Genomic DNA, 44,558 nt, shown 5'->3' on the forward strand with positions numbered 1-44,558 from the left:
TCGCGCGCCCCAACCGCCAAGCCATTCAGTCAGGCTCTGGGCAAGATCCTTAAGCGGCGCACGCACATAAACGCTCACGCCTTGCAGATTAATGTCGGTACTGTTGGCCAGCGCACCTGCCACGATGGGCAAGCGTATATGCAATGAAAAACTGCTGCCCAAGCCAGGCTCACTGACTACTCGCAAGTGGGCGCCCATCATTTCACTGAGCCGAGCGCAGATCGACAACCCCAGCCCCGCACCACCCGCCAGCTCGCTCCCCCCCACGTGAGAAAAAGGCTTGAACAGTTTCGGCAGTTCCTGCTCGCTGATGCCCATACCGGTGTCGGAGACTTGCCATTGCAGTGAGACATGGTCGCGCTCGATGTCTGTCACTTTCAGCCGCAGGACCACACGCCCAAAATCCGTGAACTTGATGGCATTGCTGAGCAAGTTGTTGATGATTTGACGGATTCGCACCGCATCACCGCACACCAGAGGCGGCAAGGAGGCGTCAGCGCAGGCGAAAATTTTCAGGCCTTTGTTGTTTGCCGAAGCGGCATAACTGCGCACCGCATCTTCAAACACATCCAGCGGGCTAAAGGGTTTCGGCTCGACCGCCATTTGCCCGGACTCGATCTTGGACACGTCCAGCACATCGCTGATGAGTTGAAACAACACCGTCGACGAACGCTGAATGGTGCGCAGGTATTCCTGCTGACGTGCATTGAGCGGGGTCATTTCCAGCAACTCGAGATTGCCGAGTACGCCATACAGAGGCGTGCGGATTTCATGACTCATGGTGGCCAGAAACAGGGTTTTAGCCTTGCTGGCCTCATCGGCGGAGCGGCGCGCCTCCTCCATCATATTGGCGTCGTCGACATGCCGGGTGATGTCGTTGAAACCACACAGCACCACGTCTTTGCCCTTGTAACGGGTAAGCGCAAAACACACCAGAAGGTGGCGGCCGGCAACCTCAAGCTGGACCTCGCCCGGTTCACGCTTGGCATAGTCGCGCTTCAAGAGCGCGATCAATTCAGGCGTGCCCTGCCATTGCTGGGCACGCTGATTCTCCAGTAATACGATGCCCGTGCCACGCTGCACCACACACAAACCAACGGGTGCGTTGTCGAGCATGACCCGATTGAACTCTTCGCTTTCAGCCAGCGACTGGTTGGCGCGGTTTGCAGGCTCGATGATTTGCAGGCGATACCAGCGGTTGAGGCGCCAGGCAATCAACGCAAACAGCAAGACCAGCACCACAGTTCCCAACAAGGGCCACTTGGCGTAACCGAAAAAGTTCTGGTAACTGATGGTGTACAGACCGACCCAAGGATCTGAGCCCCCCGAACTCAACTTGAAGTGCAAACCGTCAGACTGAAAACTCATGCCAAACGGCAAGTCATACGCATCCAGATCATCGCCCAGCAGTACCTCGCCAGCGGGCGAAATCAGCGTCAGCTGACTCTTGCTCGGGCGCATCAACAACCGCTCAAGGTCACTGATATCACTGACATCCAGCAAAGCGGTGAGGATCACGGAGTCGTCATCTGCTGGGCCGGGCAAAAAGCGATGAGACAAACCCACACCTATAGCGCCCACGATGTATTTGCGTTTCTGGATAAGGCCGGCCGGGGCACGTACCCATAACACCTGGTTGTCATCGAGTTTGGGACCCAAGGTGACAAGCTGGTCATACAGGCGTTTGGTCACCTCAAAGAAGTTGAATTTTTGCAGCAGCGGGAACTGCCGGGCCCCATCAATACCGGGCACGGCAATGGTGAACAGGTCGGTGGGTGAAAAGACAAACACTTGGGGCGCCGTGTAATGGGAATCGGACCAATAGGCGGCAAACAGATCGGTCAACTGCACGCCAAACGAGTAAACGCCGGCCATTTGTTCAGCGCTGAACTTATCGCGCTGGCTGACGGTAAAGGGCAGTGATTTGGCGGTGTCGCGGCTCTGAAACAAACGCTCATCGGCCTGACGCATCAACTCGGTGTGTGAGCGCGGCACACTGTCTTCCAACAGATTCTCGTTATCCTGGCCATAGCTTTCGGCTGCCGTGCGCAAAAAGGCTTCATGTTCATGAATGCTTTCCATCAGCCGCGCAAAGTGAAAATCAGTCTTCTCGCCCTCCTCCTTCAACACCCGGTTAACCGCCCAATAACTCATGCTCACCAACAGCAGGGCCAGCCCGGTCAGCAGGAGCAGCAATTTATTGAGTCTGAGTGAACTCAGTGCCAAGGCACCGAGGCGTACTTTTGCTTGTTTCATGAGAGAGCCTATCAGGGGCATTGCGGCCCAAAAATATAGTGCCTACGAAAACAGGAATCGTCTGATGGGGCTCAAGCCCGGCAAATTGCATCCTATGCAACACCTGCTGCGGCGAGCCGTGAACAGGGGGGGGACGATCAAAAATGGATATCACACATAATTTCTTGCAGAGGGCATCTCTCATGTTTCAAACAATCGGCAAATACACTGCGCTGTGCGGCTCCACGCTGCTGATCGCAATGGCAGCTGCCACCGTACACGCAGCTGATGGTCAAGTTGAATTCACTGGCAGCGTCAACGATAACGCCTGCACCATCAACAGCGAAAGCGTGAAGAAGTCGGTTGATATGGGCCAGGTCCGTATTGCTGACTTCCCTAACACTGTAGGCGCTGTCGCGACCTCGGGTGCTACACCGTTCTCGATCTCGCTGGAAAACTGCAGCGGTTCGACCCTGAAGAACGCTTCCATCAAGTTCAGCGGCCAACAAGCGGCATCGGACGCCACCGTACTGGGCATGGTCGGTTCTAATCAGGTATCTGGCGTGGGTATCCAGATCGCTGACGCCCGTACCGGCGACAAACTGCCTTTGAACACCGCCAGCACCGATTACGTGCTGCGCCCACAGTCCAACACGTTTGACTTTACAGCGTCCTACGTACGCCTTGTGGCTGATACCCCAGGCACCGAGGGTGCACCAGGTACCCGTGGTATCGGTACCGGTCAGGTTAACGCGCTGGCTACCTTCGACGTTACTTACAAGTAACTCATTTTTATTAACGCAAGGGCTCGTGACTAATCACGGGCTCTGGCGTTAACAAGAGGACCTCTACATGCGTTTAAAAGTTGCAGCCTTTTTGGCGTTGGCAGCAGGCTTTTGGCTGCCCCACGTTCAGGCAGGCGTCAATGTCGGCTCCACACGCGTCGTCTACCAAAGCAAGGAAAAGGAAGCCAACCTATCACTCTCAAACTCGGGCGAAGATGGCGTTCCGTATCTGGTGCAATCGTGGGTCAGCCCTTATGACAATAAGGATGACAGTGCAGATGAGTTCATCATCACGCCGCCCCTGTTCCGCCTGGACGCCAAAGCTCAGAACATCCTGCGAATCATCGCCACCAACGTTAAAAGCCTGCCCACCGACAAAGAAAGCCTGTTTTTACTGAATGTCAAAGCGATCCCGGCCAAGAGTGCCGAGCAAAGCAGCCAGAACGTGCTGCAGATTGCCCTTAAGACCACCATCAAACTGTTCTACCGCCCTGCCGGCTTGCAGGGTTCTCTGCCTGAGGCTGTTGAAAAACTGCAATGGCGTGCTGAAGGCGGAAAACTGACGGTGCAAAACCCGTCGGGCTACAACGTAGTCGTCAGTGACTTGCTGATTAACAACACGGCCAGCAAAGGCATGCCCGAGGTGATCAAGCCCGGCAGCACCGTCACCACGCCGATCGCGCTGAAAAACAGCGACACGCTGGAACTCAGCTACATCAATGAATACGGCAGCACCGTCAAGGCGGCACCTGTTACCCCTCATTGATTCGTGAATGAACCGTTGAACAGAAGGATTCCCTCATGCTGCGAGTGCGCATGTGCGCCTTCGCGCGCCGAGTAAAAAACTTAAGTACGTTAAGCCTTAGTGTTCTCGGCTTCACCGCAACTGCAGCGCATGCGGAATTCAGCTTCGACTCTTCCTTTCTCGAAATTGGTGGCGGTAACACGTCGTCCGAAGTGGCTGAGCAAGTTAAAGCAATGAGCCAGGGGCAATTGCCCGGGATTTACCGGGTTGACCTATCAGTGGATGACCGGGTGGTTGAACAACGCGACATGAACTTTATTCGCGAGACCCCGAGCCAGGTATCTACACCTAACGGCCTGTTCCCGTGCTTTAGCCTTCAAGCCCTGACGGAGCTGGGCATTGACCCCGCGCGCCTGAAGGACGCAGAGATCAGCCCTGACAAGTGTGTGTACTTCAACCGTGAATTGACCGGCGTCACGTACGACTACGACTTCAATAAACAAAGCCTGAACCTGCAAGTGCCTCAGGCTTTTATCGGCGATGTGCCGTTCGAGACTCGCCGCAAAAACTGGAGCAACGGCGAGCAGGTTGCATTTGCCAATTACAGCTTTTCCGGCAGTAACTACGAAACCCAGACCGGCAACCGCCAATCCCAGTTCGGCAGTGTACACAGCGGCATTAATAGCGGTGCCTGGCGCTTTCGCAACTTTTCGACCTGGCAAAAAAGCACCAATGTCGAAGGCAGCTGGAAGTCCGTAGACACCTATGTCCAGCATGACCTGGGCAACCTGATGGCCATTGCCACCGTTGGTGAAAGCTCAACCGACAGCGACCTGTTTGACACGATCTCGTATCGCGGTGTGGGCATTGCGTCTGACCTGGACATGCTGCCCGATGATGCGCGCAACTTTGCCCCGGTGATCCGTGGGGTGGCCAACGGTCGCTCGCTGGTGACCTTGCGCCAGCGCGGCTATGTGATCAGTGAACAGTGGGTGCCGTCCGGACCTTTCGCCCTTAAGGGCCTGTACTCGACGTCCAGCAACGGTGACATCGAAGTGACGGTCGAAGGCCCCAATGGTGAGCGCCAGGTGTATATCCAGTCATTCTCGTCGGTGCCGTATATGTTGCGCGAAGGCCAACAGAGCTACTCGGTCACAGCGGGGCAATTCCGCCCGGCAGACGGTGCGCTGAACTCGCAGAAACCCACCTTTGTTCAGGGTACCTACCGTCGCGGGCTGACAGAGGGCACCACGCTGTTTGGTGGCTCTATCGTCAGCGAGCAATACAAATCGGCACTGGTGGGCTTTGCCCATGACTTCGCTGGCTTCGGCGCCATTTCGCTGGATGTGACCCATGCCATCAGTGATGACATAGGCACGGATTCCAAGACCCTGTCAGGGCAGTCGTACCGCTTTCGCTACTCCAAGTCCATCGACTTGACCGATACCAGCTTCAGCCTGGTGGGCTATCGCTACTCCACCAACGGCTATTACAGTTTTAACGAGGCCATCAGCGCACGCGCCAACAATACGCTGGTGCCGTACACAGATGAAACGCTCAGTAATAACGCTGCTTTTTCTCCCTATTTGGGCGGCCATATGAAAAGCAGCTTTACCGCCAACGTATCGCAACAACTGGGCAGCTATGGCGGTATGTACGCCAACCTGACCAAAACCGATTACTGGAACCGGGCCCAAAGCAATACGTCCATTCAAGTGGGCTACAGCTTCAGTGTCGGCAGTGCTTCGTACAACGTAGGCCTGGCCCAGAACAGCGGCACCGGCGATGACATCCGCAGCGTGTCGTTGAGCGTCAGTCTACCGCTGGGTAACCCCGGCAGCAGCAGCCGTGTCGGCCTGAGTACCAACCAGGACACGGCCGGTAATGCGTCGCGTAACGCGACATTCAGCGGCAATCAATTTCAGAACGACGCACTGTCTTACACCTTGGGTATTAACCAGCAGATCAGCGATGAAGATCGCGTGCTGGGCAGTTCGATCGCGGCCCGTTACAACGCCGCCAATGCCATATGGCACGGTTCTTACAACAGGGATCAAAACACCCGTCAGATGGACTACGGCGTGGAAGGCGGCGTCGTTGCCACCCGCGAAACCCTGATGTTCACCCAGCCATTGGGCGAAACCAACATCATCGTGGCCACGCCGGGGGCCGCCAATGTCGGTGTGTTGACCAAAAGCGGGATCAAGACCAACAGCAGTGGCTACACGATTATTCCGTCAGCCCAGCCGTACCGCAAAAACAAGGTGTCACTCAACACTGACTCGCTCTCGGACAACACTGATATCGCGAATTTGGTGCAGGAAGTCACCCCTAATCGAGGCGCTTTTGTGATGGCTAATTTTGAAACTCACAACGGTCGCCGCCTGTTGCTCAGCATTACCTCCAGCAATGGCAAACCGGCGCCCTTCGCTGCTGAAGCTCAACTGTTCGACCTCGATGGCACGCTATTGAGCAGCGCCATGGTCGCGGATAAAGGCCGGGTATTTATGACCGGCGTACCTGAAAAGGCGCGCCTGCAGATTAACGTCAGCGGCCAGCCGTGGTGCACCCAAGACCTGGACCTGAACACCTACAACCTGTCTGACGCAGGCATTGGGCAAGTGCAACTGCGTTGCAATGCCCAACTGGCCACGCCGGCAGACACAAAGGGGACTCCCGATGCATGATTCCACCGCTAAACCCCGTCGTATGAAGTGGCCAACCCTGGTGGTGCTAGCACTCGGCTTGCTGTTCAGTCTGGCCAGTCAGCAGGCGTTTGCTTTTTACGAAAACAACATGACCTGCACCCCTACAGGCACCCAGGGCATGATCGACCTAGGGAGCTTTAGCCCCTCCGAAAACTTCCAAATACACATGACTGCCAACTGCAGAGTCACGCGTTGGTTTCCGAAGGGGTCCAACCTTTCGTTCACCCAATTTAACCAACGGGGTGTGACCGGCGATTTTGCCGCCTTTCACTTGGGCAGCAACCAATTCCTCACCAAAGGAGGGATGGGTACAACCGGTACAGCTTGCGTGCCGAGTAGCTGCGTTCCACTGACGGTAGGCACCACATTTTCATATGACGTTATATTTGCCGGCAAAATGGGCGCTACCCCGGGCAATTATCTGGTGAGCCTTAATCTGTTCGATACGTCCATCGGGGGGTGGGAGAACTACTCCGACTCCCTTCAAACCCTCGTTCTGCAATACACCGTGGCTCAACCTGCCTGCTCGCTGGGCTCTGCTAAAACCATGAACCTGTCTTTTGGCACGCTCAACAGCAGCGACTTCGCCACCAGTCAGCAAGTGGCCAACGTCACGATGAACTGCACCAGAGGCACGCAAGTGACTGCCACGTTGGTGCCGACCCAAGCCGCCATCAGCGGTAGCACGGGCGTTTCGGCCACCACGTTGGCCGGGCTGTCGATGGCCGCTACCTGGGCCGATAACAATACCGCCGTAACCTTTAACAGCCCGCGCTCGTTAACCCTGAGAACTGGTGCCAATACCATCGGCGTGGGGTTTCGGCCGCGTCTGAATACCAGCGTATCGCCTACCGGCAATTTCAGTAGCCAATACACCCTCAACATCACCTATCCATGATCAGGCCAGGAGCTCAACCATGACATTACGCTTATCGCTGGCCGCCGCAATCATTGCTGGCATGGCCTGCATCTCAGCCAACGCCGCCACAGACACCGTCACCGTGAATGTCAGCGGCACCCTCACACGTCCGCCTTGCACATTGACTAGCAGCAAGACACTCACCGTTAACTTCGGCACGATGCGCTACGACCAAATTGCGGCGGCATCGATGGTCGATATTCCCGTCACTATGACCTGTCCGGCCAACTCGGCCCTGAGTATTAGCGTCAAGGCCTCCAACGTATTTCAGGGTTCAACGACTCAAGCTTATGCAGGGAAAGACAACCTGGCTTACTTGATGTACTGGAGCAGCGATAACTCAGCCGTCAACGTCACGGGCGTCAAACGCAATCTGACCAACCAGAGTGGCACCGTCGACTTGAGCATGAAGGCCAAACTGACTGCGCTGGGAGCAGTCACCGAGGGGACATTCAACGCCTCCACCGTTATCAGCATTGAATACTTGTGACAGCGTTTCTCTCGCCAACTCCGCCTGACCGCCAACAACAGGAACGCATCATGAATAAACACCTTATAGCCCTTTCACTGCTGGGCATGGTCATGTGTGGCAACGCCTATGCTGACAGCGACAGCAGCACACTTACCGTTAAAGGCACGTTGATTCGTCCACCTTGCACATTGACCAGCAATAAGGTGCTGACCGCCGATTTCGGCACCCTGCGTTATGACCAGGTGAGCACTGCTGCACAAATCGATGTCCCGGTGATCATGACGTGCCCGCCAAACTCAGTGTTGAATATCAGTGTCACGGCGTCTTCGGCGCTGTCGGACACCGTGGCTTCGGCAGGCAGGACAAACCTGGGTTATTCACTGTTCTGGAAAAGTGACAGCACAGTCATCAACATCAAGGGCACCAAGCGCAACGTCACCAACCTCAATGGTGCGGTTGATCTGAGCATGAAGGCTAAATTGATTGCGCAAGGTGCACTGTCCGAAGGCACGTTCACGGCCTCCGCTGTAATTAATATCGACTACTTGTGATATGCCCATGATTGCTCGAATAACTCTATGGTTCGCGCTATTGGTCGTACTCGTGCTGGGTTTGAGTACTGTCAGCTGCGCCGCAGACGCCCCTTCACTGGATATCAAGGGCACGCTGATAAAACCGCCGTGCACGGCCAGTTTCCCGGCCTCGCAAAGTATTAACATCCCGAAGGTGAACCTTAATTCACTGCGCACTGACATCAGTGAATGGACCGATGTGGACCTCGATTTCACGTGCACCAAAGGCAGCCTTGTGCACCTGCGCTTAAGCGCCGGCAGCGGTTCTTTTGACAGTACGACGCTGCGCACCTCGCTCGACAAGCTGGGGCTAAAAACCCGCCTGAGCAACATGACCCTTACCGAGAAAGTGATGGATTTGAAGCTGGGCGACCAACTGATCTTCCCCATTCAAGACACGCAGCTAAAGCTCAAACTGTCGGTCAGACCGGTGAAAACCGGGCAAGAACTGCCCGAGATAGGCAATTACAGCTCAACCCTGTTGCTGGAAATGATCTACCTGTAACTCAAGCCAGTCAGGCAAACAGATTGGCCTTGATGCACAGAATCAACAGCGCCTGATCACTGTCGACATCAAGCTTGCGCATGCCTGATATTTTCAGCGTGCTGATGGTTTTGATACTGCGATTCAAGCTCTGCGCTACATCACTCACGCTCATGCCTGAGGCAAACAGACGCAAGACTTCAAACTCCTTGACCGAGAGCTGGCTGAGCTTGTGCGAAATGCCGTCCATTTCTTCGCTCGACGCGCCCTCATGCGAGTTGTGCTGGTAATGCCCTTCACGATAGAACGCATCCAGCGCCACCAGAATCTGCTCCAGACCGGCGTTCTTGGAAATCACACCGCTAATCCCTAACTCATACAGCCAGGCCAGAATCTGCGGGTTGGAAATCACCGTCAGGATCAACACCCGGGGCTCAGGGAAATGCCGGCGCAAATACTCGACCAGGCGCGTGCCGTCGCCATATTGTTCATCGCCCGGCATGTTGTAGTCGGTAATGATCACGTCAGGTCGCAGTTGCGACACCTTGCTGATCAACTCAGACGAATTCATGGCTTCACCCACGACCTTGAAACGCGGATCACGCTCTATGATTTCGCGCACGCCCATCAACACAATCGGATGATCGTCGGCCAGTAATACTCTCATTTTGGGCATGACGTTTATGACTCCAGTCCTGAAAGACAGGTTGCTGTGAACGGCCGGGATAGAAGGCTTATGACTCGAAAGGATCGGCCTTGATACAGTAAGTGAGCAGCGCGTGATCCGTGAGCACTTCCAGCTTGTGCATCGCAGAAATTTTTTGTGTGCTGACGGTTTTTACGCTGCGGTTTAACAGCTTGGCAATCTCGCTCACGGTGCTTCCAGTTACAAACAGCCGTAGCACCTCAACCTCGCGCGGCGAAAGGTTGGAGAAACGCTCATCGATCACTTTAGCGTTGGCCAGAACAGACATTGGCTGGACACTCGGCGCGACATAAGGCCGATCATTGGCCAAGGCGTTCAGCGCCTTGCCGATTTCTTCGTGGATGTGGTTTTTGGCAATCACCCCCGCCACGCCCATTTCCAATAATCGGGAGATGATCAGTTGATTGCTGACCATGGTCAGCACCAGAATTTTCACCGCCGGAAACTGTTCAATGATGTATTCGATCAACTGCAGGCCATCACCGTAAAGGTCATCACCGGGCATGTTGAAGTCGGTTATGACCAGATCGAGCTGATTCGACACCAACAGTTTGATCAACTGCGATGAGCTGACGGCCTCCCCGACCAACTCAAAACGCGTGTCGCGCTGGATCATCTCCCGCAGGCCTACTAAAACCACCGGGTGGTCATCGGCAATTACTGCCTTTATTTCGTGCATTGCCCTGACTCCAAATTAATGACGCATCGCTCTTTATCGCTGAGTGAATTCGAGGTTAGGCCAGTGTTCGCCCGGTCAATCGAGCGAACAATGATCAGGGCGTACACAGACGTACACATCACCAATCTGGAGTGCATGGACGGCAAGGTCAGCCTGCTTGAAATCCCCCTCGCAGGACTGCAAAAGGCAGCACTCCTTGCTTCCTTGAACCGCTGATACGTTGTGCTGAAAGAATAAAAAAGTTGGCCGAGCGGCCTGCCCATCATTTTTTGTGCAACGTTACCCCCATGATGGCTTGGAGCTATCCTCCAACAAAAGAGTTCCAAAATCAGCCGGTGAAACAGCCCCGCAAATCAGAAAACCCTGCGCTTGATCACAGCCAATACGACGCAGAAACGCTAGCTCTGCCTGAGTTTCTACGCCTTCGGCGACCACCGTCAGGCCAAGCTTTCGACTCAACTCAACCAGGCTGCGCAAGGCAGAAGCCAGATTTTCATTTTCGACACAGCCATGCACCAGCGAACGATCAATTTTGAGTTCACTGAAAGGCGTGGACACCAGATTGAAATAAGAACTAAACCCCTGACCGAAGTCATCCTGGGCCAAGCCGAACCCCATCATCCTTAAGCGGCAAGCCCCTGCGTAATAATTACTGAGCTCTTTGGTGGTTGAGCTTTCCATAAGCTCAAACACGATGCTGCGCGGCTCCCCGCCCTCAGCCACCACGTAATCACGCAAGCGGTCCGCCAATTGGTGGTTATCCAGCAAATGCGTGGGCAGGTTGATGGAGACGGGAATATCCCACCCTTGGTCGCGCCATTTTCTTTGCGCTTGCAGGGTTTGCTCCATCATCAACCACAATAGACGCTCTTCCAGCCCCTGTTTTATCAACAATGATAAAAAATCTTTGGGGAGTAATGTTCCGGCTTCCGGGTGGACCCAGCGCACCAATGCCTCGGCACTGAGAATATTGCCGTTGAGCAAGGACTTCTTAGGCTGGAACCAGGCCTGGATCTCGGCGTTGTCCATCGCTCGCACAATGCTGAACGGGTCGACTTCAATGGTCAGCGCAGGGTCTGTCAGACCGTTCAGGCAGTAAGCAGCCATCTGCTCCTTTAAGCGCATGACGGCATTGAGCTCAACCGGCTTGGAGATTAAACCAACTACCGATATACCCAGGTTTTTTGCCACCAGCCCCGCGCTGATCAACATACGCCGTGATGACGCACTCATCAGCGCCAGCGCCGGACGCTTTTTCAATGCGGCAATTTTTTGGATCAACTGCACACCATCCATGACGGGCATCAGTAAATCGGTGAGGAGCAGGTCATAGTTATGGCGCGCCAGGTGCTCCAACGCCTCATCGCCATCCCATACAGTGTCAACCTTAAAGCCGCCCACCTCACTGAACACATTCAGCAAGTACTCATGCTGAAAAGGATGATCCTCAACGACCAAAACACGATATGGTTTCACTGGACCCTCCTTTAGAAGTGCTGAAGACAGTTGTACAAGGTGTGCAGCGTAAAAGGCTTGATCAAACAGTGGTTCATCCCCGCGCGCAGGCAGCGCTCACCCTCATCGCGCATCGCATTGGCGGTGGCACCGATAATGGGCTGGGTCACGTTCATGGAGCGCAATTGGGCTGCCAATTCATAACCGTTCATTCTCGGCATATTGACGTCAGTCAGTACCAGATCGAACTTGGCGTCTTGCCACATGCCCAAGGCCTCCAGCCCATCACTGGCCAAGGTCACTGAACAGCCAAGTTCCTCCAATTGATCACGCAAAATCAACTGATTGATCACGTTGTCTTCAGCGACCAGGATTCTCAGATCAAGTTTGAACTCGTGCTTTTCAGCTTCCGGGTCAAGGAGCGTATCAGCGCTGGTGCCTTGTGCCTTGGACAAGGCACGGTAGACGTCTTGCAAGCTATTCAGATTAGCCTGCCAACACAGAGTGCCCGGATTGATCGGTGACGACAGATCACTGGCGGCCACTACGGCAGGGCCGGTCCACTCGGGCTCCAATCGTTGCGCAAAAGCCCCAGGGTGCAGCTCCAGTAACACGTCGCCCTTTAGTACGTCGCCAGGCTTGGGCAGGCCTATATGGGCACGCGCGCCCCAGCGACGTAACCAGCCGCAGTAACACTCGGCCAGCTCACGCAGGGGTGATACCACGTACACCACACTGGGCGCCAAATCGCCCATGGGGCTTGGGTGCTCTTTGTCTCGCACCTGCTCCAAAGGCAAATACAGGGTAAAACTACTGCCTAAACCGGGTTCACTCACCAGCCGCATGCTGCCGTTCATCAGGTGCATAAGGCGCTTGCAGATGGAGAGACCCAAGCCGGTTCCGGCAACCACATTTTTTGCCGACTCCACTTGGTAAAAAGGCTCGAACAACCGCGCTTGTTCTTCAATGGCGATGCCTTTTCCGGTGTCCGACACCTGCCAATGCAGCAAGACGCGCTCATCATCACGGCTGTCCATTTTGAGCCGCAGGACAATTTTGCCGTTGTCGGTGAATTTCAACGCATTGTTGAGCAGGTTATTGAGGATCTGGCGGATACGGGTGACATCCCCGCTGAGCCACTCGGGCACAGTCGAATCAATCAAGGCAAACAGTTGCAAGCCCTTTGCTTGCGCAGCCCCGCTATAGCCTTGAACAACTTCTTCGATCAGCTCCATGGGGCTGAAGGTGTTCAATTCCAGCTGCAACTGGCCCGCTTCAATGCGTGACACATCCAGCACGTCGCAAATCAATTGCAGCAAATTGCCAGATGAGCGCTCGATGGCTTTCAGGTAGTTGTTTTGCTGGTCATTAAGCTCAGTGCGTGCCAGCAGTTCGAGCGTGCCTAAAACGCCATACAGCGGGGTTCGAATTTCATGGCTCATGGTCGCCAAAAATAGAGTCTTGGCCTCATTGGCACGATCAGCCAATTGCCGGGCGCGCTCCAGCGTCACTTCAATTTGCTTACGTGCTGTGATGTCGCTGAAGGCGCAAATCAGCACGTCCTGGCCGTTATAACGAGTCGGCGCGAATGCGAGGTAGAGAAGCCGGCCATCTTCCATCTCTACTTCATCGCTGGTGCTCGCATCACGTTGGTCAAACGCACGAGAAATCCAACCATGGCACAATTTGCTTCGCTCACGGCCGCTACCCAGCCACTGTTGCGACAGGGAGTTTTCCAGCACCACCGTGCCATCTGTACGGCGAATTACGCACAGCGCAACCGGAGCAATTTGCAATACGGCGCGGTTGAACGCCTCACTTTCAATCAGTGCTTGAATACGTTTTTCACCCGGGGTGATCAGCCGCTTGTCGATGCGCGCAATGAGCAGGCGCAATCCGATGCACGATGCGATCAACAAGAACACACAGCCCAGTAAAGGCCACATCAAAACAGGCAACAGGGTACGAATATCTACGGCATAGACGATTTGCCAATTCGAATAACCAAGTTTTTTTCTGATCGCCAGACTGTCTGGAAACCATCCACGCCCAATAAAGCCGAAAGAGTTTTTAGGCGCCAGCGTGTGCAAAGAGTCCACTAACGTGGATTGCACCGCATTGGTGAAAATAATTTGCCCATTGCCGTCCAGCAGCATGAAATCGCCAGCGCTTTCACTGCTCAAGGCGTCTATAAGATCCGCGCCTTCGACCTCAATGCCCAACCACCCTGATGCCAGGTTGCGGTTATCCAGTCGGGCAAATAGATAAAAGGGCGAATCCAGGGCTTTTTTATCAGTCAGCCATAGATCATCGCGTAGTGAATACCATTTGCTGGCTTCATCCTCCAGACGTTGCAGGATCTCCTTGGGCACGGGCCTCAAGTGACTTGTGGTGTTAAACAAGCGAACCACCTCTGGGTCTTGCGCTTGCGACACATACAACAGACTGACTTTACTCTCGGACAGGTGCTCTACCATCCGCTGGGTCAGCCATAGGTTCCAACGATCATTTTCGCTGCCCAGACTAATGCTTGTCTCTTCTTCAGGATCAACACTGATGAAGGGCGCGTGGCCGGGTTTATCAGGCACAGCCGCCAGCACCAGACTCTTGAGCAAAGTCTGGCGGCTGACGAAAAAATCCTGGGCATTGAACACCGCTTCGTTCATGACACTGCGGCGCTGAGAGACCTCTTGGTTAAACACCGCGCGCAAATAGATCAACGAGCCAGCAATCACCGCAATGATCAGGCCAGAGGCAAATAAGTGGAGTAGTTTTCGGGCAGCTTGAGGAGTCGATTTCATCCCGCGAGCCTAAGCCGCGAAAATGTTAAAAATAATCAGACAATTCCTGAAACGGCAAAATCAAGTCGCTGGCGAGTGACCCAGGGCTGCGTCCCTCGCCAGCGATACCTCGCTTAAGCGGGGCGAAGCGCGCTCAGGTCCAGGCGGCCGTCTTTAAGCGGCGGGCACCAGTAGTAACCACCGTTCAACGGGCGGCTGAAGCTGTAGAGGGCGTCTACAATGCCGTCTTCCATGCCGCTCATGCGGCGCAGTTGAACTTCAAAGGCGTTCAAGGTGCGGCTGAACGAGACGAACATCAGCCCCGATTTGCCGTTTTCAATCCAGGGCATGGAACGGCGTACGGTGAAGGCCTCAGGCGAGAAGCTTTCTTGTGCGGTGCGTTTGACGTGGGCCGATTCCGGCGCGTCGTCGAGTTCTTCGTTGTCGCTTTTACGGCGGCCAATCATGTTGTCCTGTTCGGCCTGGGGGCGGGCGGCAAAGCCATTGAGGTCGTGTTGCCACTGTTGCACGGCAACAAACACGCCGCCGTCCAGCCCCGGACCTGCATTGGTGACGATGGCCGCGTCTACCGCTGCTTCGTCCACCGGGTTCTCGGTGCCGTCCTCATAGCCGGTCAGGTCGCGGTCGGTGTTGTAGAGGAAGCCTTCGGTCACTTGCAGCAGGTTGAGCGCAGGCGCCAGCGCCGTCTCAATGGCCTGGCTGCGGTGCAACAGCTCGCCACGATCATCACCCCACAACCACAGCCACAGGGCGTGTTGGGTCGACGGGTTTTCCACCACGGCATTGAGTGCGGGGAAGACGCGCAGCCCCGGCACTTTTGCGCCCAAGGCCAGTACCAGCGGTGAACCCAAGCCTGCTACCACGCTTTTGCCGTCTACCCACTGCGACAAGGTGTCGAGTGCAGCCGGCAGTGCTTCTACAGACTTGAGGGCGAAAAACATATAGCGCGCCTGCGGCGGCACGGGTTTGGCGAGGATGCCGGGCTGGTAAAGACTCATAGAAACTCCTTCAGGAAAGCCTGGAGTTTACGCCTCACCAGCGACTTTTCGGACACCAAAGGGTTATTTTTGTTGGCCCATGCCCTACGTAGATCAAGTCTTAGGCTGATAGCTGATTAGCAAATCGCCCTACGACATCTACCACCTTTTTCGCGCCATCCTGAATTTCGACAATCACCGTGCCGGCTTCCGCGGCCAGAGACAGGCCCTCTTCGGCTTGCCGTTTGCCGTCGGCAATCAACGCCACGGCATGGCTTGCCATGTCTTGGTTCTTACGCACCACAGAGATGATTTCTTCGGTGGCCTTGCTGGTGCGCGAAGCCAGTTGGCGCACTTCATCGGCCACCACGGCAAAGCCGCGCCCTTGCTCACCCGCGCGGGCGGCTTCAATCGCGGCGTTAAGCGCCAGCAAGTTGGTTTGCTCGGCAATCGCGCTGATGGTTTTGACGATGCTGCCAATGACCTGCGACTGATCGTTCAGTGCTTCGATGCCATCGCCTGCTTGCTGCATGTGCTTAGCCAGCTCACGCATCACATCGACCGCTTGTGTCACGACGATGGTCCCGCGTTGAGCGCTGTTGTCGGTGTGCAACGAGGTGCTGTAGGCAATCCCCGCCGCCTCGGACACGGCTTGTTCCTGCTGCACTTGGTCGGTGATGACGGTGGCAAATTTCACCACTTTATAAAGGTTGTCATTGGCGTCGCGCACCGGGTTGTAGGAAGCCTCAAGCCAGACTTCACGCCCCTGGCTATCAATACGCTTAAAACGATCGGCAACAAACTCCCCCGCGTTCAAGCGCTTCCAGAAGACTTCATATTCAGCGCTGCTCTGCTCTTGGGAGGTACAGAACATACGATGATGCCGACCCTGAATCTGCGCCAGCGAGTAACCCATGCCCCGCAGGAAACGGTCGTTGGCCGTGAGCACTTCACCCTTGAGATTGAACTCGATAACGGCGGTTGAACGCATCAGCGCGTCCATCAGGTTTTCGTGGTCACGCGAGGCTTCTATGGTGCGAGTCAGGTCGCTGGAAAAAATCGAGATGCGCATAATCTGACCGCTGGAGTTGCGCACCGGCTGCATGATTGAGCGCAGCCAGGCTTCCTGCCCATTGCCCCGGAGCAAACGCACGGTACCGCTGTAATGCTCACCACGGTTCATGGCATTTTTAAAACGCAGATGATGCTCGTCATGCTTTAAATGAGCCGGCACCAACTCATCAATATGCCGCCCCAGGAGCTGGCTGCCCGAGTAGTTCATGTCGTGAGTGAAGTTGCCATTGACCGACTCGACACGCCCATCAGGGTCCAGGCTCATGCAGAGCATTTCGCTCTCCAGGCTGTCTTTGATTTGCTGAATTGAGGACAGTTCTTCGCGAAGAGCTGACAGCTCCTGTTTCAAGCGTTTGTTAAACATGGGGGATACCAAGGGATAGGAAGCGCGTGATAGAGGCATCGGCTTTCGCCTGCGTTTCTAAAGGCTTCCTGACGAGCGGTCATGTGCTGAAAAAGCTGAACAAACCGGCTGCTTGCCATGGGTACTGTAACGCGATTGTGGGAGCTGGTTTACCAGCGATTCAGGCGACTCGATCGCTCAGAAAAACCGAGTTGATACTATCGCTGGCAAGCCGGCTCCCACTTGCATGTGTAACGGTTTAAACAGGTTTTACCGGGAGCAGGCGGTATTGCGGTGGCAGTTGGTCCAGACCACTGATGGTGGTATCGAGGCTTTTCCAGCGGCCGTCTTTAATGCCGTAGATGCAACCGTGAACCGAGAGCTTTTGCCCGCGATGCCAGGCGTTTTGCACAATGTTGGTGTGCCCGACGTTGGCCACTTGCTGGATGACGTTCAACTCGCACAGCGAGCACTTTTCTTACGCGCACTTACTCCGCCATAGGATGGCAAGCGCTTGTCATAAGAGCGCGCAGCGCGTGGCTGCGCGCACAGGCTTTACACGTTACTTGGCTTTATCGCCGCAGTGGCAGCCGCTGGAGGTGCTGCACGCCTGGCCTTTGGGGTGATGGTCGGCACACGCCTGGCAGCAGTAGTGCTTGCCATCGCGCTCGATGCCGTGGCTACCGACTTTGCAGTTACAACTCGGACAATCACACGTGTGTTCTTTCATTTTCAACTCCATGTTGTCAGGTCGTTATCAAGCGACAGGCGTGCCGCTTACAAGCAATGACTGTAGACGCTGAGGCAGAGTTCAAAGGTCAGCCTATCGGAAAGCCGCCGAAATTCATTTACTGTACCCACCAGCCCAGCTGTAAACCGCGAGCCTGAGGGCTCGCAGTGAGATTGGGCATCCAATAATCATAAGAAAGACGAGGTATCCCCCATGGCCGCCGAGATGACCGACAGTCGCTCTGCCCGCTTTGCCCTGCGCTGCTCCAACTTTGCCGAACGCTGGTTCCCCGATTCCTGGGTGTTTGCCGCCGTTGCGGTGATCGTCGTGGCGCTCGCCACTCTGATAATGGGCGCCAAACCCACGGATGCCGCGATGGCGTTTGGTGACGGGTTCTGGAGCCTGATCCCCTTCACCATGCAAATGGCCTTCGTGGTGATTGGTGGTTACGTGGTCGCCAGCTCGCCACCCGCGGTGAAGCTGATCGACAAACTCGCCAAGGTGCCGAAAAACGGTCGCCAGGCGGTGTGTTGGGTGGCGTTGATTTCAATGGTTGCCTCGTTGCTCAACTGGGGCTTGTCGCTGGTGTTTGGCGGGCTGCTGGTGCGCGCCCTGGCCCGGCGCACCAACTTGCGCATGGACTATCGCGCAGCCGGGGCTGCTGCCTACTTGGGGCTGGGCGCGGTGTGGGCGCTGGGCTTGTCATCGTCGGCGGCGCAGTTGCAGGCCAATCCGGCCAGCTTGCCGCCGTCGATTCTGGCGATCACCGGGGTGATCCCGTTCACGGAGACCATCTTTTTGTGGCAGTCCGGCGTGTTGCTGGCAGCGCTGGTGGTGGTGTCGTTGATCGTGGCGTACGCCACGGCGCCCGGCCCGGACTCGGCCCGCGATGCCGCGGCGTGTGGGGTTGACCCAAGTTTCAACACGCCAAAACTGCCGCCGCGTACGCGGCCTGGCGAATGGCTGGAATACAGCCCACTGCTGACGATCTTGCTGGTGCTGCTGGCCGCCGGCTGGTTGTATCACGAGTTTTCGACCAAACCTGCGATCAGCGCCATTTCGGGCCTGAACACCTACAACTTTTTATTCCTGATGCTCGGCGCCCTGCTGCACTGGCGCCCGCGCAGCTTTCTGAATGCCGTGGCCAGCGCCGTGCCGACCACCACCGGGGTGATGATCCAGTTTCCGCTGTACGGCTCGATTGCAGCGCTGATGACCGTGGTCAAAGGTGTGGACGGGCAAACCCTGGCGCACCATATCTCGACCTTCTTCGTGCAAATCGCCTCCCATGACACCTATGCAGTGCTGATGGGCGTGTACTCGGCGATCTTGGGCTTCTTTATTCCGTCGGGCGGCGGCAAATGGATTATTGAGGCGCCCTACGTGATGCAAGTCGCCAATGACCTGCAATACCACCTGGGCTGGGCTGTGCAGATCTACAACGCGGCCGAAGCCTTGCCGAACCTGATCAACCCGTTCTACATGCTGCCGCTGTTGGGCGTGCTGGGGCTGAAGGCGCGAGACTTGATCGGTTTTTCGTTTGTGCAGTTACTGGTGCACACGCCGCTGGTGCTGTTCTTGCTGTGGGCGCTGGGCACGACGTTGGTGTATGTCGCGCCCGTGATGCCTTAGCGGTAGACGCGAGCTTGTCTTGCGTTCTTTTGAGTGGTCAAAAGATCGCGAGGCAAGCTCGCTCCTACAGGGGAGCGGTGTTATATCGGGGTTAGCGGGCGCAGGCGGTATTGCGGTGGCAGTTGGTCCAGACCGCTGATGGTGGTGTCGAGGCTTTTCCAGCGGCCGTCTTTAATGCCGTAGATGCAGCCGTGGACCGAGAGCTTTTGCCCGCGATGCCAGGCGTTTTGCATAATGTTGGTGTGCCCGACGTTGGCCACTTGCTGGATGACGTTCAACTCGCACAGACGGTCAACACGCTCTTCTTCAGTGGGCAGTTTTGCCAGCACTTCGCGGTTTTCGTAGTACAGGTCGCGGATCGAGCGCAACCAGCCGTCAATCAGGCCATATTGCTGGTTCTGCATCGATGCACGCACCCCGCCACAGCCGTAGTGGCCTGTGACCAGTATGTGTTTGACCTTCAATACATCCACTGCGTACTGGATCACTGACAGGCAATTAAGGTCGGTGTGCAGCACGACGTTGGCCACGTTACGGTGCACAAACAGGTCACCGGGCAGCATGCCGACGATCTCGTTGGCGGGTACGCGGGCATCCGAACAACCAATCCACAGGTATTCCGGCGTTTGCTGGCGGGCCAACTTGGCGAAGAAATCAGGATCCTCCTGCTTGATCGCATCGGCCCAGCGCTCGTTGTTATCAATCAGATCTTGTAGTTCGTTCATGCGGGAAACCCTCGAGAGTTGATGCGCAAACTTTGACTGCGGACCGCTGGTCGGGGTCACGTTAATCTGCGCTTTAATCCGCCGGTCCGTTGGGTGGAATCTTAAACCGTGGCTACAGTCCATCGTAGTAAGCAGCCACAGTATGAGGAATGACCATGTCTGATTCACGTCGCCCGTATGGAGCAGAACAACCAGCAGAGATTGATGACCTCGAAGACCGCTCAGGCTCGGTTGAGCCGTTGAACTTTGAGGATGATGATGAGGATCACGAGAGCATCAGCGATCTGTTTACCGACGAAGAGCGCGCCCTGCACGTGGCCGGTAAACCTGCCCGCAAGGCCCGGCTGAGCGGCGGCGCATTGCCCGATGAAGACCTGGACGCCGGGTTTGACGACGATGATCTGGAGCAGGAGATGCTTATCCGTGAAGACGGCGCCCGCGATGCCAAAGAGGCCGCAGAGGGCAACGATGACGCGGCGGATTGGGAGTTGAGCGTGGTCGATGAAGACGACATCGGCGCTGGCAGAGGGCTGGATGAAGCGGAGCTGGCGGATATTGATCCGGTGGGGCGCAAACGTTAAAAGCCCCTCACCCTAACCCTCTCCCGGAGGGAGAGGAGACTGATTGGGGGATGCTGAATAACATCCGCAACCTGAACTTTTGTGCTGAACCTGAGGGTACCTCGGTAAAGCGCCCTATCCCTCCGGGAGAGGGTTTCTTCAGTCAACCAACGTACAGGCCATGACCACTGCGTCTTCACGCCCGCCCACGGCCGGGTAGTAGTCGCGGCGGCGGCCAATTTCGTTGAAGCCGTAGCGCTCGTACAGCTTGAAGGCGGCCGTGTTGCTGTCACGCAGTTCGAGGAAGCATTCGCGGGCTTCATGCTGGTAGGCAATAGACATCAGGTGCTCAAGCAATTTGAGCCCCAGGCCACGGCCCTGGTTTTCTGGCTTGACGGTGATGTTGAGCAGGTGTGCTTCATCCAGAATGATTTGCACCACGCCGTGCCCCACTTGTTGCTCGCCTTCGAACATCAGCCAGATGTGGTATTTGCCCAAACCGTCGAGAAAGATCCCGCGGGTCCACGGGTGGGTGAACGCCGCGTATTCAACTTTTAAAACCGCATCAAGGTCCGCTTCGGTCATCGGGCGGAAGGTTACTGCGTCACTCATCGTTTTGTTTCCAGCGCGACATCAGCCTGCGCATGGCTTGCCACACATCCGCTTTGCGGTGTGGCTCTTCCATTAAGAGTTCCAGACCCGGCAGCGCCCATGCGCTACCCAGCCCTTCGATTTCAAGTTCGGTGTTGAAGGCTTCAGCGTTCGCTTCGCTGGCAAAACGCACAGCCGGCAGGCCGATCAGCCACAAGCAAGCGCATTCGGCCTCTTCAAGGCGGGCCATGACAAAACCCTGCACAAACTGACGCGCCGCCTCTGGGCCCTGGTCGACATTGCCGCGCCTGAGCAGCGGCCAACGTACTGGCTCACCAACGATTTGCGGGCTGTCGGGCAAACCGGCAGCTCGCAACATATCCTTTAACAATAAATAAGCCGGGTCGCGGCTCTGGAATGCGCCGCCTGTGGGTAACTCCACCAGTACCAGGCAACGCCCCGCCCGGAGCAACTGCAAGGCAAAACGCGGCGGTGCCACCGGGGCGGCTTTTACCGGCGCCGGGGCCGCTTCGGCGTCCACCACCGGCTTGCTGGCAGGTCGCGGGGTGACCGATGGCCGTGGCACTTCAATTTTTGGCCGTTCAGCGGGTTTGCTCGGCGCAGCCGCAGGTTTGACCGCAGGCCGGATGACTTCAGGCGCGGCAGGCGGTTCGGGGAGCACCAGCAGTTCGGGCCGCGAAGGGGCGGCAAACGGCAGCTCTGTGCGCGGTACCCAACTGACCACTTGCATGGCAGTCAAATAAGCGCGGCGGCGGGACTCGTTCAACAAGGGTCGGCCATCTGTGGATAACTAAAGAGCAGCGATTCTACCGCCCTTCTGCCCTTCTCGCCCGCCTCTGATCGCCAAGTAATGACTCAAACCCGTGTTGCAGTACAATCGCGACCTTTCATTGGCAATCGACCGGCCCTCCCATGATCGAACCCAAGCGCGTTTTACGTGCCCTCGCCGAACACTGGGCACTCCTTGAGCCTTTGTGTGAACACTTCGACCAAGGCACTTTGAGCCTGAGCGAGTTGCGCCTGCAACTGGCTGCCCAGCAACTGGACAGCACACCGCAAGACATCACCAACGTGCTCGACAGCTGGATCCGCCTGGACATTCTGGTGCCGGTGGCCAAGAGCCCGAACCGCTTTGAGCTGAACGCCCAAATCCACGACTTCCTCGCGTATTTGCGCCGCGAACACCGCCTCGGGCTGTGCCTAGAAATCGAAGCCTACCTGCGCCATCTGGAGCGCCTGGCCGGTTACATTCAGGACGCGTTCGACATTCGTGATGGCAATGATCTGGCGCGCCAGCTGCGTTTGCTCGACATGCGTGTGCGCGATGTCTTGAAGAAGCTCGCCAATGACGAACAGGCCCTGGTGGCCGTGGCCGAGCGGGCCAAGACCAGCGACCGGCAGATCCCGCTGCGCCAGCGTTACGCCGAGGTGCTGGCGACGTGGGACGAATACGTCGAACCGATGATCCAACTGGTGAACGCTGACGGCGCCTTCGAACAAGGCGTACGTAAGGTCGAGAATGTACTGCTGCGCATGCTCAGCGAGCAGCAACGCCTTGGCCACCTGGTGGACGATGACATGCTGCTGCGCACCCACGCGCGGATCCTTGAGATGCAAACCAGCGCCCAGCTCACCTTGCGCCATGCCCGCGAGCTGCTGTTGCCACTGCGAGAAGAGGCACGACGCCACAACGCAGTTACCCGTGGCGCCGCGCTGGCGCTGGCGGCCATACGCCGTAAAGGGCTGGACGCGGTGCCGCAAGCGGCAATGCCAATGTTCACCCGCCCGCAAAGCACCTTTTTGGGCAGCGCCAGCCAGGTTGAAGCCTATGTGTACGCGCTGGCCCGCTTCGAGCCCAAGCCAGCACGCTTCCCGAAAGCCCACAAAGCCCATCGCGGTGAAACGCCCAAGGCCCCGCGCACGGTCAAGGAAATGCTCGACCGCTGCAGCGACGCGCTGCCGATGCCCGATTTGATGAGCTGGCTGCTGGCCCAAGAGCCCAACGGCGACACCGACGAATTGCTGTACTGGTTCTCGCGCCTGTCGCGCGAAAAACGTTTCGTGCGCGAACGCCTTGAGCGCCGCGATTACCACACCCACGAACATCTGGTCAGCCTGCGCTCCTTCGCCCTGCTTTCACGCAGCGATGACGCGAGCGAGACTTCTGCGAGCCCTCTCCATGCATCTTGATCTGTCTGAACTGTCCCATCTGGCGCCGATCTTTCGTGAGCTGTTCAAGGGTTATCACGTGAGCCGTCGCGACCCGGAGCTGTACGCGCAACTATCGAATTTTCAGGACCAGTACCGCGCCCTGTTCAAGGCCCTTGGCTTTGAACTGGTGTGTGACACCCGTGGTTTTTATTATTTCGTGCCCGACACCGCCATTGCCTCGGCGCAGGTCAACAAGACCGCGCAACGCCTGGCGTTGTTCACGTTTATCCTCGTCGAGCATTTGGCCGATCAGGGCCGCGACCCGATTGCCGTGCTCGATGGCGGCAGCCTGGGCCGTGATGAACTGCCCGCGCTGCTGGAAAAATACCGCGACCTGTTTGTGCAGGCCGAAGTCACCACCCAGGACGAGCTGGAAGAGAAGATCATGCGCCGCATGACCCAGCTCGGCTTTGCCAGCGAAGACAACGGCGTTTACCGTTTTCTGCCGCCGATGCATCGCTTTCTTGATGTGTGTTTGTCAGTGCAGCAAGACCGCGATCTGGCCGCCAGCCTGCACAGCATCTTGCCGCTGCCGACACCGGTGCTGGTTGATGATGAAGCCGAGGTTGAGGAAGAAGACGAAGACGCGGCACTGGCCCGCGCCATTGCCGATGAGCAACAGGATTTGGACGCATGAGCCAGGAACGCTACGGAATACGCCGCTTCGCCCTGCTGAATACCGCCGGTTACAGCTTGGGATTGTTTCCGCTGGAGCATCCGCTGTCGGTGTACGGGGCCAACAACCTCGGTAAATCAGCCTCGATCAACGCCTTGCAGTTCCCGATTCTGGCGCGCATGTCAGACATGAGCTTCGGCAAGTACAGCCTCGAACAATCGCGGCGCTTTTACTTCGCTTCCGACACCAGCTACATCCTCGTCGAAGTGTCGTTGCCCCACGGCCCCCATGTGATTGGCGTGGTCGGACGCGGCCCCGGTGGCGGTTTCGGTCACCAGTTTTTCGCCTATGCGGGCAAGCTCGACCTGGCCCATTACCAGAAAGAAGACACCTGCCTGCGGCAAAAAGAGCTGTTCAGCAACCTTGAGCGCAATGGCCTCAAAGCCTATGAACTCAAGCCTGATGAACTGCGCCGTTTGCTGGTCGGCGGGCATACGTCGATCCCGCTGGACCTGACGCTGATCCCGCTGCGCTCCACCAGTGAGCAAAGCCTGAAAACCTTCCGCGCGCTATTTATCAACCTGCTGCACATGCGCGAAATTACGGCGGCCAAACTCAAGCAATTGTTTCTCGATGCGTTTGAGCACAGCCTGCGCTCCGGCAGCGTGGACTACATCGCCGCGTGTGAAGAAGCCTTCCGCGATGTGCGACGCATGGAGCAGGATTACAACGCGCTGGTCGGTGCCGGACCCTTGGTCGAATCGTTGGCCGCCGGTGTCCGCCAGCGCGATCTGCTACGAGGCAAGCTGCATCGCCTGTCGCCGCTGCTGGATTCACTGCTCGGCACCTGGCAGGACTACGCCGGGGCGCGCAAGGAAGAGTTGCTGATTCAGTCCGAGCACTACCGCAACGAACAAGACGCCCTGCAAAACGATCAGCGCAGCAGTACCCAGGAACTGATGCGCCTGGAGCGTGAGATCACCGGCATTCAGCGCTGGCTGGGCGAGTTGTCGGTGCTCAAGCACCGTTTTGCGCTGGTGGACGACGTGAAGGTGCTGGAGCAGCAACTACTGGCCGCCAAAGACGCCCACGACGAGTTGGCCGGTGCCTTGGCACAGTCGCGCCAATTCAGCGCCGAAGACCTGGACGAACGTCTGCGCGACCTGGAAAAACGCCTCAAGTCGGTCAAGCAGCAGCTCGACCACGCCGACAACAACAGCTACGCCCGCCTGCGCGAAGAATTCTCGCAACAGGATGTTGAGCGCCTGATGCGCCTGTTCAACAGCGCCCTGTTCAGCCTGCCGCTGGGCGAGCAAGGGATTGCGCTGGATGACGGCGACGCCTGGGTCAAATCCCTGGAGGCAATCCTGGATGGCTTTAAAGGTGAACGCTTTGAAGCGCCGGGTTTGTCCATCGACCTCAGCCATATCGAGCCACCCGCCCTGCAAGCGCTGGCGGATCGCGCCGCCTTGCGCGACCAGAAAGAGCGGCTGGAAAAAGAACTCAAGCAACTGAAAACCCAGCAGGCGGTCACCTCGGACCGGGCGGCGAGCAAGTCCGAAGCCGAGTCGTTGTACCAGCAAGTGCTGGACGCGCAGAAGGCGCTGGAAGACTTCCGTCGTGCGCAAACCCTGGGCGCCGAAGAAGGCGAAAAACTCGAGCTGTTAGCCCAGGCCGAAGCCGCGCAAGATGAATTGAAGCGCTCCAGCGATGCCTTCACCGAGCGCGTGCAGCACCTGTCGGCCAAGCTGCAATTGGTCGGGCGGCAAATCGGTGACATGGAAGCCAAGCAGCGCACCCTTGATGACAGCCTGCGTCGGCGCCAGCTGTTGCCGGCCGACTTGCCATTCGGTACGCCGTTCATGGACCCGGTCGACGACTCTATGGACAACCTGCTGCCGTTGCTCAACGACTACCAGGACACGTGGCAAGGCCTGCTGCGCTGCGACGGGCAGATCGAAGCGCTGTACGCGCAGGTGCGCTTGAAAGGCGTGGCCAAGTTCGACAGCGAAGATGACATGGAGCGCCGCCTGCAACTGTTGATCAACGCCTATGCGCACCGCAGCGAGGAAGCCCTGACCTTGGGCAAGGCGCGCCGTGCTGCCGTGACGGACATCGCCCGGACCTTGCGCAACATTCGCAGTGACTACGACAGCCTTGAGCACCAACTGGCGCTGTTTAACCGCGAGATCAACAAGCGTCAGGTGTCGAACCTGCAGAGCTTCCGGATTGTGCTGGCGCCGAACAAAGAGGCACTCAAGCACATCGACCAGATTATCCACAGCGCCGGGCAGTACGAAGAAGGCGAAACGCTGTCGGTGTTTGACCTCAGCCAAAGTGCTGAACAGGACAACAAGAACGAAGAAGCCAAGGAGTATCTGGCCCGTCTGGTGGCGGCCAACCATAACCAGTTGGGGCTTAAGGATCTGTTTGAACTGGCGTTCGAGATCACCAAGGTCAACGGCCAGCCGGTGATTCATACCGACATCGATGGCGCCGCCTCCAACGGTACGACCATGACCATCAAGGCGCTGACCAACATGTATTTGTTGCTGCACTTGATGGATCGCGACCTGGCCGGGCGTATCCGTTTGCCGTATTACCTCGACGAAGCGGCAGACATTGACGAGAGAAACCAGACCGCGCTGCTGGAAACCAGCTTGCAGCTGGGTTTTGTACCGATTCTGGCGAGCGTAAAGCCGCAGGTCTGCGCCCATGTGGCCATCGACCTGGAAGGCGGCAGCGGGCCTAACGGGATCTATATCGACGAGGATGACTGGAAGTACATCCGCCGCCATGACGAGGTGGCCAGCCCTGCGGCTGCCGAGCCGCAACTGGAAGATGTCACGGCAGTTTGACGCCACCTGCGCAGGAGCAAGGGTGTTCGCGAGGCTTTTTTAACGGCCTTAGTGAACACCTCTGCTCCCCTCCTTTCGTACATGCCTGCCGAACATAAATTTCAATTTTTCAGAAAATTCCTACCTGTTTTTTGCATCCTGAGAAGCACACTCCTCGATACCCCTGTAAAGACAACAGACAGGAGGATTACGAGGAAGGAGCACACGATGAACTCAGTCACGTGCTGGAATGACTGTTCACAGACGCCCGACGATCGGTCATTCACTGAGTTGAACCTTTTAGCCCCTCTGCCGATAACTTTTATGTCTCAAAAAAGTTATTGCTCATTAATAACGGCTTGGGCCGTCCTGCCTCAAAAATCTTAAACCACTACTTCTTAGGACAATTCGCACACCGCTACTGACAGCAAGCCTGCGGACTAATTAACGGTTTGATTCCACTGAAAATAAAGTTGTTCATCGATGTTTATGACCGGCATTTAATTCAGCTCGAACATTGAGCGCTTGACACTCACGTCGTTACGGCCGCACCTCGCCGCCACGACAATAGCGCCCTCTTAACGTTGTAGGAATTATCATGCGTAAGGCTTTGATAGTAGACGATCATCCTTTTATTCGAAGGATCGTCAGACTAGTACTGGAAAACGCCAACTTCCAGATTGCGGCTGAAACCGATAACGGCGCCACGGCGCTGGATCTGGCGCGCGAACACCTCCCCCACCTGATTGTGCTGGACCTTTCGATGCCCAAACTTGACGGGCTTGAGGTGCTTAAACGGCTACACATACTGGGGCTCCCGATCAAAGTGTTAGTGCTGACGTCCAAAGACTCCGCTTTTTTTGCTGATCGCTGTATCAGGGCCGGTGCCATTGGTTTTATTGAGAAGACCGAAGACGTCGATGCATTGACCAAAGCAATTAATGTGGTAATGAGTGGCAGGATTTATTTAAATAACTGTGATGTTGATCTGTCTCCCGATCACTCAGACCAGCAATTAATCAAAACATTGTCAGATCGCGAATTGCGTACCCTGCAATATTTGGTGTCGGGCTTCTCCAATAAAAAGATTTCACAAATTATGTTACTAAGTGAGAAAACGGTCAGTACTTATAAAACACGGCTCTTACAAAAACTCAATATCAAGTCAGTGGTGTATCTGGCTGAATTTGCCAAACGCAATAACTTAATCGAATGAAGCATGCCGTCTGGTTATTGACGCTAAGCCTGACAACAGCAAGCCATGCTGACCCGATGCCTCTGCAGTTGCTGGCGCGATCACAGGCCGATGTGCCTGCACTTAAGCTCGGTGAGGGCGACACACAATGGCTGAGCGCCAAACAGTCGCTGATTCTGGGCACGTCGGTACCGGACAATGGCCCCTTCGATATATCTTCAGGCAGCGATTACTTTGAAGGTTTGACCGCCGATTATGCCGGGCTGCTCGCCCAGGCACTGAACCTTGAGATCAAGGTCAGGCGGTATGACTCCAGGGCGCAGGCTATCGAGGCGTTGAAAAATGATCAGATCGATCTGCTCGGCACCGCCAATGCCTTTGAAAGTGCCGATGACCAATTGGCACTCTCGTCGGCCTATGCCCTCGACACCCCCGTGCTGGTCTCACGTACCGGCGACAGCAAAGGCAGCATCCCGCTGCCGCCCGGTCTGCGCATGGCCATGTTTTATCACTACCAGCCTGTCGCAGCGGTCAAGGCCCAGTATCCGGATGTGCAGTTAGAGCTGTATGCATCGCCCCTTGCAGCCCTCGGCGCCGTGGCGTTTGGCCAGGCCGACCTGTATCTGGGTGATGCCATCAGTGCCCACTACCTGATTACCAAAAACTATCCGAATAACGTGTACATCCGGGACGTGGCCCTCCTTGAAGAGCAGTTTTTTTCATTTGCGGTGCATCACCCTAACCCACGCTTGCTACGCCTGATCAATTCGGCGTTGGCGGCCATTCCTCCCGCCCACAACAACGCCATCCTGCATCGCTGGGGCGTTAGCGCAATGAGCATCGAGCGGCGTGGGCCGTTGCAACTCACCCCGTCTGAACAACGCTGGATCGAGGCTCATCCGCGTTTGAAGGTGGCCGTTTCTGAAGACTTCCTGCCGTTTACCTTTTTTAACGACCAAGGGGTTTTTAGTGGTCTGGCGGCTGATTTGCTGGCCAAGATCAGCTTGCGCACCGGGATTCAATTTGACTGGGTGCGCAGCCAGTCCGTACCGGGCCTGATCGAGGATGTAAAGCTGGGGCGAGCCGACCTGATGCCGGCGTTTACCGCCAGCGCCAGCCGCGAACATGTTCTGCGTTTTACCAAGCCGTATATTTCGACGCCCTTTGTGCTGGTGACACGCCTGCTCACGGGCAGCCCGCAAACACTGGACAAACTGGACGGTGAGCGCGTTGCGCTGGTGATCGACAATAACGTCAGCACCTACTTGGCGCAGCACTATCCGGGTGTGCAGTTGGTTGCCGCGCGCAACTCGGCACTCGCCCTGGAAATGGCCAGCAAAGGTGAGGTACAGGGGGCCGTGATCAATCTGGTCAGCGCGCGTTATTTGCTCCAGCAGCACTACGCCAGGCAGTTAAAAATCAGCAGCACCGTGGGCATTGTCCCCGCCCAGTTTTCATTGGCCGTGAATGCGCAAGCCACCACACTGCACGCCATTCTCGACAAGGCACTGGCCAGTATTTCGCCCGAAGAGATGAACACCCTGACCGCCCGCTGGCACAGCGCCGTGGTGCTCGATAACCGTTTTTGGGCACGTCACCACTCGGCGATCATGCGGGTCTCGGCGGTGGCAGTCGGAGTGTTGCTGCTGGGTATCGTGTGGATCTCTTACTTGCGCCGGGTGCTGCGCAAACGCGATCAGGCCGAGCGCGCACTGAGCGATCAACTGGCGTTCATGCGTACGCTGATTGACGGTACGCCCCACCCCATTTACGTGCGCGATCGTCAGGGCCGGCTACTGATTTGTAACGAAGGTTACCTGGATACGTTTGGCGCCGAACGCGAGTCCATTGTGGGCAAAACCCTGCTTGAGCATTCGCTGACGTCGATGCGCCAACACAAGGCCTATCACAGCGACTACATGCGCGTAATGAAAGAAGGCCGCCCACTGGTTCGCGATCACCAACTGGAATTGCCCAACACTCAGGTGCTGACCATTTACCACTGGATCCTGCCTTATCGAGGCAGCGATAACGAGGTGCTTGGCATCATTGGCGGCTGGATTGATATCAGCGAGCGCCAGCAGTTGGTCGAACAGTTGCAGGAAGCCAAACAGTTGGCCGAACAGGCCAATGTGGCCAAGAGTGATTTTCTGACCACCATGAGCCATGAGATCCGTACGCCCATGAACGCGGTGATCGGCATGCTCGAGTTGGCGATGAAAAAGGCCGAACAGGGGCTCGCCGACAACGACAGCCTGGAAGTCGCCTCGCAAGCCGCACAGGGTTTGCTGGAGCTGATTGGTGACATTCTGGATATCACCCAGATCGAATCGGGGCGCATGCCGCTCAATCAGCAGCGCACTCACCTGATGAAGCTGGTGGAGTCTACGGCCCGGGTGTTTGAAGCCCTGGCGGAGAAAAAAGGCTTGCTGATGAGTTTTGAACTCGACCCCAGGATCAACACAGAGGTCCTGATTGACCCCCTGCGCTTTCGGCAGGTGCTGTCGAACCTGCTGAGCAATGCGATCAAGTTCACCGACAGCGGTCATGTTGGCCTGAGCGTACGCGCTAAAGGTTCGCGCAACAGCGAGCGGCTGAACGTGTGCGTGCAGATCGAGGACACCGGGATCGGTATTTCGGAGCAGGACCAGCAGCGCCTGTTCAGCCCTTTCTCCCAGGTCAGCTCGAAAAACAAGCTGCCGGGCGGCTCCGGCCTGGGGCTGATGATCAGTCGCCAGTTGTGCGAAATGATGGGCGGCACGCTGCAGTTGCACAGCACGTTGGGTAAAGGCACGCGCATTAGCCTGGAGTTCGACATGGTGACTCTGCTTGCGGTCTCGCCCGTGATCGCCCCGCACGAACCACCCGCGCCTCCGCAACGCGCCTTGAACGTGCTGGTGGTCGATGATTACCCCCCTAATCGAAGGTTGTTGACGCAACAACTCGGTTATCTGGGACATATGGCGCAAGAAGCCGGCGAAGGTGCCCAAGCCTTGAAGGCCTGGAGAGCCCAGCGTTTTGACCTGATCATGACCGACTGCGCCATGCCGGTGATGGATGGCTACGAACTGGCCCGCACCATCCGTGCCGAAGAAGCCGCCAGCGGCGCCCCGGCGGTGTTGATTGTCGGGTTTACCGCTAACGCTCAAACAGGTGAAATCGAGCGCTGCATGGCCGCCGGAATGAATGATTGCCTGTTCAAACCCATCAGCCTGCAACACCTTGAGGCGCGACTGGCCTCGGCCGATCTGGAGCCGATCAACCTGCAAGTCACTGGCGAGGCCGTGGGGTCGGAACGTGAGATTGATCTCGACGCGCTGGAGCGCCTGACCCACGGCGATGCCGACGCCCTCAAGCACTTGATCGAACCGCTGATCAACAGCATGGAAGAGGACATGACCGCGCTGCTGCAAGCGTTCACCAAGCATGACTTGCCGGGCATGAGTGCGGTGGCGCACAAGGTCAAAAGTGGCGCCCGAATGATCAAGGCCCGGCATCTGTTGCAATGCTGTGAAGACCTTGAAAAAGCCTGCCTGCTCGCCAACTGGTCGCAGGTGGCTGAACGGGTGGATGATCTGTATGAAGCCATGGCCCAGATATTGGAAATGATTGAGGTGTACCGGGTGTGAGCCGGGTGGCTCACATAAAACTTTGAATCAGTACCACCGTCTTTGCAAACACGCCAGCCCGGGCGCCCCGGTCTGTCAGGGTTGAGGCGATTCGCAAGAACGAAGTCCCGCCGGGCAAGGTGATTAACTGGCCGGCAGGGACACCATTAACGGTGATCGTACTGTTGATGCCGTTGCCTAGATCAACCGGGTTACCCACAGACACGCGGTAACGCACAGAGGCATTGCGAGAGCAGTTGACTTGCCGGGTCAGTTCTTTACGGGAGCCGGTAATTTCTCCTAACTTCAAGACCCCGTGATCAAGGTTGACGTCGCCACCGTAGACGTCGCAGCGGTTGGGAGGAATGGGCGGCGTGGCACACGAGTCGGTGCCCGGCACAATAGTGGGTGCACCTGGCGCCGTGCCATTGTATGCCGCCCAGGCTGCGCAAATTTGCGTGGTCCAGCCAGGTTCGACGGAATAGGCATAACCCGCGTACCGATAGGTGCTGCTACCGTACCTGGCTTGCCATGCCGTGATGGCCTGATCCCAGGAGACACCCGACGTAATCGCCACGTTAGTATCGACCGATGCCCAGCAGTCAATGTTCCAGGACGTACAGCCCATCGGCGTGATGGTGCGTAGCCCGTTGAAGAGTTGGCTGTAAGAGACCGGGCCGAACCGGCAATTGGTACCTCTGCTGCACAAGGCAGAACCTGGATAACGATGAGGATTGCCGTCGTTATAGGCACCGGCACTGCCCGATGCCACCAGCGTTGTGGCCGGAGCGCCCGGCATTTGGCGGGCATCGGCGTTGATCGCGTTGACCAGGTTCCAGGCATTGGCCGCAGGCGCTGTAAAGATCAGCACTGCCACTGGCAACGCTGCGCGAAGATAGTTGTTCATCACATCACCTGTGCAGTTAAGTTGAGTGGCGCCAGCCACCACCGGCCTTACAAAAGATATTGAATAAGTACTACCGTTTTGGAGAAAGAGCCGGCCACCGCGCCTTGGTCAGTCAAGGTTGAGGTGATTTTAAAGTTGGAGGTACCGCCCGGGAATCGGGTGACCAAACCTACATTGACACCGTTGATCGAGAGCGTGCTCAGGATGCCGTTGCCCAGATTTATCGGGTTGCCCGCAGCGACGGTGTACATCACGTCGGCCGTGCGGGTACAGGTAATCTGGCGCGTGATTTCTACTGTTTTACCGGTAATTTCACCGACCTTCAGCGTGCCGTGATCGAGAATCACAGGACCGCCCCCCACGTTGCACTGGTTAGGCGGAATCGGTGGCGGGCCGCAGGTGTCAGCGCCGGGCAGCAAGTAGAAATCACCTGGGATTGAATAGGTCGCCCAAGAGGTACACATGCGCAGGGTGTTATTTCTCGAATAGGTGTAGGCGTTATAACGGCTTATTGAGTTACCGTGACGCGCCCGCCAAGTACTGATTGCCTGGTCCCAGGTCATGCCATTGTGCACGCTCACCGACGTATCGGCTCCGTATCGACAATTGGCTGGAGGGTTCTCGACGCAGTTCATGACGATATTGAAACGAAAGCTACTGGTTTGATACGGGCTGGCCACCGGTCCAAAATTGCAGCCATTGCCCCCACGGCAAATCACTTTGCCGGGGTACTGGTTAGGAATGCCGTTGTCCGCGGCCGTCGCAGACCCGGAAACCACCACCATTCCGCTGGGCGATGTGATGGGTGAAGGACGGGGGTCGTTGTTGGCTTGGGTGCTTAACAAAAATGCACTGGCCGCAGGCATCACGGCCCATAGGGCCAGCGCCAGTAACGGACGAAAAAAAGAGACGCAGAAGGTCATGTTTGCCTCTGGAGCAATGCATAAAGTTTGATTTGAAATCTTCTTCACGGGTACGCCAGCGTAAACGTCGAGTTCGCCACGAAGCGGCCTTTTCGGATTGACTCATTGGCAATTGCCTTGGGCTCGCCCCGCACATAGGCCTTGAGTGCAATGACATTGTCGCCATCGTTCAAAGCCTGTTCGGGGCTGGCCACGTTCAGCGCCAAGGCCTGATCGGTGACCGTTTCAAGGCCGATGGCAATGCCTCGCGCAGTACTGCCAGTGCCCAGCGCCAGCAAACCCGGCAACTCGGCATTTTCAGCACCGCTAAACGTGGTCGTCACCGAGTCGGCAATCTGGGTGTCGCAGTCTTGCAAGTGAATATAAAAAAGCTCACCGGGGGTGCGGGTGTTCAGGTAAATACTGGCGGTGGAGATATCGCTGAACTTCACCGCGATGAGTTCATCACCCGGGCGAATGGTGCACGCCTGGGCGACCAGCACGCCCTTGAAGCTCAAGTTATCTGCTGCCTGCACCTGACTGGCCAGCAGGCACCCCGCAATCGTTGAGAACGCGAGGGTTTCAATAACTGATCGCATGGCGCGGCTCCTCATTGGTAGTTCGCCAGTAACGTGGCTGTGGCGGTAAAGCCACCCGGGGCCAGTGTCGAGCCTGTGCGTTTGACCGGGACGGCCTCAAGCACGGGGGGCGAACTGGGGGTAATCACCAGCGGTGTGTTGAGTGCCATGGGCTTGCCGTTTTGCAGCAGCTTGATGCCGAGGTCGGCCACATTCGATTGCACGGCTGACGGATCAAAAGAGGTGGCCGTGCCGCGCACGGTGAGGATCATTTCCCAAGGCAAGGTGTCGGCTGAACAGGTGATGGTGTAACTCACCGGCTGGCGATAATGCTCGCCGTCCACTTGGCTGATACCCACTTCCTTGAAGTCCACTTCGATGGTGCTGCCGCCATTGATGGTGCATGGCGGCGGTTCGACCAGCGTCCCATCGAACGCCACATTGGCCGAGGCACTGCTGCACAGGCCCAAGGCGAGCACGGTCAGCACGACGGGCGATTGCCAGAATGGCATCAGACGTTCCTTTCTCATTGCAGGCCCACCACCAAGGTTGCAACCGCGGTGAATGCGCCGCCGCTCAGGGTGCTGCCAAGACGCTTAACGGGCACCGCTTGTACATCGGGCAAGGTCGGGTAGGTGAATTTAACGGCCGTATTGATCGGCCAGTCAGCCCCGTCAACGAACAGCTTGACCCCCAGATCTGCCTTGCTGGTGGCCAGCGATTTAGCATCGAAGGCGGCCCCTGTGCCCTTGAGTTCCAGGGTCATGGCATTGGGCGACGGGTTGCTGCATGACACTTCATAGGGCACCCCTCGCTGATAATTGATGCCGTCGATGCGGGTGGTCAGCAGGGCATCGCCAAACGGGACGTTAAGCGTTGTTCCGCGGTTGATCTCGCACGGTGGCGGTGCTTGCACGACGCCGCTGATGGTCACATTGACGTCTGCCTGAGCACCCTGGCTGAGCGCCAGTAACAGGCAGCCACCGATCAGGACGGCAGGTAAGCCGGAGCTGGGCATGGCGGGGTCCTTAGTCATAGTTGAGCCTGAAATCCACGACGGCACGGAAGGCGCCGTTGGTCAGGGGGGCCGGCGTGCGGGTGGCCTGGACGTACCAGGTCACGGTATCGCGCCCGTGCACCAAAAATAAGGGCTGGCCCCATGTACCCAGACGCACGTCGCGACCCAGGGCATCAGTGAGGCGCAGCCCCATTCCGGTAACGCCCTGTACTTTGACCAGACGCGGGTCATCAGAATCGGCCGGCGCCAGAAAGGCCACCGAGACAATCGGTTCATAAGGGCTCCAGACCAGACGGCCGGTGCGCTCGTTGGGCAGCCCACCGGCGATGCGCCGACAGTCCATAAAGCGCAACTGGAAAGCCACGGGGTGGCTCATGTCGCCGGGCTTTGACAAGTCGGCGCGTGAGACATTGTTGAGTTCCACGGTCTGGTAGGCCGAGGACATTTCCAGCAGACAAGGGGCATGGTTGAGCGAGCCGCTGATGTCCAGCAAGCCCTCGCCATCCATAATGGGCTCATCTTCGGCCCGGCACAGGTTGGCCGACAACGCCAGTATCAGGCTGGTCAGCAGCACCCCTCGGGCCAGGAACATGACGCTATTCATGGCGTGAAGAAGCCTTGGGGTCGACGCTGCATTCATTGCCGGCACAGGTGAAGGCCAGGGTCGGGCGACCGCCGTAGTCATTGATGTAGGTCAGATACGGCGTGGAGCCCAGCGCAGCCACACTCGGCCCCAGTGTCAGGGCATCTTTTGGCGGGACCATCAGCGGCTCGAAGCCGGTCGCGGTTTTACCGTCCTTGCTGTTGCGCGCATCCACCAGCGTTACGTAATACGGGGTCGGATTATTGACTTGGTAATGATCGCCCTTACGGGTCAGGGTCAGCTTCTCTTGCCAGGGATTGGACTGTTGCTGCTGGGTCGGCATGATCGACGCCGGGCGGTAGAACAGTTTGATGCGCGTCTGCAACGCAATTTGCAAGGTGTTGGTTTTGTCGCTGCGCGGTGGGATTTCACGCAGGTTGAAGTAATAAACACTCTCGCGGTCTTGAGGCAGTAACTTGGCCGCCGGCAACCCCTGAACCTTGACCTGGCTGTTCTTGCCCGGTTCCAGGCGTTGCACGGGGGGCAATACGGTCAGCGGGGTGCTGATTTTTTTTCCGGACTCGTCTTCGATCCAGCCTTGGGCCAGGTACGGCAGTTCGGTGTTGTTATTGGTGATGTTCATGCTGACGGCGTCTTTGCTGCCGTCAAAAATCACCCGGGTACGGTCCAGGCCGATGGCGGCCTTGCTGTTGTTGATCAGGCACATCGCCAACAGGGCCAGTGCAAAAGGGGCAAAGCGGGGATTAAGGTTCATGAGGCTTTTTTCTCCAAAACATCAGGCAGGACTGCCGAGGCGGGTGCGCTGTCAGCCTTGATGGGCTGGCACAGCAGGTTCAGGGTCGAGGCCAGCCCGTCAGCCGGAAGCACCTCGGGTAAGCTCAGGTTGCAGCGCCCGGTGCTGCCCCAACTGACGGTCATCTGCGAACCGGGCTGAATGCCGCTCAGGTACACGCTGCCTTCGTCGTTGACGATACCGGTGTCTTGTTGCTTGTCATTTTTGACGCTGGCGCCGAACGGCGGGACGCTGCCATCGGGCAGGTGCAGGACCGCCATGGCCTTCTCACCGGAGATCACTGCCAGGGTGCGATAACCGATGGCGCCTTCGGTAAGGGTCAGCTCGGTGACCGACTGGGTGGCCTCGATGTTGCTTGGCAGGCTTTCCAGGTCAACGCTGGCTGAGGTGCGGTAGAAGCTGCTGATGTCCGAGATCACCGCTTTGCCGAAGCCGTTGCTGCGTGTCGGCGTGCCATAACCGCGTATTGGCACATCCGCCACGCCGCTGGTGTCGACCATCAGGCGAGTGCCGCCCATGCTGGAACTGCGGTGCAGTGCAGCGCCGTCTTTGGTCAGCGTGCCGCCACCTCGAGCAGACACGCTGAGGCTTGAACGGCTGTCTTTTTCGATGCCCGCGCTGAGATCAACATCGGCCCGATCACCGGAGTGACTCAGGAAACCGCTGACCGAGGTGTCGCTTGCCGCCAACTGATAGTTGTTACGCGCATTGATACGGTCGCTGTAGCGCGTTGAATAGCTGTTGGTATTCTGGGTTCTGTTGAAACTGCTGGACAGCGAACCCGAACGGCCCAAGGGCACGCTGAAGGTGAGGAACATACCTTTGCTGGTCGGTTCTTGCCGCTGCTGGGTCTGGAACAGGTTAAGCGACATGCTCAGGTTTTTGACCGGCCCTGCATCGAAGTAACGCGACAGCGACAGGTTCCAGCGCTCGCTGTCAGGCCGGTCCCAATAGGATTGATTGCTGTAGTCCAGGTAGACCGACACACCGGCATCGCGAAACTGTTTGTTGAAGGTGGCCGTGTACAGAGACTTGCTCCCTCCGACGTCGCCTTCGTAGTGACGCACATCGAGGTATTCGCTCATGCTCAGGTAATTTTCTTGTGAAAACCGATACCCGGCAAACGAGACTTGGCTGTCGTACTCTTCAAACCGTTTGGAGTAGCTCAAACGATAGGAGGACCCCGTGAAGGTGTCACCGTACAGCGTGGTGCTCGCTCGGGTCTTGTCCAGTGACACCGCACCGAAGGCCATCAAGTCGCGGCCCACACCTATTGAGAGGGCGCGGTAATTGTTGTCGGTGATTGCCCCGCCAAACAGCGACCAGCCGTTGGCCACACCCCAAGAGAATTCGCCGGTACTGAAGACGCTGCCGGCACCGCCCTCTTGCAAGTTCGTCGGCCTGCCCGCTGCCACTTTGAAACGCACGCTGCCCGGCCGTGTGAGGTAGGGAATGCTGGCGGACTCGACCTTGAAGGTTTGTACCGAGCCATCCTGCTCCTCTACCCGTACGTCCATCGAGCCGCTGACGGCATCATTGAGGTCCTGAATACGGAACGGCCCGGCAGCCACCAGCGCTTCGTAGAGCACGCGCCCTTGCTGGCTGATGACCACTTTGGCGTTAGTGCGTGCGACACCCACGACTTCTGGCGCGTAGCCGCGCAAGTTGGGCGGTAATTGGTTGTCGTCAGAATTGAGCGCAACACCGGTAAACCGGAAGCTGTCGAACAGGTCGGAATACAAGTAGTTTTCGCCCACCGACAAGCGCGCCTGCAGGGATGGCAATGCGCGGTAGGCATAGAAGCGGTTCCATTCCATGTGTTGGGTGCGGCTGGTATCTTCGGCATCGACACGCCCTTGCCAATCGGCGCGCACCCGCCAGGCACCGACGTTGGCGCCGAGGGTGCCATTGCCGCTGAGGTTATTTTTAACGCCGTCGTTTTTGTTGCGAATGGATTGGGCGGTGAGGTTGTAATCAAACAACAGGCCCGACACGCCTTCATCCCATCGCGAAGGCGGATCCCAGTTTTGCGCGGTGTATTGCAGGTAGGCCTGGGGCAACGAGATGCGCAGGGTCGAGGTGCTTAGATCGCCAGTGACTTCCATACCGGGCAAACTGCGAATGTTCAGGCACTCATTGTTATGCCACCAGGTGAGTTCGGCGTCCTTGCCCTCTTTGAGCCCCAGTAGCGCAACCAGCTCGGGCGACAGGCAGGCTTCGCTGCCTTTGGGGTCATCCTCGGGAGAGATAAACGCGATGCGCTGCTCGCCCAGGCTCTGGGCGTTGATCTGCACGTTCATCGGATAAACACCGGGCAGGATGAAGCCGCTGCGCGAGAATTGCGACAGGTCGATATTGGAACGGTCGTTCAGGTCAAGAATGTCGGTATTGAACTGGATATCGCCGGCCGCGATTGCGCTGCCGGCCACGACCATCAGCCCGCTCATGACACACGGAGGCCATGCAGCTTTTATCGTTGAGGTTTTGAGCATGGAAAACAGACCAACCATGTCAGTAGTACTCCAACCTGAAACGCACCGCAGCACGGTGACTGCCTACAGACAGAGGCTGGTTGTTGCCAACCAATTTGAGGGTGTAATGCAGCACTTGGTCCCTCACGCTCGAAAGCGGGATCATCGTCATGGGCACCCCGGGAAGGCTTTCGCGGCCTTCGGCATCAGTGATGTGAAAGGCCACACCTTGTGAAGAGCCATTGGCGGCGAAGGAAAGGCCTTGACGGTCTGATACGCCGTCAAAGGTCACGCGTATGTGTTGCCAGTCGGGCAACTTTTCACCGGGACGATCCGGGTCATTACGGGTGAGTGAGCAATTAATTAAACGCAAGGTAAACGAATGCGGGTCGCCCTCACCCAGCCGAATAAGTCGGCCAATAGGCATGGGGTCCATTTCAATTACTTGATAAGCGCTGCTGGTATCCATGGCGCAGGCCGCGTCAAGAATCTCACCGCCGAGTGTAACAACCCCATTTTGTTGGCCAGCCGCTACAACGTTATTAAAGGGCACTATTAACAGTGCGAACGAAGAAGTAATAGTTAACTGCGTTATTACATTCACGAGCAGGTTCTCATTTTCAAGTTACCCTGCCACCTCGCGGTGGCAGGGCAATGACTTACTGGTAAGCCAATGAGAAGTTGGTAATGGCGGTGAATTCACCTGGTATGACCGCATCTGCGGCGGTAGCGCCTTTGAGGAATGCGCCAAATTGCAAGGTATTATTGCCATCTTGGATGGGTTGAGATGCCGTTGGAGTACCCAATTTGATGTCTGCACCAGACGAATCGCGCATGACGATGCCTGCACCAGAAGCCGTGCCTACAATACCCAATGCCCCAGGAACGTCTTTCGATATGCCACCGGTAAAGGTGGTGCTGACGCCTTTAAGGGTCGCGGTATCGCAACCCACCAGCTTGATTTCGAACGGTTCAGGCCGGCTCGAGCCACCCGCTTCCAATTGCGACTTGGCAACTTGGCCAAGGCCTACAGTCTGATCAACACTTTCAGGCGCGATAGAGCAAGCAGCTTCAATAATCGAACCTTCGAAAGTAACTGTTCCTTGACCGGCACCTGCCGCTTGTACCATCGAAGCAGACCCCGCCAACATGAACATGGAGACCAAAGCAGATTTCATTACGAACTTCATTTTTTTAATTTCCTTTAGATGATTAAGTTTCGGAGCCACCTATTAAATTAAACTTGTTGTCAGGCACGGTACCGCATACCTTTCAATCAAGAAGTTCATCCGTGAGTTATTTAAACAGTTCTACTCCAATGTTTTGCCGCATTAAAGTTGACCACGCCCCTATTAGTTATCCCCTTAAATAGTGAACCTGGCCCAAACGACGAAACTGGGAAGAAGTTAACGTGCTCCCAGCAAATCCAACGTAGGAATTCTCTGAAGTTTTTGAAAAAGTCGGCGTGGCGATGAGTATGGTTTTGGCTGGGGGAGAATACGCAGACGAAAAAAAACCGCGATCAGTGATCGCGGTTTTAATGGGCATGTTGCGGGTTATTTAGCCAACGGGATCTTCGGTGCCCATTGCAGCCATTCCTCTTCGAACTTGTCGAAGAGCGGGAAGGTTTGTTGTGGCCGAGCCGGGTTGCCCATTTTGTCGCCGTCTGGTGTGGCGAAGGCTATGCCGCCTTGAACCAGGGTTTCAAGGGACTCGGTACGAATCGTCGCGCCTTTGAACAAACCAAAGTCGACACCGAAGCCGCTGGTGTTCCAGAAGCGGCTGCCACTACGCACCAATGGCGCATAACGCGGCTCGATCAGGATATGCACCAAGACTCGGTCAGCGGTGTTGCCTAATTCGTACCCGGTAACTTTGCCCACGGTGACTTCACGATAGGTGACAGGCACCCCCTCTTTGAGCGACCCCCGACGTGCTGCACTCAAGACCAGGCGCAGCCCTGCTTCAGGTATTGCGGCGTCGGGCGCTTGCTCCAGAGCAACGAAGTCACTTTGTAGCCCGCGGCCTTTGGGTGCCGGTTGTACTTCGAGGTACTGGCCTGTCACCAAGGTTTGGAGGTTGGCGGTTTTCATCAGGCCCAGTTCGGGTTTGACCACCCAAAATTGCGTGCCTGCCCGCGCAATGCGTTCCGGCACTTCGGTGATGCGCGCTTGCAGCAGCACAGATTGCAGGTCGTCACTGAGGTCGACGCTTTCGATCTTGCCGACTGTCAAACCTTTGAAGCGAATAGGCGAACCGCTGCTCAAGCCGTCTGCACTCGCCACTTTGATGGTGATCGGCACGCCTTGCTCCATCGCCGCGTCACGATCGCTGAAGAGGCGGAAACGCGGAATGCGCTTTTGCAAAGGCGCCGTGGCTTTCGGGGTTTCGAACGCGATGCCGCCAGCCATCAAGCTTTGCAGGGACTCACTTTTAACCTGGATGCCGCTGGTGAGGCCGCCGGTGAGAGTCACGCCGCTGGCGTTCCAGAAGCGGGTTGAAGCGTTGACCAGGCCTTCGTATTCCTTCTCGATGTGCACGCCAATGATCAGCTGCTTTTTAGTGCGGGAGAACTGGTAGCTCTGGACCGAACCGACTTTAACCTGTTTGTAGAGCACCGGGCTGCCGACATCCAGTGAACCCAGGTTGTCGGTGAAGAGCACCATGTGCAGGCCCGGTGAGCGCAGGTCCAGAGGCGGCGCTTTAGGGCGGGCCACAAACTCGCGCTCGGGCTTGCTGCCTTTGTCACCCGGGCGAATGGCGATGTAGTTACCTTTAACCAGCGCTTCGAGCCCGGTAATACCGGCCAGTGAGATGGAGGGTTTGACCACCCAGAACTGGGTGCCTTCTACCAGATAGTCTTCGGCCAGGGGATCAAGGGCCAATTCGGCGCTGGCGCTGCTGAGGTCGGGGTCGACTTTCAAGGCTTTGAGGCTACCGACCTGAATGCCTTTGTACATGACAGGTGTGCGCCCTGCTTGCAGCCCTTCGAAGTCGCTGAGCTTGACTTTGACCTTGATGCCCGCCTGGGCAGCATCGAAGTCTTCATATAAGCGGAACGGCAGGTTGGGATCGGTTGGCGGGCTGTCTTTGCGATTCTCGGGGGTGGCGAAGGCGATACCGCCGGCGACGATGCTGGCCAGCGATTCGCTGCGTACTTTTACCCCTGACAGGTTAGCGTCGATGCTGATGCCGCTGGCGTTCCAGAAGCGCGTGTGTTTGCGCACCAGATTCGCGTAGGTCGGCTCAATAAAGACTTTGATCTCGACGGTGTTGTGGTCTTCGGACAATACGTAGCTTTTAACCTGACCAACCTGGATTTGTTTGTAGAATACCGGGCTGCCACGATTCAGCGACCCCAGTCGTTCGGCCTTGAGTGTCAGGTGCAAGCCTGGCTTGGCGTCAGACAGCGGCGGCTCTTGCGACAGCGCTTTGAACTTGCGTGTGGACTCGCCATCACCCGGGCTGACCGCAATGTAGTTGCCGGAGACCAGGGTTTCGAGGCCGGTAATACCCGCCAGAGAAACGCTGGGTTTGACCAGCCAGAAGCGGGTGTTGGTTTTGAGGTATTGTTCAACGTCCTTGTTCATCTCGATGGTGGCGATGACCCCTTTGCTCGGGCCACTCTCATCCAGTGCCAAGGTTTTAACCTTGCCTACGGGCATGCCTTTGTAGACCACTTCGGTCTTGTTGGCGACGATGCCTTCACCACTTTCGAAGCGCACCTGAATATCGATGCCCGTCTCGCTGTAGGCTTTCCAGCCCAGCCAGCCACCGATGATCAGGGCAATAAGCGGGAGAATCCAGATGGCCGACCAATTGGACGCCGGACGGGTTTTAGCAGTAGGTAAATCACTCATGGTCGTCATCCGACTCCGTGTTATCCCAAATAAGTCGGGGATCAAAAGTTACAGCTGCAAGCATGGTGAGGATCACGACGCTGGCGAAGGCAACAGCGCCGAGATTAGCCTCAATGCTGGCAATACGTCCAAAGTTCACCACCGCCACCAGAATGGCGATGACAAAAATATCGAGCATCGACCAGCGGCCAATGAACTCGATAAATCGGTACATGATGATACGTTGCCGGGCAGACAAGGGCTGGTGGCGCTGTACCGAGAACAGCAGCAAGGCAATGCCGACCAGCTTGAAGGTGGGCACCAAAATACTGGCCACGAACACGACTGCGGCAATGGGTATCATCCCGTGCTGCACCAACTCGATCACCCCGGACATGATCGTACTGGGGCTGCCTTGGCCCAGCGCATTGATGGTCATGATAGGCAACAAATTCGCCGGTATATACAGAATGGCTGAGGTCAGCAACAGGGCCCAGGTACGCAGCAAGCTGTTGGGGCGACGAGCGTGCACCAGAGCGCCACAGCGGGTGCAGGTTTGCTCATCGACGTCTTTGTCTTGCCGATTTAATTCGTGGCACTCGGTGCAAATCAGGATGCCAGCATCAATCGCACGCATGCGTATCCTCCCCTGAAAGCGCCTGCCAGATCTGGTGAGGTGACATGACGACCTCCAGCCAGACTTGAACCAGCAACAGGCTGACGAAGCAGGTGAGTCCCAGCCCCAGACTCAGCTCGGCCAGGTCGACCAACTTCACAATGGCCACCAGCACGCCCATCAGGTACACCTCAAGCATGCCCCAGTCTTTCAAGTGGTGATAAATCCTGTAGATGAGCAAGCCGTAAGAGCGGCCAATGTTCAAGCGGATGCTCAGCAGCACTGCCAGCTGGCACAGCAATTTGAGTAACGGAATCCCCATGCTGCACAAAAACACCACGACGGCGATGCCTTGCATGCCTGTGTCGAAGAGGCCGACAACGCCACTCCAAACGGTATCTTGAGAAGCCTGGCCCAACAGGTTGAGTTCCATGATGGGTAAAAAGTTCGCAGGGACATACAGCAGCAAGGCGGCAATGACGAGAGCGAGGCTACGCTCGACCACATTGTGACGATGGGCATAAAGCTCATAACCGCAACGCGGGCATTGGGCTTTTTCACCAAGCGCGAGATGCGGTTTACGCATCAGAAGATCGCACTCATGGCAGGCCACTAACTCGTCCAGCGGTAAATCTGACACCCTGCTGGCGTCAGCTGGATCTGGCATATAAGGCGTCTCTGTCTTAGAAATGACTGCGCCTATTCTAATGTGCGAAGTCCTAAAGAAGTTTGCCTATTTGTAGGACTTTAGATGCAAGGGGGTGAAGTGAGCTGTGAGCTGTGAGCTGTGAGCTGTGAGCTGTGAGCTGTGAGCTGCAAGCTGCAAGCTGCAAGCTGCAAGCTGCAAGCTGCAAGCTGCAAGCTGCAAGCTGCAAGCTGCAAGCTGCAAGCTGCAAGCTGCAAGCTGCAAGCTGCAAGCTGCAAGAGCGTGGGGGCCTGGGCGGGGGTGTCCAGTGTAGGTTGGGGATTTTCGCTGGGTGTATCGATTGCTTGTTGCGGGGCGATGCTCAATGTTTTTTTGGGCACAAAAACAAAATCCCTGTCTGCGTGAGCAGACAGGGATTTCGGAATTTAATCTTGACGATGACCTACTCTCACATGGGGAAACCCCACACTACCATCGGCGATGCATCGTTTCACTACTGAGTT

Annotated in this window: 38 protein-coding genes and 2 pseudogenes (1 of these 40 only partly in view); 14 read left to right on the plus strand and 26 right to left on the minus strand. The window is 56.8% G+C overall.

Annotation, left to right across the window (positions count from 1 at the left end; translation table 11 throughout):
- Positions 1-2,256, minus strand: partial view of a hybrid sensor histidine kinase/response regulator gene (locus tag TU84_RS07560; protein ID WP_048368419.1) — the 5' portion only. The gene continues 993 nt to the left of window position 1, outside the view; only the first 2,256 of its 3,249 coding nucleotides appear in the window; its start codon is at positions 2,254-2,256; the stop codon falls past the left edge of the window.
- Between the two features lie 182 nt (positions 2,257-2,438).
- On the opposite strand from TU84_RS07560, the gene TU84_RS07565 reads away from it, so the two are divergent.
- The 7 genes from TU84_RS07565 to TU84_RS07595 all read left to right on the plus strand — a co-directional run bounded on the left by TU84_RS07565 (position 2,439) and on the right by TU84_RS07595 (position 8,941).
- A complete protein-coding gene (locus tag TU84_RS07565; RefSeq protein ID WP_048368420.1) occupies positions 2,439-3,020 on the plus strand; it encodes a fimbrial protein in 582 nt (193 codons plus the stop codon).
- Between the two features lie 67 nt (positions 3,021-3,087).
- Positions 3,088-3,786, plus strand: coding sequence for a fimbrial biogenesis chaperone (locus TU84_RS07570; RefSeq protein WP_048368421.1), 699 nt, complete (start codon positions 3,088-3,090; stop codon positions 3,784-3,786).
- Positions 3,787-3,821: 35 nt separating this feature from the next.
- Positions 3,822-6,452: a fimbria/pilus outer membrane usher protein gene (locus TU84_RS07575; protein ID WP_048368422.1), complete on the plus strand. Its 2,631-nt coding sequence runs from the start codon at positions 3,822-3,824 to the stop codon at positions 6,450-6,452.
- Entirely contained in the window at positions 6,445-7,371 is a 927-nt protein-coding gene (locus TU84_RS07580) for a fimbrial protein (protein ID WP_048368423.1), read from the plus strand. The genes TU84_RS07575 and TU84_RS07580 overlap by 8 nt, the downstream gene beginning before the upstream one ends.
- Before the next feature lie 19 nt (positions 7,372-7,390).
- Positions 7,391-7,882 carry a fimbrial protein gene (locus TU84_RS07585; RefSeq protein ID WP_048368424.1) on the plus strand — a complete coding sequence of 164 codons (492 nt, stop codon included), beginning with the start codon at positions 7,391-7,393 and terminating at the stop codon, positions 7,880-7,882.
- Positions 7,883-7,932: 50 nt separating this feature from the next.
- Positions 7,933-8,415 carry a fimbrial protein gene (locus TU84_RS07590; RefSeq protein ID WP_048368425.1) on the plus strand — a complete coding sequence of 161 codons (483 nt, stop codon included), beginning with the start codon at positions 7,933-7,935 and terminating at the stop codon, positions 8,413-8,415.
- A gap of 52 nt (positions 8,416-8,467) precedes the next feature.
- A complete protein-coding gene (locus tag TU84_RS07595) occupies positions 8,468-8,941 on the plus strand; it encodes a fimbrial protein (protein ID WP_227024775.1) in 474 nt (157 codons plus the stop codon).
- Positions 8,942-8,951: 10 nt separating this feature from the next.
- On the opposite strand, the gene TU84_RS07600 is transcribed toward TU84_RS07595, so the two are convergent.
- The 9 genes and pseudogenes from TU84_RS07600 to TU84_RS07635 form a co-directional block, all read right to left on the minus strand.
- A complete protein-coding gene (locus TU84_RS07600) occupies positions 8,952-9,596 on the minus strand; it encodes a response regulator (RefSeq protein ID WP_048368427.1) in 645 nt (214 codons plus the stop codon).
- A gap of 58 nt (positions 9,597-9,654) precedes the next feature.
- Positions 9,655-10,305 (minus strand): response regulator, encoded by a 651-nt coding sequence (locus tag TU84_RS07605; RefSeq protein WP_048368428.1) that lies wholly within the window; start codon positions 10,303-10,305, stop codon positions 9,655-9,657.
- 279 nt (positions 10,306-10,584) lie between these two features.
- Positions 10,585-11,781, minus strand: a complete 1,197-nt coding sequence (locus TU84_RS07610; protein WP_048368429.1) for an EAL domain-containing response regulator — start codon at positions 11,779-11,781, stop codon at positions 10,585-10,587.
- Positions 11,782-11,792: 11 nt separating this feature from the next.
- On the minus strand, positions 11,793-14,561 hold the full coding sequence (locus TU84_RS07615; RefSeq protein WP_048368430.1) for an ATP-binding protein: 2,769 nt from the start codon (positions 14,559-14,561) through the stop codon (positions 11,793-11,795).
- A 113-nt stretch (positions 14,562-14,674) separates the two neighbouring features.
- Entirely contained in the window at positions 14,675-15,559 is an 885-nt protein-coding gene (locus TU84_RS07620; RefSeq protein ID WP_048368431.1) for a Dyp-type peroxidase, read from the minus strand.
- A 100-nt stretch (positions 15,560-15,659) separates the two neighbouring features.
- Positions 15,660-16,091: a methyl-accepting chemotaxis protein gene (locus TU84_RS26740; RefSeq protein ID WP_372242204.1), complete on the minus strand. Its 432-nt coding sequence runs from the start codon at positions 16,089-16,091 to the stop codon at positions 15,660-15,662.
- A 108-nt stretch (positions 16,092-16,199) separates the two neighbouring features.
- Positions 16,200-17,015: pseudogene (locus TU84_RS26745) on the minus strand (PAS domain-containing protein); the annotation flags it as partial.
- A gap of 199 nt (positions 17,016-17,214) precedes the next feature.
- A pseudogene (locus TU84_RS07630) lies at positions 17,215-17,421 on the minus strand (carbonic anhydrase); the annotation flags it as partial.
- 96 nt (positions 17,422-17,517) lie between these two features.
- Entirely contained in the window at positions 17,518-17,685 is a 168-nt protein-coding gene (locus tag TU84_RS07635) for a metallothionein (protein WP_048368434.1), read from the minus strand.
- Positions 17,686-17,898: 213 nt separating this feature from the next.
- Between TU84_RS07635 and TU84_RS07640 the strand changes: the two genes are divergently transcribed.
- Positions 17,899-19,317, plus strand: coding sequence for a short-chain fatty acid transporter (locus TU84_RS07640; RefSeq protein WP_048368435.1), 1,419 nt, complete (start codon positions 17,899-17,901; stop codon positions 19,315-19,317).
- An 80-nt stretch (positions 19,318-19,397) separates the two neighbouring features.
- Here TU84_RS07640 and can read toward each other — a convergent pair whose 3' ends face one another.
- Positions 19,398-20,042, minus strand: coding sequence for a carbonate dehydratase (can, locus tag TU84_RS07645; RefSeq protein WP_048368436.1), 645 nt, complete (start codon positions 20,040-20,042; stop codon positions 19,398-19,400).
- A gap of 155 nt (positions 20,043-20,197) precedes the next feature.
- Between can and TU84_RS07650 the strand changes: the two genes are divergently transcribed.
- Positions 20,198-20,623 (plus strand): hypothetical protein, encoded by a 426-nt coding sequence (locus TU84_RS07650; RefSeq protein WP_048368437.1) that lies wholly within the window; start codon positions 20,198-20,200, stop codon positions 20,621-20,623.
- A 138-nt stretch (positions 20,624-20,761) separates the two neighbouring features.
- Here the strand turns inward: TU84_RS07650 and rimI are convergent, their stop codons facing one another.
- Together rimI and TU84_RS07660 are read right to left on the minus strand one after the other, a co-directional pair.
- A complete protein-coding gene (gene rimI, locus TU84_RS07655) occupies positions 20,762-21,214 on the minus strand; it encodes a ribosomal protein S18-alanine N-acetyltransferase (protein ID WP_048368438.1) in 453 nt (150 codons plus the stop codon).
- Positions 21,207-21,983 carry an SPOR domain-containing protein gene (locus TU84_RS07660; protein WP_048368439.1) on the minus strand — a complete coding sequence of 259 codons (777 nt, stop codon included), beginning with the start codon at positions 21,981-21,983 and terminating at the stop codon, positions 21,207-21,209. The genes rimI and TU84_RS07660 overlap by 8 nt, the downstream gene beginning before the upstream one ends.
- 143 nt (positions 21,984-22,126) lie before the next feature.
- On the opposite strand from TU84_RS07660, the gene mksB reads away from it, so the two are divergent.
- The 5 genes from mksB (at position 22,127) to TU84_RS07685 (ending at position 31,702) form a co-directional block, all read left to right on the plus strand.
- Positions 22,127-23,404: an Mks condensin complex protein MksB gene (gene mksB / locus TU84_RS07665; protein ID WP_048368440.1), complete on the plus strand. Its 1,278-nt coding sequence runs from the start codon at positions 22,127-22,129 to the stop codon at positions 23,402-23,404.
- Entirely contained in the window at positions 23,394-24,062 is a 669-nt protein-coding gene (mksE, locus tag TU84_RS07670; protein WP_048368441.1) for an Mks condensin complex protein MksE, read from the plus strand. The genes mksB and mksE overlap by 11 nt, the downstream gene beginning before the upstream one ends.
- Entirely contained in the window at positions 24,059-26,899 is a 2,841-nt protein-coding gene (gene mksF, locus TU84_RS07675; RefSeq protein WP_048368442.1) for an Mks condensin complex protein MksF, read from the plus strand. The genes mksE and mksF overlap by 4 nt, the downstream gene beginning before the upstream one ends.
- A gap of 577 nt (positions 26,900-27,476) precedes the next feature.
- The gene (locus tag TU84_RS07680; RefSeq protein WP_048368443.1) at positions 27,477-28,094 is read left to right on the plus strand and encodes a response regulator transcription factor; all 618 of its coding nucleotides are present in this window, start codon (positions 27,477-27,479) and stop codon (positions 28,092-28,094) included.
- Positions 28,091-31,702, plus strand: coding sequence for a transporter substrate-binding domain-containing protein (locus tag TU84_RS07685; protein ID WP_048368444.1), 3,612 nt, complete (start codon positions 28,091-28,093; stop codon positions 31,700-31,702). The genes TU84_RS07680 and TU84_RS07685 overlap by 4 nt, the downstream gene beginning before the upstream one ends.
- 10 nt (positions 31,703-31,712) lie before the next feature.
- On the opposite strand, the gene TU84_RS07690 is transcribed toward TU84_RS07685, so the two are convergent.
- The 13 genes from TU84_RS07690 to TU84_RS07750 form a co-directional block, all read right to left on the minus strand.
- Positions 31,713-32,588, minus strand: coding sequence for a hypothetical protein (locus TU84_RS07690; protein ID WP_048368445.1), 876 nt, complete (start codon positions 32,586-32,588; stop codon positions 31,713-31,715).
- Positions 32,589-32,635: 47 nt separating this feature from the next.
- A complete protein-coding gene (locus TU84_RS07695) occupies positions 32,636-33,559 on the minus strand; it encodes a hypothetical protein (RefSeq protein WP_153434931.1) in 924 nt (307 codons plus the stop codon).
- Positions 33,556-34,089 carry a fimbrial protein gene (locus tag TU84_RS07700; RefSeq protein ID WP_048368447.1) on the minus strand — a complete coding sequence of 178 codons (534 nt, stop codon included), beginning with the start codon at positions 34,087-34,089 and terminating at the stop codon, positions 33,556-33,558. Before TU84_RS07700 ends, TU84_RS07695 begins: the two co-directional genes overlap by 4 nt.
- Before the next feature lie 11 nt (positions 34,090-34,100).
- Positions 34,101-34,580: a fimbrial protein gene (locus tag TU84_RS07705; RefSeq protein ID WP_048368448.1), complete on the minus strand. Its 480-nt coding sequence runs from the start codon at positions 34,578-34,580 to the stop codon at positions 34,101-34,103.
- Positions 34,581-34,594: 14 nt separating this feature from the next.
- Positions 34,595-35,086 carry a fimbrial protein gene (locus TU84_RS07710; protein ID WP_241486387.1) on the minus strand — a complete coding sequence of 164 codons (492 nt, stop codon included), beginning with the start codon at positions 35,084-35,086 and terminating at the stop codon, positions 34,595-34,597.
- A 10-nt stretch (positions 35,087-35,096) separates the two neighbouring features.
- Positions 35,097-35,690, minus strand: a complete 594-nt coding sequence (locus tag TU84_RS07715) for a fimbrial protein (protein WP_241486388.1) — start codon at positions 35,688-35,690, stop codon at positions 35,097-35,099.
- The gene (locus tag TU84_RS07720; protein ID WP_048368451.1) at positions 35,683-36,444 is read right to left on the minus strand and encodes a fimbria/pilus periplasmic chaperone; all 762 of its coding nucleotides are present in this window, start codon (positions 36,442-36,444) and stop codon (positions 35,683-35,685) included. The genes TU84_RS07715 and TU84_RS07720 overlap by 8 nt, the downstream gene beginning before the upstream one ends.
- The gene (locus tag TU84_RS07725; protein WP_082148641.1) at positions 36,441-38,975 is read right to left on the minus strand and encodes an outer membrane usher protein; all 2,535 of its coding nucleotides are present in this window, start codon (positions 38,973-38,975) and stop codon (positions 36,441-36,443) included. The genes TU84_RS07720 and TU84_RS07725 overlap by 4 nt, the downstream gene beginning before the upstream one ends.
- A 19-nt stretch (positions 38,976-38,994) precedes the next feature.
- Entirely contained in the window at positions 38,995-39,423 is a 429-nt protein-coding gene (locus tag TU84_RS07730) for a fimbrial protein (protein WP_305977943.1), read from the minus strand.
- 190 nt (positions 39,424-39,613) lie between these two features.
- A complete protein-coding gene (locus TU84_RS07735; protein WP_082148639.1) occupies positions 39,614-40,144 on the minus strand; it encodes a fimbrial protein in 531 nt (176 codons plus the stop codon).
- A 366-nt stretch (positions 40,145-40,510) separates the two neighbouring features.
- Positions 40,511-42,814 carry a PqiB family protein gene (locus TU84_RS07740; protein WP_048368479.1) on the minus strand — a complete coding sequence of 768 codons (2,304 nt, stop codon included), beginning with the start codon at positions 42,812-42,814 and terminating at the stop codon, positions 40,511-40,513.
- Complete coding sequence (locus TU84_RS07745) at positions 42,807-43,430, minus strand: paraquat-inducible protein A (RefSeq protein ID WP_048368452.1); 624 nt, start codon at positions 43,428-43,430, stop codon at positions 42,807-42,809. The genes TU84_RS07740 and TU84_RS07745 overlap by 8 nt, the downstream gene beginning before the upstream one ends.
- Complete coding sequence (locus TU84_RS07750; RefSeq protein WP_048368453.1) at positions 43,417-44,076, minus strand: paraquat-inducible protein A; 660 nt, start codon at positions 44,074-44,076, stop codon at positions 43,417-43,419. Before TU84_RS07750 ends, TU84_RS07745 begins: the two co-directional genes overlap by 14 nt.
- Between the last annotated feature and the right edge of the window lie 482 nt (positions 44,077-44,558).

Source organism: Pseudomonas helleri (assembly GCF_001043025.1).
Classification (GTDB): Bacteria; Pseudomonadota; Gammaproteobacteria; order Pseudomonadales; family Pseudomonadaceae; genus Aquipseudomonas; species Aquipseudomonas helleri.

Coding starts and splice junctions, on each gene's coding strand:
- TU84_RS07585 (WP_048368424.1), top strand. CDS start 7,391: ATGACATTACGCTTATCGCTGGCCGCCGCAATCATTGCTGGCATGGCC.
- TU84_RS07730 (WP_305977943.1), bottom strand. CDS start 39,423: ATGGATACCAGCAGCGCTTATCAAGTAATTGAAATGGACCCCATGCCT.
- TU84_RS07725 (WP_082148641.1), bottom strand. CDS start 38,975: ATGCTCAAAACCTCAACGATAAAAGCTGCATGGCCTCCGTGTGTCATG.
- TU84_RS07605 (WP_048368428.1), bottom strand. CDS start 10,305: ATGCACGAAATAAAGGCAGTAATTGCCGATGACCACCCGGTGGTTTTA.
- TU84_RS07715 (WP_241486388.1), bottom strand. CDS start 35,690: ATGAATAGCGTCATGTTCCTGGCCCGAGGGGTGCTGCTGACCAGCCTG.
- mksB (WP_048368440.1), top strand. CDS start 22,127: ATGATCGAACCCAAGCGCGTTTTACGTGCCCTCGCCGAACACTGGGCA.
- TU84_RS07685 (WP_048368444.1), top strand. CDS start 28,091: ATGAAGCATGCCGTCTGGTTATTGACGCTAAGCCTGACAACAGCAAGC.
- TU84_RS07710 (WP_241486387.1), bottom strand. CDS start 35,086: ATGCCCAGCTCCGGCTTACCTGCCGTCCTGATCGGTGGCTGCCTGTTA.
- mksE (WP_048368441.1), top strand. CDS start 23,394: ATGCATCTTGATCTGTCTGAACTGTCCCATCTGGCGCCGATCTTTCGT.
- TU84_RS07575 (WP_048368422.1), top strand. CDS start 3,822: ATGCTGCGAGTGCGCATGTGCGCCTTCGCGCGCCGAGTAAAAAACTTA.
- TU84_RS07640 (WP_048368435.1), top strand. CDS start 17,899: ATGGCCGCCGAGATGACCGACAGTCGCTCTGCCCGCTTTGCCCTGCGC.
- TU84_RS07635 (WP_048368434.1), bottom strand. CDS start 17,685: ATGAAAGAACACACGTGTGATTGTCCGAGTTGTAACTGCAAAGTCGGT.
- TU84_RS07740 (WP_048368479.1), bottom strand. CDS start 42,814: ATGAGTGATTTACCTACTGCTAAAACCCGTCCGGCGTCCAATTGGTCG.
- TU84_RS07600 (WP_048368427.1), bottom strand. CDS start 9,596: ATGCCCAAAATGAGAGTATTACTGGCCGACGATCATCCGATTGTGTTG.
- TU84_RS26740 (WP_372242204.1), bottom strand. CDS start 16,091: ATGCGTGAGCTGGCTAAGCACATGCAGCAAGCAGGCGATGGCATCGAA.
- TU84_RS07615 (WP_048368430.1), bottom strand. CDS start 14,561: ATGAAATCGACTCCTCAAGCTGCCCGAAAACTACTCCACTTATTTGCC.
- TU84_RS07745 (WP_048368452.1), bottom strand. CDS start 43,430: ATGCGTGCGATTGATGCTGGCATCCTGATTTGCACCGAGTGCCACGAA.
- TU84_RS07735 (WP_082148639.1), bottom strand. CDS start 40,144: ATGAAGTTCGTAATGAAATCTGCTTTGGTCTCCATGTTCATGTTGGCG.
- TU84_RS07680 (WP_048368443.1), top strand. CDS start 27,477: ATGCGTAAGGCTTTGATAGTAGACGATCATCCTTTTATTCGAAGGATC.
- TU84_RS07620 (WP_048368431.1), bottom strand. CDS start 15,559: ATGAGTCTTTACCAGCCCGGCATCCTCGCCAAACCCGTGCCGCCGCAG.
- TU84_RS07565 (WP_048368420.1), top strand. CDS start 2,439: ATGTTTCAAACAATCGGCAAATACACTGCGCTGTGCGGCTCCACGCTG.
- mksF (WP_048368442.1), top strand. CDS start 24,059: ATGAGCCAGGAACGCTACGGAATACGCCGCTTCGCCCTGCTGAATACC.
- TU84_RS07705 (WP_048368448.1), bottom strand. CDS start 34,580: ATGCCATTCTGGCAATCGCCCGTCGTGCTGACCGTGCTCGCCTTGGGC.
- TU84_RS07580 (WP_048368423.1), top strand. CDS start 6,445: ATGCATGATTCCACCGCTAAACCCCGTCGTATGAAGTGGCCAACCCTG.
- rimI (WP_048368438.1), bottom strand. CDS start 21,214: ATGAGTGACGCAGTAACCTTCCGCCCGATGACCGAAGCGGACCTTGAT.
- TU84_RS07720 (WP_048368451.1), bottom strand. CDS start 36,444: ATGAACCTTAATCCCCGCTTTGCCCCTTTTGCACTGGCCCTGTTGGCG.
- TU84_RS07700 (WP_048368447.1), bottom strand. CDS start 34,089: ATGCGATCAGTTATTGAAACCCTCGCGTTCTCAACGATTGCGGGGTGC.
- TU84_RS07690 (WP_048368445.1), bottom strand. CDS start 32,588: ATGAACAACTATCTTCGCGCAGCGTTGCCAGTGGCAGTGCTGATCTTT.
- TU84_RS07570 (WP_048368421.1), top strand. CDS start 3,088: ATGCGTTTAAAAGTTGCAGCCTTTTTGGCGTTGGCAGCAGGCTTTTGG.
- can (WP_048368436.1), bottom strand. CDS start 20,042: ATGAACGAACTACAAGATCTGATTGATAACAACGAGCGCTGGGCCGAT.
- TU84_RS07750 (WP_048368453.1), bottom strand. CDS start 44,076: ATGCCAGATCCAGCTGACGCCAGCAGGGTGTCAGATTTACCGCTGGAC.
- TU84_RS07590 (WP_048368425.1), top strand. CDS start 7,933: ATGAATAAACACCTTATAGCCCTTTCACTGCTGGGCATGGTCATGTGT.
- TU84_RS07650 (WP_048368437.1), top strand. CDS start 20,198: ATGTCTGATTCACGTCGCCCGTATGGAGCAGAACAACCAGCAGAGATT.